Below are 57671 nucleotides of genomic sequence, written 5' to 3' on the forward strand. Positions count from 1 at the left end.
CACGTCAGCCAGCACGACGCGCAAATATCCGCACAGCTGGGAGCTGACAGAGACGCAGTCGGGCCACTGGATCTGCGTTAATACGCTGCGCGCTAACCAGCTGGTGCAGGAGGCGCTGCAGCAGCAGCATATTCCGGAATTATCCGGTTACACCCACTGCCGCAGCGAAGTGAAATATGGCACGGAAAAAAGCCGAATTGATTTCCTTCTGCAGGCAGAGGGCAGATCAAACTGCTATATTGAAGTCAAATCCGTCACCCTTTTACAGAATGGTAAAGGCTACTTTCCGGATGCGGTGACGGTCCGCGGACAGAAGCATCTGCGCGAACTCAGTGCAATCGCGGCAGAAGGTCATCGGGCCGTTTTGTTGTTTGCTGTTCTGCACACGGGGATTGAGGACGTTTCCCCGGCGCGCCATATCGACGCGCACTACGCAGAACTACTGGTACAGGCACAGCGCCGTGGCGTAGAAGTGTTTGCGTATCAGGCCACGCTTTCTCCTGAGCAGATGCAGCTCTCCCGACCGCTGCCGGTGGCAGCCTGCGCTGAGCTGTCATAATAGTGGCGATAAACTGTGTCAGGATGGAGCCGGAGGCGCGCTAAATACGCTTTTACTCACAGGCTTGTCAAGGTGTGTTCAGGAATAATTGCCAACCTTGATTGCTTCTGCTATTTATAGCGGCCTGTTTTTTTCCCTGATGGGAATCGATAAACCCAGAGCAGACAGGCCAGCCGTGCAGCAATCCTGCCGGGCAGTCTGAATCGCAACGGGTAGTGCGTGTTATCCAGGAGAAACAACATGCAAGAAGGGCAAAACCGTAAAACATCGTCCCTGAGTATCCTCGCCATCGCAGGTGTGGAGCCGTATCAGGAGAAACCGGGCGAAGAGTATATGAACGACGCCCAGTTAGGCCACTTCCGTAAGATTCTGGAAGCCTGGCGCAACCAACTCAGGGATGAAGTAGACCGTACTGTGTCACACATGCAGGACGAAGCTGCTAACTTCCCCGATCCGGTTGACCGAGCAGCGCAGGAAGAGGAGTTCAGCCTGGAACTGCGTAACCGCGATCGCGAGCGTAAGCTGATTAAGAAGATCGAGAAGACGCTGAAAAAAGTGGAAGATGACGACTTCGGCTACTGTGAATCCTGCGGTGTTGAAATCGGTATCCGCCGTCTGGAAGCGCGTCCGACTGCCGATCTTTGCATTGACTGCAAAACGCTGGCTGAGATCCGCGAGAAGCAGATGGCTGGCTGATGTCCATCCGCCTGTTCTCACCGCACAGCAGGGAAAATCAATCTTTCCCCGCCGTGCGGTGTATCTTCCAGTGACACCCTCTGCTATGTCCTCCTGTATTGGTCGCTTCGCCCCTTCGCCCTCCGGCGATCTTCATTTTGGTTCCCTGATTGCTGCACTCGGCAGTTATCTCAGCGCGCGTGCGCAGCAGGGCCGCTGGCTGGTGCGTATTGAAGATATCGATCCGCCACGTGAAGTACCGGGTGCTGCCACGCGCATTCTGCAGCAGCTGGAGCATTACGGGCTGGAGTGGGATGGTGAAGTGATGTGGCAGTCACAGCGGCATGATGCGTATCGGGCGGCGCTGGCCTGGTTGCGCACTCATCGTCAGAGCTATTTCTGCACCTGCAGTCGCCGGCGTATTCAGCAGCTGGGTGGGTATTACGATGGTTACTGTCGCGATCGCCAGCTCCCGCCGGATAACGCGGCGCTGCGCCTGCGCCAGCACGCGCCGGTCCGGCATTTTACCGATCGGCTGCGCGGGGAGCTGCTGGCGGATCCTCAGCTGGCGGAAGAGGATTTTATTATCCATCGCCGGGACGGGCTGTTCGCCTATAACCTGGCGGTGGTGGTCGACGATCATGACCAGGGCGTTACCGAAATTGTGCGCGGCGCGGATCTAATCGCCCCGACGGTGCGTCAGATTGCGCTCTATCAGCAGTTTGGCTGGACGCCGCCGGCATACCTGCATCTGCCGCTGGCGATCGCCGCTGACGGCAATAAACTCTCCAAGCAGAATCACGCCCCTGCCCTGCCCGCTGGCGATCCGCGTCCGCTGCTGGTGCAGGCGCTGCGCTTTCTCGGACAGCCGGCAGAAGAAGGCTGGCAGGATAGCCCGCTGGCGTTGCTGCTGAGCCAGGCCATTACGCGCTGGGCGCCGGCGCAGATCCCGTTACATGACGCGCTAAAGCCGGATGAAATGACAACGCCATTCCTAAATGGTTCGCAACAGGCTATGATTAGCCGCTGATTTTATTACCACCCATTTTTTGTCACTGTCGAGGTGTCCCATTTTTACCCGAGTCGCTAATTTTTGCCGGAGAGTCCTCAAGCGTGACGAGGAGGTGCCTGAAGAGGTGGAAGCTGAAAACCAGATGACCATCATTCCCCGGGAAAACCATAACATCTCACGCAAAGATATCAGCGAAAACGCCCTTAAGGTGCTCTATCGCCTGAATAAAGCAGGCTTTGAAGCTTACCTGGTCGGCGGCGGCGTACGCGACCTGCTACTGGGCAAAAAGCCGAAAGATTTCGACGTGACGACCAATGCCACGCCTGAGCAGATGCGCAAACTGTTCCGCAACTGCCGTCTGGTTGGCCGCCGTTTCCGTCTGGCGCACGTGATGTTTGGGCCGGAAGTGATCGAGGTGGCGACTTTCCGCGGCCACCATCAGGAAGAGAGCGAAGACGATCGCAACAGCTCGCAGCGCGGCCAGAACGGCATGCTGCTGCGCGACAATATTTTTGGCAGCATCGAAGATGATGCGCAGCGCCGCGATCTCACCATCAACAGCCTCTACTACAGCGTGGCAGACTTCACGGTCCGCGACTATGTGGGTGGCCTGCAGGATCTGCAGGAGGGCGTGGTACGCCTGATTGGCGATCCGGAGACGCGCTACCGTGAAGATCCGGTACGCATGCTGCGCGTGGTGCGCTTTGCCGCCAAACTCAATATGCAGATTGCGCCGGAAACCGCCGAGCCGATCCCGCGCCTGGCGACGCTGCTGAATGACGTTCCGCCCGCCCGCCTGTTTGAAGAGGCGCTGAAGCTGCTGCAGGCTGGCTATGGCTACCGCACCTGGCAGATGCTGTGTGAATATCAGCTCTTCCAGCCGCTGTTCCCGACCCTGGCGCGCCACTTTACCGAGCAAGGCGACAGCATGATGGAACGCATGCTGGCGCAGGTGCTGAAAAACACCGATACCCGGCTGCACAACGATTTGCGTGTCAATCCGGCGTTTCTGTTTGCCGCAATGTTCTGGTATCCGCAGCTGGAATCCGCTGAGCGTATCGCTCAGGAGAGCGGCCTGACCTACTATGACGCGTTTGCACTCTCCATGAATGATACGCTGGACGAGGCCTGCCGCGCGCTGGCGATCCCGAAACGCATTACCACCCTGGTCCGCGATATCTGGCAGCTGCAGCTGCGTATGTCGCGTCGCCACGGCAAACGCGCATGGAAGCTGATGGAGCATCCGAAATTCCGCGCCGCTTACGACCTGCTGGCGCTGCGTGCTGAAGTAGAAAAGAATCCGGAACTGCAGCGTCTCAGCCAGTGGTGGGGTGAATTCCAGGCCGCCGTTCCGGTCCAGCAGAAAACCATGCTGAACACGCTGGGGGACGATCCGCAGCCGCGCCGTAAACCGCGCCGTCCGCGCCGCCGCTCCACCGGTCCGCGTCGCGAACAGGGCAGCAGCAGCAACGCATCATGAATCGCGTCTATCTCGCCCTGGGCAGTAATCTTGCCGATCCGCTGCATCAGATTGATGCAGCGCTTGCGGCGCTCGATACGCTGCCGGAGACCTCCCGCGTGGCGACTTCATCGTTCTATCGCACGCCGCCCTATGGTCCGGCGGATCAGCCCGACTACCTGAACGCGGTAGTGGCGCTTGATACAGCGCTGCTGCCCGAGACGCTGCTGGATCACACCCAGCATATTGAGCTGGAACATGGCCGCGTGCGCAAAGCTGAGCGCTGGGGGCCGCGTACGCTCGATATCGATATCATGCTGTTTGGCAATCAGGTGATCCATACGCCGCGTTTAACCGTACCGCACTATGATATGCACAACCGGGCATTTATGCTGCTGCCGCTGCTGGAGATTGCGCCGGGTCTGCGCCTGCCCGATGGCCGTCCGCTGAGCGGCGTGCTCGCCACGCTGGACTGCAGCGAAATCACCCTCTGGTCCGTCTGACACGCGATAATTTCCTGCCGGTCATATCCCCCCTGCAAGCAATCCAGTACACTGCGCGCATCAGAAACGCCGGAGATTGCGATGAAACCAACCACTATCTCTCATCTGCGCCAGCTGAAAGCCAGCGGGCGCCGCTTTGCCACTCTTACCGCTTATGATTTCAGCTTTGCCTGCCTGTTTGCCGACGAAGGCATTCAGGTGATGCTGATTGGCGATTCACTGGGGATGACGGTGCAGGGGCATGACTCCACGCTGCCGGTCACGGTGGCTGATATCGCCTATCATACCGCCGCCGTGCGCCGTGGCGCGCCGCAGGCACTGATCATGGCTGACCTGCCCTTTATGAGCTATGCCACTCCGGAGCAGACTTTCGCCTCTGCCGCGCAGCTGATGCGCGCCGGTGCCAACATGGTCAAACTGGAAGGGGGTGCGTGGCTGGCGGAGAGTGTACGCATGCTGACCGAGCGCGCCGTACCGGTCTGTGGCCATCTGGGCCTGACGCCGCAGTCGGTAAATATTTTTGGCGGCTACAAAGTGCAGGGCCGTGATGAGGCGGACGCTGAACGCCTGCTGGCCGATGCCCTGGCGCTGGAAGCCGCTGGCGCACAGCTGATGGTACTGGAGTGCGTGCCGGTCGCGCTGGCGGCGCGCATCACCCAGGCGCTGACCATTCCGGTGATCGGCATCGGCGCAGGTAACGTCACCGATGGCCAGATTCTGGTGATGCATGACGCCTTTGGCATCACCGGTGGCCACATTCCAAAATTTGCCAAAAATTTCCTCGCCGAAACCGGCGACATTCGCGCGGCAATTCGCCAGTATATTGCCGACGTTGAGGCTGGCACCTATCCTGCCGCCGAACACAGCTTCTTCTGAATCCGGAGATTTATCGTGTTGATCATTGAAACGCTGCCGATGCTGCGCCGCGAGATCCGTCGCTGGCGCCAGGCGGGCAAACGTATCGCCCTGGTGCCCACAATGGGCAATCTGCATGATGGCCACCTGACGCTGGTTGATGAAGCGCGCCAGCGGGCTGATGTGGTTGTGGTCTCGGTGTTTGTTAATCCGATGCAGTTTGACCGCGCGGATGACCTTGCACGCTATCCGCGCACGCTGCAGGACGATTGCGAAAAGCTTAACCGTCACGGTGTGGATCTGGTATTTGCACCGGCACCGCAGGCGATCTATCCGCAGGGTACAGAGAACCAGACGTTTGTTGAGGTGCCGGTGCTCTCTGCGCTGCTGGAGGGTGCCAGCCGGCCGGGCCACTTCCGCGGTGTTGCCACGGTTGTCAGCAAACTGTTCAACCTGGTGCAGCCTGACGTCGCCTGTTTTGGCGAAAAGGACTTTCAGCAGCTGGCGATCATACGCAAACTGGTTGCGGATATGGGCTTTGATATCGACATCGTTGGCGTGCCCACCGTGCGGGCGAAAGATGGGCTGGCGCTGAGTTCGCGCAATGGCTATCTTACTGCCGATGAACGCAGGCTGGCACCGGGTCTGAGCCAGGTTATGCAGAGTATGGCGGAGCGCCTCAGCAACGGCGAACGCCACATTGATGAGATTATTGAACAGGCGAATGCCGCGCTGCAGGAAAAGGGGTTTCGTCCTGACGGGCTGGCGATCTGCGATGCCAGCACGCTGCAGCCGCTGACGGTGGAGAGCCAGCGCGCGGTGATCCTGATGGCCGCCTGGCTGGGCAACGCGCGTCTGATTGATAATCAGCAAGTGGATCTGATGGCGTAAGCCGTCGTTTAAACAGCAGCTTAAGGGTATACCGCGATGATTCGTACTGTTCTGCAGGGCAAACTGCACCGCGTCAAAGTCACGCAGGCCGATCTGCACTATGAAGGCTCCTGCGCGATCGATCAGGATTTCCTGGATGCCGCCGGCATTCTGCAATATGAAGCGATCGATATTTACAATGTGACCAACGGCCAGCGTTTTTCCACCTACGCCATCGCCGCCGAGCGGGGATCAAAAATTATCTCCGTAAACGGTGCTGCCGCGCGCTGCGCCTGTGCCGGAGACATCATGATTATCTGCTCTTACGTGCAGGTAGAGGATGAAGTGGCGCGCAGCTGGCAGCCAAAGGTGGCCTATTTTGAGGGCGATAATGAGATGAAACGTCTTGCCCGGGCGCTGCCGGTTCAGGTTGCGTAGCGTTCAGCCATATTACGCTGAGCTGCCGGAAACATCAGGGGCGCCCTTCCGGCGCCCCTGTTTATTATCCCGCTCAATAACATTCAGGTGCGTAAGCCGCGACCGCGCTGGATCAGCGTATACACCAGCACATAAAACACCACGATAAACGCTAACAGCACCGACAGCGTAAACACCAGCGGCACATCGTTAATGCCGAGGAAGCCGTACCGGAAGCCGCTGATCATATACACCACCGGATTCAGCTTCGAGACTGCCTGCCAGAACGGCGGCAGCAGCGCCAGCGAATAGAAGACGCCGCCCAGATAAGTCAGCGGCGTCAGCACAAAGGTCGGGATCAGGCTGATATCATCAAACGTGCGGGCGAACACCGCGTTGAGCAGACCCGCCAGCGAGAAGAGTACCGCGGTCAGCAGCAGAGTGATGGCAACCATTGGCCAGGAGAAAACGTGGAACGGCACAAAGAAGAGCGAGACCGCCGTCACCAGGATCCCCACGCAGACGCCACGCGCCACGCCGCCGCCGACATAGCCGGCAATGATGATGTGGGTCGGCACCGGTGCCACCAGCAGCTCTTCAATATTGCGCTGGAATTTTGCGCTGAAAAAAGAGGAGGCGACGTTAGCATAGGCGTTGGTGATCACCGACATCATAATCAGGCCCGGCACGATAAACTGCATATAGCTGAAGCCGTGCATGTCGCCAATGCGTGAACCAATCAGGTTACCGAAAATAATAAAGTAGAGCGTCATGGTGATCACCGGCGGGACCAGCGTCTGGATCCAGATGCGGGCAAACCGGTTAATCTCTTTGCTCCAGATACTCTTTAACGCGACCCAATAAAGATGCGTCATGCTCTGCCTCCTGCTTTACCCTGTGTCAGTCCCACAAACAGCTCTTCCAGCCGGTTTGCTTTGTTACGCATGCTCAGCACCTGTACGCCCTGCGCGCTCAGCTGACTGAATACGCTGTTAAGCCCCTGCTCACGCATCACTTCTACTTCCAGCGTCGAGGTATCCACCAGGCGATACTGAAAGCCCTCCAGCTGCGGCAGCGCGCTGCGCGGGGCGAGATCGAGAATAAAGGTTTCCGATTTCAGTTTAGAGAGCAGGCCTTTCATGGAGGTATTCTCTACCAGTTCGCCGCTCTGAATGATGCCGATATTGCGACACAGCATCTCTGCCTCTTCCAGATAGTGCGTGGTGAGGATAATCGTGGTGCCTTTCGCATTCAGCTCTTTCAGAAACACCCACATTGAGCGGCGCAGCTCAATATCCACGCCGGCCGTCGGCTCATCCAGAATCAGCAGCTTGGGCTCATGCATCAGCGCACGCGCAATCATCAGGCGGCGCTTCATACCGCCTGAAAGCATGCGGGCGCGCTCATTGCGTTTGCCCCACAGATCGAGCTGGTTAAGATACTTCTCCGCACGTTTGTTCGCCTCTGCCCGCTCCACGCCGTAATAGCCTGCCTGGTTTACGACGATCTGCATCACGGTTTCAAACGGGTTAAAGTTGAACTCCTGTGGCACCAGCCCGAGCTGGCGCTTGGCATTGACCACATCTTTTTGCAGGTCGTAACCAAATACCCGAACGCTGCCGCCAGAATTATTAACCAGCGAGCTGATAATCCCAATGGTGGTCGATTTACCGGCCCCGTTTGGTCCCAGCAGAGCGTAAAAGTCGCCCGCCTCTACGTTCAGATCGAGACCTTTCAGCGCCTGTACGCCGCCGGGATAGGTCTTGGTCAGCCCGGAAAGTTCCAGTGCATAAGTCATTGCGAGTCCATATCCTGTTGTTGTGACATCAAAGCCTGATGAAAATGATAGTGCGCCCGCGCCAGACGTGCGGCGAATTCAGCAGAATTTGTGTTGAAATCAGACGTGGTGCGCCTGCGGGGAGCGCATGACGCGCTGTATCGTGCAGAAAAGTGCATCAGGCCCGCAAGTCAGTCACTTACGGGCGGCTGATTCTATCCCGGAACGGCCAAAATGACCCAGGTAGATTGTGCGGTTATGCGTCCTGCATGGTGACTTTGCCGATATAAGGCAGATGACGATAGCGCTGCGCGTAGTCAATGCCAAAGCCCACGACAAACTCATCGGGAATGGTAAAGCCCACATATTCGACCGGCACCTCAACTTCACGACGCTCGGGTTTATCCAGCAGCGTGCAGATGGCCAGCGATTTTGGCTCACGCAGGCGCAGGATCTCACGCACTTTGCTCAGCGTGTTGCCGGAGTCGATGATATCTTCCACGATCAGCACATCTTTACCGCGAATATCTTCATCGAGATCTTTCAGGATTTTGACGTCGCGTGACGACGACATGCCGCTGCCGTAGCTGGAGGCGGTCATAAAGTCGACCTCATGCGGAACATCAATCGCCCGACACAGATCGGCCATAAACATAAAGGAGCCGCGCAGCAGACCAACCAGCACCATCTCGCTGCCGCTGTCGCGGTAGGCTTCACTGATCTGTTTGCCCAGCTCGGCAATACGGGTTGCAATCTCCTCCCGGGAGATCATCACATCAACGGTGTGTTTCATTGCGTTCGCCTGGTTAAGGTTTTCAGAAAGCTCCGCAGTCTATCACAATGCGCCTGATGGCTAACCGCGCCCGCAGAACGCAAACGATTACGTAGCAAAATTTACCGCGATGGCATTAACTCTATAGCAGGGTTTACGCGCTTTATCCTGATTCAGCCGGAGCTGCTATGGCAAACTCATCCAGCAATAAAGAACCTTCCGATCGGCGCACGCTGCATCCGGAAACGCAGATGCTTAATTACGGTTACGATCCTCGGCTGTCAGAAGGCGCGGTAAAACCGCCGGTGTTTCTTACCTCAACCTTTGTTTTCAACAGTGCCGAAGAGGGCAAAGATTTTTTTGATTATGTATCGGGTCGCCGTCAGCCGCCTGCTGGTCAGAGCGGCGGGCTGGTCTATTCACGCTTTAACCATCCCAACAGCGAAATCGTTGAAGATCGTCTGGCGATCTATGAGGGCGCTGAGAGCGCGGTGCTCTTCTCTTCCGGTATGTCAGCCATTGCCACTACGCTGCTTGCGTTTGCGCGGCCGGGCGAGGTGATCCTGCATTCACAGCCGCTGTATGGTGGCACAGAAACGCTGCTGAGCAAGACGCTGCACGATCTGGAAATTAAAGCCGTAGGGTTCAGCGAGGGTACGGATGAAGATAAGGTTTATGAGGCGGCGAAGCTGGCGTGGCAGCGTGGCCGGGTCGCCCTGATCCTGATCGAGACGCCGGCCAACCCCACCAACAGCCTGGTGGATATCCGGCTTATTGCGCAGGTGGCGGATGTCATTGCACAGCAGCAGGGTTCGCGTCCGGTTATCGCCTGCGATAATACGCTGCTGGGGCCGCTGTTTCAGCATCCGCTGCAGCATGGCGCAGATATCTCGCTCTATTCGCTGACCAAATATGTGGGCGGCCACTCCGACCTTATCGCCGGCGCCGCGCTGGGCAGCCGGACGCTGATGAAATCTGTGCGCGCGCTGCGCAGCGCGATCGGCACGCAGCTCGACCCGCACTCAAGCTGGATGATTGGCCGTTCGCTGGAGACGCTGGCGCTGCGCATGGAGAAAGCCGCCGCAAATGCGGAACGGGTCGCCGCCTTCCTGCGCGACCGGCCTCAGGTCGCGGCGCTGTTCTGGCTGCCCTATCTTGACGCACAGAGTGCGGCCGGAGAAACGTACCGGCGTCAGTGCAGCGGCGCCGGCTCGACCTTCTCCTTTGATATTCAGGGCGGTGAACCTGCGGCTTTCCGCTTTCTCAACGCGCTGACGCTGTTTAAGCTGGCGGTAAGCCTGGGCGGCACCGAGTCGCTCGCCAGCCATCCGGCCAGCACCACCCACTCTGGCGTGCCGCTGGCGGTACGTCAGCGCATTGGCATCAGCGACGCGACGGTGCGCCTGTCGATCGGGATTGAGCATCCGGACGACCTGATTGCGGATATCAGCCAGGCGCTGGAGGCGGCAGACGGCGGCTGACGCCGAGCGGCTCAGATGCCGCCCTTGCGGTCGTCTGGCCCCGCTACGCGACCGTGAAGCCGAGCATCATGCCGGTATCTTCGTGCTCCAGCAGATGGCAGTGTGCCATATAGGCATGCTCCGCGCTGGCAGCATAGTCGAACCGCACCACGACTTCACTGCGCCAGCCGTTGACGTTAACCATATCTTTCCAGCCGGCGCGATGCGCGGCGGGCGGCTTGCCGTTTTCTGACAGGATACGGAACTGTGCACCGTGAATATGGAACGGATGCAGCATCGCATCGCCCTCGCCTGAAATCGTCCACTTCTCGGTTTTACCCAGCGGCACGGCAAACATCGGCTTCTGCATGTTAAACGCTTCGCCGTTGATCTTATTGCCGTGGTGAAAATCGTATGCGGCAGCGTCGTGCGCACCGTGATCCATCGGCATCGCGCCATGTTCGCTCTGTTCCATCGGCATGGCATCGTGTCCGCTGTGCGTCTCTGCCGCGCCGTGGTCTGCCGCGCCCCCCATCGCCTGATGGCCATAACGATCCATCAGCGCCTGCATCCCCTGCTTATCCAGCTGCGGATCCATCATCAGCTGCAGCCAGCGGTTCTGTACGCCGTCACTGGCAGGCAGCGGCGGCAGATCCACCAGGGTGTCCGGCAGCGTCCCGCTCGCCATAATGCGCAGCGGCAGGATCTGCACCAGCGGCAGTGGCCGATCAAACGGCGGCAGCGTCATCCCCATCTGCGTCACCGGCAGCGTGACGATATCAAAAGGCTGCCCGTCAGAGGTATCGATCAGCACCTCAAAGCGCTCGCCCGGCAGCAGTGACAGCGACCTCACCTGTACCGGTTCAGCGAGCAGTCCGCCATCGCTGCCCACCACATAGACTGGTCGTTTATCGCTGGTGGCGATCTCCAGCGAGCGGGCGTTACAGCCGTTAAGCAGCCGCAGCCGCAGCCAGCCGCGCGGCACGGCGTGCTGCGGATACTGCACGCCGTTGGTCAGCATCATATCGCCAAACCAGCCTACCGCCGCGCGCATCACATCCAGCTGATAATCGATATGCGTGCCGGCGCTGTTAAGCTGTTTATCCTGGAAAATCAGCGGTACGTCATCGGCTCCCCACTGCATCGGCAGACGCAGCTTGCCGGACGCTTCATCCTCCAGCAGCACCAGCCCGGCTAATCCCTGCGCCACCTGATGACCGGTTTTGCCGTGCAGATGCGGATGAAACCAGCAGGTCGCCGCCGGCTGATCGGGGGTAAAGCTCACCTGCCGCGTGGCACCGGGCGCGATAATCGCCTGCGGGCCTCCATCCACGTCACCCGGAATCGCCAGGCCGTGCCAGTGTACGGTGGTCGCTTCCGGCAGCCGGTTATGAATATTGACCGTGACGCGCTTCTCGCGCTGCAGGCGCAGAACCGGCCCGAGCAGGCTGCCGTTATAGCCCCAGGTCGGCACCGCTTTACCCTGCCACTGCGTGCTGCCCGTCATGGCGGTAAGGCTGTAGTGACCGCGCGCATCTGGCTCAAGCAGCGCAGGGATCGGCAGCAGCGGCCGCGTAGCCGCCATCAGTGAGCGGCTCCATAGCGGCAGTGCGCCTGCCGCGCTGAGCGCCGCGGTCAGTTTGAGAAAAGTGCGACGTTGCATACGCATATCCTTGTGATAATGAGGCACCCAGCCTAAACCCTGCCCCTGCGGGAGGGTCAAGTGCCGGGCAGCAAAATAGTAGCCTGCCCGTCGCCGGGGTAAAAGAAGCGGAATCCGGACGGTAACTGTGCTAACGTCAATGGATTGTCCTTTGCTGAGAACCATTATGACAAAAAGCATTAAGATCCTGCTGCTGGCGGGACTCTTTGGCTTCTCCACCAGCAGTTTTGCGCTGAGCGAGTCTGAAGCGGAAGATCTGGCTGACCTGACGGCGGTCTTTGTCTATCTGAAAAACGACTGCGGCTACCAGGCGCTGCCGGATGCACAAATTCGCAAAGCGCTGGTGTTTTTTGCCCAGCAGAACCGCTGGGATTTGAGCAACTACAGCAGCTACAACATGAAAGCGCTGGGCGAAGAGAGCTATAAAGATCTCAGTGGCATTGCAATCAATAACGATAAGAAGTGCAAATCGCTGGCGCGTGATTCACTGAGCCTGCTGGCCTACGTTAAGTAAGAATGGATCATGTGGCGCGGTGCCGGTTATCTGCCCGCCATAAACTGCCGGTAAGCCGCGATGACCGCCAGAAAGTCCTCCACGCCGCAGAACGAGAGACTCTCTTCATCGTAGTAGGCCATGCCCTCTTCCAGCCCCTCATCCTCCAGCGCCAGCTGGTTAGCGCGGATCATCACCTCTTCCTCGTCCAGCCACAGCGTGTACTCATGTCCGATACGCTGCCACTGCTGATGGGTGCCTTTTACCGCACGCGCCGCCGCCTCCACTTCATCCAGCAGCCCGGCGTTGTCGCGGACCTCTTCGTTAAACCAGTGGCCTACCGCTTCGTGATCCATCGACATGCGCACCCTGACCTGGCCGGTGATATCGCGTAAAAATTCATACTCCATTGGGTTACCTCATACCAGTAGCGCGCCGGACTGCACGTTTATGTGCATTCTGAGCGCAGCGCGCGTAATAAAGTGGGATCGCGCTCGCATTATGCCGGGAGTGCCGCCGGTAAAAAAGGCATAAAAAAAGGGGGATGATTTGCATCATCCCCCCCCCGATTTACCCGTCGCGTTATACGGCGGTCTGGAAAATCACGCTGTCCGCTTTCTCGGTATATTGACCCAGCTGGTCAAAGTTGAGATAGCGATAGGTGTCGTCGGCCGTTTTATCCACCTGCACCATAAACTGCTGATACTCGTCCGGCGTTGGCAGTTTGCCAAGCAGCGAAGCGACGGCAGCCAGCTCGGCTGATGCCAGGAAGACGTTGGCGCCGTTACCCAGACGGTTCGGGAAGTTACGGGTCGACGTGGAGACCACCGTCGCACCGTCCTGCACGCGTGCCTGGTTACCCATGCAGAGCGAACAGCCCGGGATCTCAATACGCGCACCGCTTTTACCAAAGACGCTGTAGTAGCCCTCTTCGGTAAGCTGCGCCGCATCCATCTTGGTTGGCGGAGCCACCCAGAGACGCGTCGGCAGCTGGCCCTTATGCGCGTCCAGCAGCTTACCGGCCGCGCGGAAGTGACCGATATTGGTCATGCAGGAGCCGATAAACACTTCGTCAATCTTCTCGCCCTGCACGTCAGAGAGCCAGCGCGCATCATCCGGATCGTTTGGTGCACACAGAATCGGCTCTTTGATATCCGCCAGATCGATCTCGATCACCGCAGCGTATTCTGCATCTGCATCGCCTTCCAGCAGCTGCGGATCGGCCAGCCATTTCTCCATGCCCTCAACGCGGCGCTCCAGCGTACGGCGATCGCCGTAGCCTTCCGAGATCATCCACTTCAGCAGGACGATGTTGGAGTTCAGGTACTCGATGATCGGCGCTTTATCCAGCTTGATGGTACAACCGGCAGCAGAACGCTCAGCGGAGGCATCAGACAGCTCAAAAGCCTGCTCAACTTTCAGATCCGGCAGACCTTCGATCTCCAGAATACGGCCGGAGAAGATGTTTTTCTTGCCCTTCTTCTCTACCGTCAGCAGGCCCTGCTTAATCGCGTACAGCGGGATAGCGTGTACCAGATCGCGCAGCGTAATGCCCGGCTGCATGGTGCCCTTAAAGCGCACCAGCACCGATTCCGGCATATCGAGCGGCATCACGCCAGTCGCAGCGGCAAACGCCACCAGGCCGGAACCCGCCGGGAAAGAGATGCCAATCGGGAAGCGGGTGTGTGAGTCACCGCCGGTGCCAACGGTATCCGGCAGCAGCATACGGTTCAGCCAGCTGTGAATAATACCATCGCCCGGACGCAGCGAGACGCCACCGCGGTTCATGATGAAATCCGGCAGCGTATGGTGCGTGGTCACATCAACCGGCTTCGGATAGGCCGCGGTGTGGCAGAAGGATTGCATCACCAGATCGGCGGAGAAGCCGAGGCACGCCAGGTCTTTCAGCTCATCGCGCGTCATCGGACCGGTGGTATCCTGTGAACCCACAGAGGTCATCTTCGGCTCGCAGTACGCGCCCGGACGAATACCCTCAACGCCACAGGCGCGGCCCACCATCTTCTGCGCCAGCGAGTAGCCGCGCGTGCTGGTGGCGATATCTTTCGCCTGCACAAAGACGTCGCTTGCCGGCAGGCCGAGTGACTCGCGTGCTTTCGTCGTCAGGCCGCGACCGATAATCAGCGGAATACGGCCGCCGGCGCGGACTTCATCCAGCAGCACATCGGTTTTCAGTTCAAAGGTTGCCAGCAGTTCATTGGTTTCGTGACTGCGGACTTCGCCTTTATACGGGTAAACGTCAATCACATCGCCCATGTTCAGGCGCTCAACATCCAGTTCGATCGGCAGCGCGCCGGCATCTTCCATGGTGTTGAAGAAAATCGGGGCAATTTTACCGCCCAGGCAGAGACCGCCGCCCTTTTTGTTCGGCACGTACGGGATATCTTCACCCATAAACCACAGCACCGAGTTGGTGGCGGATTTACGTGATGAGCCGGTACCTACGACGTCGCCGACATACGTCAGCGGGAAGCCTTTCTGCTGCAGCGCCTGAATCTGTTTGATCGGGCCAATGTTGCCCGCCTCGTCTGGCTCAATACCATCACGCGGGTTTTTCAGCATCGCCAGCGCATGCAGTGGAATATCCGGGCGCGACCACGCATCCGGCGCCGGAGAGAGGTCGTCGGTGTTGGTTTCGCCGGTCACTTTGAACACGGTGGTGGTGATTTTTTCAGCCAGCTTAGGACGCTTCAGGAACCACTCGGCATCAGCCCAGGATTGCAGGATTTTTTTTGCGTGGGCGTTACCCGCTTTGGCTTTCTCTTCCACATCGTAGAAGTTGTCGAACATCAGCAGCGTATGGGACAGCGCTTCAGCGGCAATCGGTGCCAGTGCTTCGTCGTCGAGTGCTTCAATCAGCGCGTGGATGTTATAGCCACCCTGCATGGTGCCCAGCAGTTCAACAGCTTTCTCGCGCGTAACCAGAGGAGAGTGGGCTTCGCCCGTTGCGACAGCAGCCAGGAAACCGGCTTTAACATAGGCGGCTTCATCAACGCCTGGCGGGACGCGGTTAACCAGCAGGTCAACCAGAAATTCTTCTTCACCCGCAGGCGGGCTTTTCAGCAGTTCAACCAGCGCGGCCATCTGGGAAGCATCTAACGGCTTAGGTACGATTCCCTGGGCAGCACGCTCGGCAACGTGCTTACGGTATTCTTCTAGCACGACGTTCTCCTCGCTCTCATTGTATAGCTTTCCGGTACACCTTGATGCTGTTAAACAGTAGGGTGAGGTGCCCGGTTCTGCGTCGGCCAGCATAGCAGGATTTCGCCTGATTGTTAATCTGTTTACAAAAAAGCAACATCCAGCCAATTTCCGGCATAACTGTCCGGGTATTCCCCTGCAGACGGAAAAAAAAGCGGCAGATATGCGGCAGGCGGTTTTCAGATCATAACTTTCAGCGTGGCAGAAAATGATCTGGCTAACCTTTAGTTATGCCTGCGGCTGTAACAGCAAAAAAAAAACGGCCCCCGCAGGAGCCGTTGATCGCAGAAGTGAAACTTACTTCTTCTTCGCTTTCGCGTTTGGCAGATCGGTGATGCTGCCCTCAAAGATTTCAGCGGCAAGGCCAACTGATTCATGCAGCGTCGGGTGCGCATGGATGGTGAGCGCGATATCTTCGGCATCACAACCCATTTCGATCGCCAGACCGATTTCACCCAGCAGCTCGCCGCCGTTGGTGCCGACTACAGCACCGCCGATAACGCGATGCGTCTCTTTGTCAAAGATCAGCTTGGTCATGCCGTCAGCGCAGTCAGAAGCGATAGCACGGCCTGAGGCCGCCCATGGGAAGGTGGAGACTTCGTAGCTGATGCCCTTCTCTTTGGCTTCTTTCTCAGTCAGACCTACCCATGCAACTTCCGGCTCGGTATAGGCGATGGATGGGATCACTTTCGGATCGAAGTAGTGCTTCAGACCAGAGATGACCTCAGCGGCAACGTGGCCTTCGTGCACGCCTTTGTGCGCCAGCATAGGCTGACCCACGATATCACCGATAGCGTAGATGTGCGGCACATTGGTACGCATCTGCTTATCGACACGGATAAAGCCGCGCTCGTCCACTTCCACGCCCGCTTTACCGGCGTCGAGGCCTTTACCGTTTGGCACGCGGCCAATGGCGACCAGCACCGCGTCATAGCGCTGCGCCTCAGCAGGCGCTTTTTTACCTTCCATCGACACATAGATACCGTCATCTTTCGCGTCAACCGCGGTGACTTTGGTTTCCAGCATCAGATTGAATTTCTTACTGATACGCTTGGTAAAGACTTTAACCACGTCTTTATCCGCTGCCGGGATCACCTGGTCAAACATCTCAACCACGTCAATCTCTGAACCCAGCGCATGGTAAACTGTCGCCATCTCCAGACCGATGATGCCGCCGCCCATGACCAGCAGACGCTTCGGCACTTCACGCAGCTCCAGCGCTGACGTAGAGTCCCAGACGCGCGGATCGTGATGCGGGATAAACGGCAGCTCGATAGGGCGTGAGCCTGCGGCGATGATTGCGTTATCGAAGTTGATGGTGGTTGCGCCACCCTCACCTTCAACCACCAGGGTGTTGGCACCGGTGAATTTACCCAGACCGTTTACGACTTTGACCTTACGGCCTTTCGCCATTCCGGCCAGACCGCCGGTCAGCTGGTTGATCACCTTCTCTTTCCAGGTGCGGATCTTGTTAATGTCTGTCTGCGGCTGACCAAACACGATGCCGTGCTCTTCCAGCGCTTTCGCTTCTTCAATCACTTTCGCGACGTGCAGCAGCGCTTTTGACGGGATACAGCCTACGTTCAGACAAACACCACCGAGGGTGTTGTAGCGCTCAACCAGAACGGTCTCCAGACCTAAGTCAGCGCAACGGAAGGCTGCAGAGTAACCTGCAGGACCTGCCCCAAGTACCACGACTTGAGTTTTAATCTCTGTACTCATCATGACCTCTTGTTAGATTGCCGGCGGTCAGAGCGACCTTTCCCAGGCTCATGCTACCCTGTCGCCACCGGGACATTTCACCGCGAGAGTTTACAGAATTGTTAATAAACTGCCAACCACGGTAACAACTGAATGCTTACAACAAGGCCGGCATTTGCCGGCCTTGATTAACTTCACATCACCAGACGGCGAATATCAGACAGCATATTGTTGATGATGGTGATGAAACGCGCACCATCAGCACCGTCGATCACGCGGTGGTCAAACGAGAGCGAGATCGGCATCATCAGACGCGGTGCAAACTCTTTACCGTTCCAGACCGGCTCCATGGCCGATTTGGAGACGCCAAGGATCGCCACTTCCGGCGCGTTGACGATAGGCGCGAAGTGCGTCGTGCCCAGGCCGCCAAGGCTGGAGATGGTGAAACAGCCGCCCTGCATATCGCTGGCGGTCAGTTTGCCATCGCGCGCTTTCTTCGAGGTTGCCATCAGCTCACGCGAGAGTTCAGTGATGCCTTTCTTATTCACATCCTTGAACACCGGAACCACCAGACCATTTGGCGTATCAACCGCCACGCCGATGTTGATGTATTTCTTCAGCGTCAGTTTCTGACCATCTTCAGACAGCGAGCTGTTGAAACGCGGCATCTGCTCCAGGGCCGCCGCAACCGCTTTCATGATGAACACCACCGGGGTGAACTTCACATCCAGCTTGCGCTTCTCGGCTTCCGCGTTCTGCTGCTTGCGGAACGCTTCCAGATCGGTGATATCGGTTTTATCGAAGTGCGTAACGTGCGGGATCATGACCCAGTTACGGCTCAGGTTAGCACCAGAGATTTTCTGGATACGGCCCAGCTCCACTTCTTCCACTTCACCAAACTTGCTGAAGTCTACCTTCGGCCATGGCAGCATGCCTGGCAGACCGCCGCCTGCAGCAGCAGCTGGCGCAGCCTCAGCGCGTTTCACCGCCTCTTTCACGTAAGTCTGCACATCCTCTTTCAGGATGCGGCCCTTACGCCCGGTGCCTTTCACCTTCGCCAGGTTAACGCCAAACTCGCGCGCCAGACGACGGATCACCGGCGTGGCGTGCACATAGGCGTCATTCTCAGCGAACTCACTTTTCGCTTCCGCTTTAGCCGGCGCAGGTGCTGCAGCGGGTTTAGCCTCCGCTTTCGCCGGCGCGGCGGCCGCTTCCGGTTTGGCTGCCGGTGCTGGCGATGGTGCGCCGCCTTCCACTTCAAAGATCATGATCAGTGAGCCGGTACTGACTTTGTCACCGGTGGCCACTTTCAGCTCTTTTACCGTACCGGCAAACGGCGCCGGCACTTCCATAGAGGCTTTATCGCCTTCAACCACAATCAGCGACTGCTCAGCGGTGACTTTATCGCCCGCTTTCACCAGTACCTCGGTCACTTCAACTTCATCACCGCCGATATCCGGTACGTTTACCTCTTTCGCGCCTGCAGCTGCAGCCGGGGCGGAGGTCGCCTCTTCTTTCATCTGTGGTTTCGCGTCGGCAGCCGGTGCGTCGCCTTCTGCGTCAAAGATCATAATCAGTGAACCGGTGTTCACTTTATCGCCGGTAGCGATTTTGATCTCTTTCACTACGCCAGCAAACGGCGCAGGCACTTCCATTGAAGCTTTGTCGCCTTCAACGGTGATCAGCGACTGCTCAGCTTCAACCTTGTCGCCCACTTTAACCAGGATCTCTGTGACTTCGACTTCATCACCACCGATATCCGGTACGTTAACCTCTTTGCTGGCGGTTGCCGTTGCAGCAGCAGGAGCCGGCGCGGCTTCTGCTTTTTTCTCTTCGGCAGCCGGTGCAGCTTCTGCCGCACCTTCAGCGTCAAACACCATAATCAGCGAGCCGGTATTCACTTTGTCACCGACGGCGATTTTGATCTCTTTAACCACGCCCGCCTGCGGCGAAGGCACTTCCATCGAGGCTTTATCGCCTTCCACAGAGATCAGCGACTGCTCAGCTTCAACGCTGTCGCCCACCTTCACCAAAATTTCGGTGACTTCAACTTCGTCTGACCCGATATCCGGTACGTTAATTTCGATAGCCATTACTCTTTACCTCTTAAGCCAGACGCGGGTTAACTTTATCAGCGTCGATATCGAATTTAGCGATAGCGTCCGCTACCACCTGCTTCTCGATTTCGCCGCGTTTAGCCAGCTCACCCAGCGCAGCCACTACCACATATGACGCATCCACTTCGAAGTGATGACGCAGATTTTCACGGCTGTCAGAACGACCGAAGCCATCGGTACCCAGCACGCGGTAGTCGCTGGCTGGCACATAGCTGCGGACCTGTTCTGCGAACAGCTTCATGTAGTCGGTTGACGCAACGGCCGGCGCATCGTTCATCACCTGAGCGATGTAAGGCACGCGTGGCGTTTCTGTCGGATGCAGCATGTTCCAGCGCTCGCAATCCTGACCATCTCGCGCCAGCTCGGTGAACGAGGTTACGCTGTAGACATCAGAGCCGATACCGTACTCTTTCGCCAGAATCTGTGCCGCTTCGCGCACGTGGCGCAGAATAGAGCCTGAGCCCAGCAGCTGCACTTTGCCTTTCTTGCCTTCGACTTCTTCCAGCTTATAGATACCCTTACGGATACCCTCTTCCGCACCCTGCGGCATCGCCGGCATATGGTAGTTTTCGTTCAGCGTGGTGATGTAGTAATAGATGTTTTCCTGCGCTTCACCATACATACGCACCAGGCCATCCTGCATGATCACCGCCACTTCATACGCGTAGGAAGGATCGTAGGAGATGCAGTTAGGGATGGTCAGCGACTGAATATGGCTGTGGCCATCTTCATGCTGCAGACCTTCGCCGTTCAGCGTCGTACGGCCCGACGTACCGCCAACCAGGAAGCCACGCGCCTGCTGATCGCCCGCCAGCCACATCAGATCGCCAATGCGCTGGAAGCCAAACATGGAGTAGTAGATGTAGAACGGGATCATCGGCAGGTTGTTGGTGCTGTAAGAGGTCGCCGCTGCCAGCCAGGATGAACCTGCGCCCAGCTCGTTGATCCCTTCCTGCAGAATCTGGCCTTTCTCATCTTCTTTATAGTAAGCAACCTGCTCGCGGTCCTGCGGCGTATACTGCTGGCCGTTCGGGCTGTAGATACCGATCTGACGGAACAGGCCTTCCATACCAAAAGTACGTGCTTCATCCGCGAGGATTGGCACCAGACGATCTTTGATCGACTTGTTCTTCAGCATCACGTTCAGCGCGCGCACGAAAGCGATCGTGGTAGAGATCTCTTTGCTCTGCTCTTCCAGCAGAGGTTTGAACTCTTCCAGCGTCGGCATTTCCAGCTTCTCAGTGAACTCCGCCTGACGGGTTGGCAGATAGCCACCCAGCTTCTCACGCTGGCCGTGCAGGTAGTTGTACTCTTCTGAGCCTTTTTCAAAGGTGACGTAAGGCAGCTCTTCGATTTTCTCATCAGCCACTGGCACATTGAAGCGATCGCGGATGTAGCGTACGCCATCCATGTTCATCTTCTTGACCTGGTGGGCGATATTTTTGCCTTCCGCGGTATCACCCATACCATAACCTTTAATGGTATGAGCCAGAATCAGCGTTGGCTGACCTTTGGTCTCCTGCGCCTTTTTCAGGGCAGCATAGATTTTCTTCGGATCGTGGCCGCCGCGGTTCAGTGCGAAAATCTCTTCGTCGGACCAGTCTTTCACCAGCGCAGCGGTCTCCGGGTATTTACCGAAGAAGTGCTCGCGCACATAGGCGCCGTCGCGTGATTTAAAGGTCTGATAGTCGCCGTCAACGGTTTCGTTCATCAGCTGAATCAGTTTGCCGCTGGTGTCTTTCTTCAGCAGCTCATCCCAGCGTCCGCCCCAGATCACTTTGATCACGTTCCAGCCAGCACCGGCAAAAATGCCTTCCAGCTCGTTGATGATCTTACCGTTACCGGTGACCGGGCCATCCAGACGCTGCAGGTTACAGTTGATGATGAAGACCAGGTTGTCCAGCTTCTCACGGGTCGCAATGGTGATAGCACCTTTGGATTCCGGTTCATCCATCTCGCCATCGCCAAGGAAAGCGTACACCGTCTGACCAGACGTATCTTTCAGGCCGCGATGCTCCAGGTACTTCAGGAACTTCGCCTGATAGATAGCGTTCAGCGGACCCAGACCCATTGAAACGGTCGGGAACTGCCAGAAGTCCGGCATCAGTTTTGGATGCGGATAGGATGACAGGCCATTGCCGTGCACTTCCTGACGGAAGTTATTCATCTGCTCTTCAGTCAGACGTCCTTCAAGGAACGCACGTGAGTAGATGCCTGGAGAAATGTGACCCTGGAAGTAGACCAGATCGCCGCCATCTTTTTCGCTGCGTGCGCGGAAGAAGTGGTTGAAGCACACTTCATAGATTGTGGCAGAGCTCTGGAAAGAAGAGAGGTGTCCCCCCAGCTCCAGATCTTTCTTCGACGCACGCAGAACTGAAACAATGGCGTTCCAGCGAATTGCGGAACGGATACGACGTTCGAGAGAGGTGTTGCCCGGATAGTCCGGCTCATCTTCTGTCGCAATGGTGTTGATATAGTTGCTGATCGCTGCAGCAGCACCGCCACCGCCAGCTACTTTTACACCACCTTTGCGGGCAGCGCTCAGGACCTGATCAATCAGATACTGCGCACGCTCAACACCTTCTTCACGGATGACCGATTCGATCGCCTGTAGCCAGTCACGAGTTTCGATCGGATCCACGTCATTCTGTAAACGTTCTGACATGGGGGGTATTCCTTATCTGTGTCTAATACGTTGAATTATCAGGAGCCTGTCTGCTTGTGTTGTGCTTCAGGTTCACAGCACAAGAAGACAGGCCCGTCGTTTATGTCGCACGTTCGTTGCCGTACGTTATTCCTTGCGTTGCTGTAAACGACGCAGGGAGCGTTCACGACGGCTCTGCTCCCGACTTCTGTCCAGCAAGATTTCCTCTATAAACGCCAGATGACGATGCGAGGCTTCGCGGGCCTGTTCCGGCTCGCGCGCCACAATCGCCGCAAAAATACTGGCGCGATGCTCGCTCACTTTCGCCAGCATTTCGCGGCGAGCGTAGAGCAATTCGAAATTCTGACGTACGTTTTGTTCCAGCATCGGGCTCATGGAGCGCAGCAGGTGCAGCAGCACCACATTATGCGCCGCTTCCGTGACCGCAATCTGATACTTCATGACGGCGTCCGCTTCGGCGTCGAGATCGCCGCTCTCCTGCGCCTGCTGAATCTGAAGATGGCAGTCGCGAATACGCTGCAGATCTTCATCGGTACCGCGTAGCGCTGCGTAGTAGGCAGCCACGCCTTCCAGCGCATGACGGGTTTCCAGCAGATCGAACTGAGATTCCGGATGCTGGGCCAGCAGCCCGACCAGGGGGTCGCTTAAGCTCTGCCAGAGGTTCTGCTGCACAAATGTGCCGCCACCCTGGCGACGCAGCAGTAAACCTTTGGCTTCCAGACTCTGAATCGCTTCGCGTAGCGATGGACGTGAGACATCAAACTGTTTGGCCAGTTCGCGCTCGGGGAGCAGTTTCTCACCCGGCTGAAGGGTCCCTTCCATAATCAGGGATTCCAGCTGCTGCTCTATCGCATCGGAGAGCTTGGGCTGGCGAATTTTACTATAAGCCATCTTCCCTTCTTATAAGCCAAACGTCTGGAGTAAATTGGTAATACCAATTGAAAAATGGTGCCCGTAAAGTAACAAAGTATTCACCTTGTGTCTATATGGCCACTCTCCTACTTCCAGCCCGATATAGCCCTGAACCCAGGCATCCTGCCTTAAGCCGCCGTAGTAACAGGAAAAAGAAACAACTGCGCGAAGTTGTTAACAGATTTCACTTTTACCAAACCTTACACTGCAAAAGCGGTCGTTTCTCTTATACGCCATAAGCGAAAGCTATTCGTGTTTAAGCATTATTCATGGCAGAAATAGCGCAAGGGAAACCACAGAGTAAATCGCTGCTTTTTCCATCACTCCTTAGCACAAAAAGCAAAAGCAGGTGCAAAGTCGCGCGCTTATCACTATTCTGGTCGCCTGAATAGCGTCTCGCTACAGAGAGCCAGTCTGAATTCGTAAAGAAAAGATTACACGCAGTATCACAGCCTTAAGTGCGGGCACTGCAGGTGCACAATAACAATACAAAGAGGTTTGTATGGAACAACAGCATGGCGAAGCGCTGCATCGCGGCCTGAAGAATCGCCATATCCAGCTGATCGCGCTGGGCGGTGCCGTCGGCACCGGCCTGTTTCTGGGTAGCGCATCGGTTATTAAATCTGCCGGCCCGGCCGTGATTCTGGGTTATGCCATTGCCGGATTTATCGCCTTTTTAATTATGCGCCAGCTGGGCGAAATGGTGGTTGAGGAGCCGGTTGCCGGCAGCTTCAGCCATTTTGCCTACAAATACTGGGGCAATTTTGCCGGCTTCGCCTCTGGCTGGAACTACTGGGTGCTCTATGTGCTGGTTGCAATGGCCGAACTCAGCGCCGTCGGCAAATATATTCAGTTCTGGTATCCCGATTTTCCTGCCTGGGCCAGCGCCGCTATTTTCTTTGTCGTCATCAATGCCATTAACCTGACCAACGTCAAAGTGTTTGGTGAGATGGAGTTCTGGTTCGCCATTATCAAAGTCGTGGCCGTTATCGGCATGATCCTGTTTGGCGGCTGGCTGCTGTTCAGCGGCAACGCCGGTCCGCAGGCATCCGTCAGCAACCTGTGGGCTCAGGGCGGCTTTCTGCCGCACGGCATGACCGGTCTGGTTATGATGATGGCGATTATTATGTTCTCCTTTGGCGGCCTGGAGCTGGTAGGCATTACCGCTGCAGAAGCGGACAACCCGGAAGAGAGCATTCCTAAAGCCACTAATCAGGTGCTGTGGCGCATTCTGATTTTTTACATTGGCTCACTGGCAGTGCTGCTGTCGCTGCTGCCCTGGACGCGCGTCACCGCTGACACCAGTCCGTTTGTCCTGATCTTTCATGAGCTGGGTGATGCGCTGGTCGCGAATGCGCTGAACGTCGTGATCCTGACGGCGGCGCTCTCGGTCTATAACAGCTGTGTTTACTGCAACAGTCGTATGCTGTTCGGCCTGGCCCAGCAGGGCAATGCGCCAAAAGCGCTGCTCAGGGTTGATCGTCGTGGCGTACCGGTTGCCACCATTATGGTCTCAGCGGTCGCTACCGCGCTGTGCGTGTTGATTAACTATCTTATGCCGGGAGAAGCCTTTGGCATCCTGATGTCTCTGGTGGTGTCGGCCCTGGTTATCAACTGGGCGATGATTAGCCTGGCACATATGAAATTCCGCCGTAAGAAAGATCAGCAGGGTGTCACTACGCGCTTCCGCGCGGTGCTCTACCCGGCCGGTAACTGGCTCTGCCTGCTGTTTATGGCCGCCGTGCTGGTGATCATGGCGATGACGCCTGGAATGGCGATCTCGGTATGGCTGATTCCGGTCTGGCTGGTTATTCTGGCGGTGGGTTACGCCATTAAAAACAAAACGCAGAAAGCCTGATAGTCCCGCGTGCCCGGTTCATCTGACCGGGCACCTCTGCCGATCGTCCTCACACTTTTTTCCCTGCACCCGTTTTGTCCATCTACGCGACTCATTGTTGATCACCCCTGCCTGCCGTTTGCGCTGATACTTTTCGCTCCACTTGTCGCAGGAGACGACGATGAAAAGTGCTGCACTCTCATTCAGAGAAAAACTGGGATATGGCATGGGCGATGCCGGCTGTAACATGATTGGTGGCGCGATCATGCTGTTTCTGAACTACTTCTACACCGATGTTTTTGGCCTGGCACCGGCGCTGGTCGGCGTACTGCTGCTTTCAGTACGCGTGCTGGATGCGGTAACAGACCCCATCATGGGCGCGATAGCGGATCGTACCCAGAGCCGATGGGGCCGCTTCCGTCCCTGGCTGCTCTGGGTCTCAGTGCCATATGTTCTGTTCAGCGTACTGATGTTTACCACGCCGGACTGGAGCTATGAAAACAAAGTTATCTGGGCCTTTGTCACCTATTTCCTGATGTCGCTGACCTATACCGCCATCAATATTCCCTACTGTTCACTGGGCGGCGTTATCACCAGCGATCCGGGCGAGCGCGTTTCCTGTCAGTCTTATCGCTTCGTGATGGTGGGTGTCGCCACGCTGATCCTCTCAATCTCACTGCTGCCTATGGCGGAGTGGTTTGGCGGTGACAACAAGGCGCGCGGCTATCAGCTGGCGATGAGCGTGCTGGCGCTGATTGGCCTGGCGATGTTTCTGTTCTGTTTTGCTAACGTCCGCGAACGAATCCGGCCTGCGGTGCCGACGCATGACGATCTGAAGAAAGACCTGCGCGATATCTGGAAAAACGATCAGTGGGTGCGCATTCTGCTGCTGACCTTCTGCAACGTCTGTCCCGGCTTTATCCGCATGGCGGCCACCATGTATTACGTGACCTGGGTCATGGGCCAGTCGACGCATTTTGCCACGCTGTTTATCAGCCTTGGCGTGATCGGCATGATGGGTGGCAGCACGCTGGCAAAATATCTCACCGACCGCTGGTGCAAGCTGAAGGTCTTTTTCTGGACCAATATCGCCCTGGCGCTCTTCTCCTGCGGGTTTTACTGGATCGATCCACACGCTACCGTCACGGTGGTGGTGGCCTATTTCCTGCTGAATATTCTGCATCAGATCCCCTCGCCGCTGCACTGGTCGCTGATGGCCGATGTGGATGACTATGGCGAGTGGAAAACCGGCAAGCGTATTACCGGGATGAGCTTTTCCGGCAATCTCTTTTTTCTCAAGGTCGGGCTGGCGGTTGCTGGTGCCATGGTCGGCTTTTTGCTGTCGGTTTACGGCTATGACGCGGGTGCAAAACAGCAGTCCGCCAGCGCCGTCAACGGCATTATGCTGCTCTTTACCGTAATACCCGGTGTCGGCTACCTGATCACCGCAGGCGTAGTGCGCCTGATGAAAGTGGATCGCAAGCTGATGCGCACGATTCAGGATGACCTGGCGCTGCGCCGCGCTAACTTTCGCGATTTGTCCGCCCCATCCCCGGCCGCAACCACTCAACCCGGAGAGATCAAATGACCTGGCCTAACCCTTTTATTACGCAGCGCGCCGATCCCTTTATTCTGCGGCACGGCGCTGGCTACTACTTTATCGCCTCAGTACCGGAATACGATCGGCTGGAGCTGCGCCACGCCAGCACGCTTGCGGGACTGCGTGAGGCACCCGCCGTTACCGTCTGGCGCAAGCCGGATCAGGGTGAATACAGTGAGCTGATCTGGGCGCCCGAGCTGCACCACATTAATGGTCAGTGGGTCATCTACTTTGCGGCAGCGCCGAGCCGGGAAATTAAAGAGGGGCTGTTTCAGCATCGCATGTATGCGCTGGTCTGCGATGATGCCGATCCGCTGACCGGCTACTGGCAGCCCTGTCGCCGGGTCGAAACGCAGTTCGATAGCTTTGCGCTGGACGCCACCCATTTCGTCCATCAGGGTAAAAACTGGTATCTCTGGGCACAAAAAGATCCCGCTATTCCCGGTAATTCCAATCTTTATCTGGCCGAGCTGCTTAACCCCTGGACGCTTAAAGGCACGCCGGTGATGCTGAGCCGGCCTGAATATGAGTGGGAGTGTGCCGGCTTCAGCGTTAACGAAGGTCCGGCGGCGATCCGTCACGGCAACCGGCTGTTTGTGACCTACTCCGCCAGCGCGACCGATGAAAACTACTGTCTGGGTATGCTGAGTATTGACGTGCAGGCCGATCCGCGCGATCGCATCGCCTGGCAGAAGTCAGCGCGGCCGGTGTTTACCACCAGCTGGGAAAATCAGCAGTACGGGCCGGGACACAACAGTTTTACGACGGATGAAGCGGGACGCGACGTGCTGGTTTATCACGCCCGCAACTACACGGAAATTGAGGGCGATCCGCTGTGGGATCCCAATCGCCATACGCGCCTGAAATATTTCAGCTGGCGCGAGGATGGCACGCCCGATTTTGGCGTGCCTCCGGCGGATCACACCAGCGTGCCGTAGATAGTCAGGAGCGCCACCACCACCACCAGCACCAGCGAAGTGCGTTTTGCCAGCGCCACCGCCACGCGTGGGGTGGCGACTTTATCCGTATGCGGATCGCGCGCCAGCGAGAACTGCGCCAGGCTGGTCAGCACCTGATACTGAGCGCGATGGAGGTCGCTCAGAGAAGCAAACCAGGCGGGCAGCGCGCGCTCGCCGTGACCCAGCAGCGCATAAGCGACGCCCGCCAGCCGTACCGGGATCCAGTCCAGCACGTGCAGCAGCGCATCAACACCTGAGGCAGCGCGTGCCTGATCTGATGCGTGTCGTGCCAGCCAGCTCTGCCAGGCGCGCAGAAAAGCGTACCCCACCAGCAGCACCGGCCCTCCGACCACGAACCAGAACAGCGGAGCGAGATAGAAACGGAAGTTGATCCAGATAAGCGCATTCTGCAGCTCGCGCAGGAACTCACGCTCGCTGCAGTTTGCCGGCACGCCATGAATGAGCGTCAGCTCTGCAGCCATCGCCTGGTGCGCCGCCTCATCATCACGGCTGGCAGCCTGCAGATAGTTATGATAATGCTGTCGCGCAGAACCGGCGCCGATACAGAGCAGTCCGGTCACAATCCAGAACAGCAGCTGCAGCAGCCCGAACAGCAGGCCATGCAGACTCCAGACCACCAGCCACACCAGCAGCATGGCTGCTGCGGTCATCAGAAGCGTCCGCGGCAGCGAAAAGCGCTGCCGGCCACGGAACAGCGGCTCCAGCCGGTGATCCAGCTGCCAGTGTTCGCCCATTTTAAACAGGCGTTCCCATCCCAGAACAAGTAACAAACTAAACAACGTCATAATGGCTCCTGCAGTGTCAGGTATTCTCCTGAGTAGTACCCTGTTTATAGCGTGACCAGTCAAACGCCGGGCCCGGATCGGTTTTACGCCCGGGTGCAATATCGCTATGGCCGGTAATACGATCGGCGGCCAGCGGATAGTGCTGCTGCAGCAGCGCGGTGACCTGCTGCAGCATGGCGTACTGGGCGTCGGTGTAAGGCAGCGTGTCGGTGCCTTCCAGCTCAATACCAATAGAAAAGTCGTTGCAGTTTTCCCGCCCGCTGAAAGCCGAAACGCCCGCGTGCCAGGCGCGCTCGTTTAGTGAGACGTACTGTACCAGCTCACCGTCGCGGCGGATCAGGCAGTGCGCTGCCACGCGCAGCTGCGCGATATCAGCAAAATAGGGGTGTGCATCGGCAGGCAGCGAGCCGGTAAACAGACGATCGATCCACGGCCCGCCAAATTCGCCCGGCGGCAAACTGATGTTGTGGATCACCAGCAGCGACGGCGCTTCATTGTCGGGGCGTGCATTAAAGTGGGGCGAGGGCACCTTACGGGCGCTGCTGATCCAGCCCTGTTCCAGTTTCATCTCTCTCATCCTTAGCAAAATCAGGCCGAGAATATCACGATTCAGAGCAGGGTTTAGCGTCTTCGTGCGATAGCGCGCTTTCTCATCCTCCGGTCATTGCCGCTGCCGCTGCAAAAACAGGCCAGCGTCATAACGCTTCCGGTGGCCCTGTTCTGCCCGGCGTTGTGAGCCCGCCCGGTACTGCAACTGTCGTTTGCTGCAACCGCTAAAAATGGCTGCGCGGCACGCTCCGTTTTTCAGGCGATACGCTTTCATCACCCGCGGGTGCTGCTTATCGTAGCGCTGCAGAACAAAGGAGCCCTGCTATGGAAAGACAACGCGGTTTTACCCTGATTGAACTGATGATCGTCATCGGCATCGTCGCTATTCTCAGCGCAATTGGCCTGCCTGCTTATCAAAATTACCTGCAGCGCGCAGCGCTGACTGACATGCTGCAAACCATGTTGCCCTATAAAACGGCGGTGGAACTCTGCGCCATTGAGCGCGGCGGTCCGGCACAGTGTCAGGCTGGTGAACACGGCATTCCGGCGGCCAGAGGCTCGCGCTATGTCGCCTCGCTCACCGTTACCGGTGGCGTGATTGCGCTTACCGGCCAGGAGAACCTTAGCGGGCTGAGCGTGGAGATGCAGCCCGTCTGGAACACGGCTGAAGGCATGCTTAACTGGCAGCGCAGCTGTACCAGCAGCAGCAGCAGCCTGCGCGATAACTGTCTGAACCAGTTCCGGTTTGCAGATAAGGATGAGACCAATGGCTGAGCATGATCCGACACTGCTGGCGCTGTGCGCCCGCTATCAGGCGCGGCTGCTGCAGCATGATGACACCCGGCTGCGCGTAGCCGTTACCGACTCTCCCCACCCGCAGCTGCTGGAGGCGCTGCAGTTCGCCTGCCAGCGTCAGGTAGAGATTGAGTGCTGGCCGGCTGCCCGCATGGAGCAGGCGCTGCACCCGTCACTATCCGATGAGCGGCTGCATGAGCAGCGCAGCGCAGCCTCAGCAACCGAGGCGGTAAACCAGATTTTGCATCAGGCCGTACAGCGACGCGCTTCAGATGTGCATATTGAGCCTCAGCCGCAGGGATTGCGTATCCGGCTGCGCATCGACGGCGTGCTACATAATCTGCCGCGCTTGCCGGAGGTGCAGCCGGCAGCCGTGCTGGCGCGGCTGAAGGTGCTCGCCGGGCTTGATATTGCAGAGCGGCGTCTGCCGCAGGATGGGCAGTTTACCCAGGAGATAAACGGCAGCGACGCCGCCTTTCGCCTCGCCACGCTGCCGGTCAGCCACGGCGAAAAAGCCGTTGTACGCTTGCTGCAGGGTGAAAGCAGTGCGATTGCGCTGGATAAACTCGGTATGCCGCTGGCCCAGCTGCGTCTGCTGAAACAGGCTCTGGTTAAACCGCAGGGATTGATTCTGGTGACCGGCCCGACCGGCAGCGGCAAAACCTTTACGCTCTACAGCAGCCTCAGCGCACTGAACGTGCCGGAAAAAAATATCTGCAGCGTTGAAGACCCGATAGAGATCCCGCTGACCGGCATCAATCAGACTCAGGTGCGCCCCCGCAGCGGTCTCGACTTTAATCGCGTACTGCGTGCCCTGCTGCGTCAGGATCCGGATGTGATCATGGTCGGTGAAATCCGCGACAGTGAAACGGCCAGTATTGCGGTAAAAGCGGCACAAACCGGCCACCTGGTTCTCTCCACGCTGCATACAAACTCTACCGCTGAAACGCTGACGCGCCTCAGACAGATGGAGATCCCGGGCTATCTGCTGGGGCCAGCGCTGCAGCTGGTGATTGCACAGCGTCTGGTTCGTCGTCTCTGCCTGCACTGTCGCCAGCCAGCACAGGCTATCGCTCATCTGCCTGCCACGCTCTGGCCCGGCACCCTGCAGACCTGGCGAGCGCCGGGCTGTGACCACTGTTTTTCCGGCTACTATGGGCGCCTTGCGCTGTTTGAAATCCTGCCGGTTAACAGCAGGCTGCAGAACGCCATCTCTTCAGATATGCCGCTGGAACATGTGCTGACGCTCGCCAGCGAGCAGGGAATGAAAACCCTGCTCAGCGCCGGTCTTGAAGCGGTAAGCCGCGGGGAGACATCGTTTGAAGAGATGCAGCGCGTGGTAGGGCTGGATAATGGCTAAACTCTATCACTACCGCTGGCAGGCGCTGGACACCATGGGCGAGCTGCAGGCAGGAGAGTCGCTGCTGCGCGATCGGGCCGCGCTGCTGAATCAGCTCGCCGATCGCGGCATGCTGATCGTGAGCTGGCAACGCGGCCGCTGCTGGCGCAGACGCGACTGGAAATGGCAGCAAAAAATTGAGCTGATGCATCAGCTGGCTACGCTGCTAAAAGCAGGGTTACCGCTGGCTGAAAGCCTGATGCTGCTGGCGCAGGGGCATCCGCATGCCGGCTGGCGCGTAGTGCTCGCGGGTCTGCAGCAGCAGGTGCTGGCCGGAGAGGCATTTTCGCAGGCGCTGCGCACGTGGCCCGATCTCTTTCCGCCCCTCTTTTCTGCGCTGATGCAGGTCGGTGAGACCACCGGACAGCTCGACAGCTGCTGCCTGCGGCTGGCGCAGCAGCAGACAAAGCAGCGCCTGCTACGCCAGAAGGTTGGCAAAGCGCTGCGCTATCCGCTCTTTATCCTGCTGGTGGCGCTGGCGGTCAGTGCCGGTATGCTGTTATTTGTGCTGCCGGAGTTTACTGCCGTCTATGCCAGCTTTGATGCACCGCTGCCCGCCTTTACCGCAGGCGTTGTCGCGCTGTCAGAAGGCATGCAGCAGACCGCACTGCCGCTGCTGCTGATCGCTGCCGGCTGCGCCATCGCAGCGTGCCAGATTGTACGCCGCTCCGCGCGCTGGCAGCGGCGCCTGCAGCATTTTATCCTGCGCCTGCCGCTGATCGCCCCGCTCTGGCGCGGTGCGCAGCTCAGCCAGATTTATGCCATTTTGCAGCTGACGCAGCAGGCAGGGCTTACGCTGCTGCACAGCCTGCAAACAGTGGAGATGACGCTGACGGCGCGCCTGTGGCGCGAAACGATTATACAGCTGCAGGCGCATATCGCTGCCGGCGCCCCGCTGCACCAGGCACTGCAGCAGCATACGCTGTTTACGCCGCTCTGTGCCCAGCTGACAGGAGCCGGGGAAGAGGCTGGCGCGCTTGATATCATGCTGTCCCGGCTGGCAGAGTGGCATGAAACGGAAACCTCAAACCGGGCGGAGGCACTGGCTGCTGCGCTTGAACCGGCGATGATGCTGGTGATCGGTGCGATCGTGGGCACGCTGGTTATCGCCATGTATCTGCCGGTATTTGGTCTGGGAGAGGTAATACGTTAGCGGGCGCCTGCTGCGCCCGTCCGGAAGGTTTATCGGTTGAAAACGCGATTCTCCTGCTCTGCCACGCGGATAAACGTTGTACGCTTGGTCAGCTCTTTCAGACGTTCGGCGCCAACGTAGGTACAGGCTGAACGCAGGCCGCCCAGAATATCTTTGACGGTCTCTGCAACCGGCCCGCGCAACGGCAGCCGTACGGTCTTGCCCTCCGCCGCACGGTATTGCGCTACGCCGCCCACGTGGCGTTTCATCGCCGATTCAGAGCTCATGCCATAAAACAGCATAAACTGCTCGCCCTGCTCTTCCACAAGCGTGCCTTCACACTCATCGTGCGCCGCCAGCATACCGCCCAGCATGACGAAATCCGCGCCGCCGCCAAACGCTTTGGCAATATCGCCCGGCACGGAACAGCCGCCGTCGCTGACAATCTGTCCGCCCAGACCGTGCGCGGCATCGGCGCACTCAATCACCGCCGACAGCTGCGGATAACCGACGCCGGTTTTGATGCGCGTTGTGCAGACCGATCCCGGGCCGATACCCACTTTGACAATATCCGCACCTGACAGGATCAGCTCTTCCACCATCTCTCCCGTCACGACGTTACCGGCGCAGATGGTCTTATCCGGAAAGCGTTCACGCGCACGCTGCAGAAACGCAACAAAGTGCTCTGAATAGCCGTTCGCCACGTCGATACAGATAAACTGAAGCTGCGGCGAGAGAGCAAGAATCGCATTCAGTTTAGTGAAATCCGCTTCTGAGGTCCCGGTTGATACCATCACGTAATTCAGCACGGAAGCGGGCACGCGCTGGATAAACGCCTGCCATGCATCAATACTATAGTGTTTATGAACTGCAGTAAGCACCTCAAAACCAGCCAGCGCTTCTGCCATGGTGAACGTGCCAACGGTATCCATATTTGCCGCGATAACCGGCACGCCGCGCCACTCCAGAGCGGAGTGCTTAAAGGTAAAGGTGCGTGCCAGTTCAACATCAGAACGGCTTTTGAGCGTTGAGCGTTTCGGGCGGATTAACACATCTTTAAAGCCCAGTTTGATATCTTCTTCAATACGCATAGCAGAGGGTCCTGGTTAGTGAAAACGAACCGCAGTTCGGGTAGCGCTCACGGCTCCAGTGTCGTTATCATACGCGCCATAACGGCGGTGGCAAGGGTGCGAATTTCACTTTACTTACGCTACAATCCGGTAAATTTAGCCGATCGCTAAGTATGTGATCGCCTTCTCACTTTTGTGACACTGCCGCCCTCTGATGCGCTGCATACCGGGAGAAAAATATGCTGTTTACCGTTGCGCTTACCGGCGGCATTGGTAGTGGTAAAAGCACTGTCGCTAACGCCTTTGCTGCTCTGGGCGTGGAGATCATTGATGCTGATGTCATCGCCCGCGAGGTGGTAGAGCCGGGCACGCCAGCGCTACAGGCGATTGTAAAACGCCATGGCGAATCCATTCTGACGGCAGAAGGCACGCTCTATCGCGCTCGTCTGCGGGAGATTATTTTCCAGCAGCCGCAGGAGAAAAACTGGCTTAATCAGCTGCTGCATCCGCTGATTAATGCCCGTACTCAACAGCTCAGGGCGCAGGCGTCATCCTCTTATGTTCTGTGGGTGGTTCCCCTGCTGATTGAAAACAACCTGCAGCGCCAGGCCGATCGCGTGCTGGTGGTCGATGTAGATGAAGCGGTTCAGCTGCAGCGTATGCGTCAGCGCGACGGCGTGTCGCTGAGCCAGGCACAACGTATTCTTGCTGCGCAGGTGAGCCGCGAACAGCGCCTCGCCTGCGCCGATGATATTATTGATAATAGCGGCACACCCGAACAGGTGCTGCCGCGGGTTGCTGAACTTCACCAGCGTTATTTGCGCCTGGCAGCAACCGGACGGGATTAAGATAATGAGTACAGTTGTTCTGTTTGAGCATCCGCTGAATGAGAAGATGCGCACCTGGCTGCGCGTCGAGTTTTTACTCAATCAGCTGCATGAAACGGTACCGGTGAATCATTCCGTTGCCGCACTGGGCGTGTTTCGCATTCTTGCCGACCTGCTGGATATTTTTGAGCGCGGCGATATGCGGACCGAGCTGCTTAAAGAGCTGGAGCGTCAGCAGCAGAAACTGCGCGCCTGGCTGGATGTGCCCGGTGTTGATGAGCAGACGGTAAGCCAGCTCAGCAACCGCCTTGAACAGCTCTCCGCTGAGCTGCTGAGCGCACCGCGTATGGGCCAGCATCTGCGTGACGATCGGCTGATATCGCTGGTACGTCAGCGTCTCAGCATTCCCGGCGGCTGCTGCAGTTTTGATTTACCTGGCCTGCACATCTGGCTGCACCAGGAGCAGACGCTGCGCGATACGCAGGTGGCTGGCTGGCTGGCATCGCTTGAGCCGCTGCGTAACAGCCTGATGATGATCCTCGATCTTATCCGCCAGTCTGGCGTATTTCGTCATCAGACCAGCCTGAATGGATTTTATCAGGACAATGCTGAAGGAGCAGACCTGCTGCGGCTGCGGCTGACGCTGGAAGATGCGCTCTATCCGCAGATTTCAGGTCATAAAAGCCGTTACGCTATTCGTTTTTTGCCGCTGGATAGCGAACAGGGCGCGGTGCCTGCCCGCCTGAATTTTGAACTGGCCTGCTGTTAGAGGATATTATGCCGGAAGAGATGATTACCGTACCCTGCCCGAACTGCGGCAGAGATGTGATGTGGGATGAACTGAGCCCGTGGCGTCCGTTCTGCAGCAAACGCTGTCAGCTGATTGATCTTGGCGAATGGGCCGCAGAGGAAAAACGCATTCCCAGCAGTGGCGACCAGACCGACAGCGATGAGTGGAGTGAAGAGCAGCAATAAAACAGCAGGGGCATCGCGCCCCTGTTTCAGAGTTCGTCCGCCACCAGACGGGCAATCAGCGCATGGTTTGCAGCCGGAAACTCCTCTGCAATAAGATCGCGCTGCGCTACCCAGCGCTGCGGCTGCCCCTCGCGTCCCCATGGCTCACCCTGCCACGCTTCCACCAGAAAGAAATGCAGCGTGACGCGCAGGTCATCATAGGCGTGGTCAGCCTGGCCGATTGCGGTCGCACGGGTCACCTCAATACCGGTTTCCTCCATAAGCTCACGCTTCAGCGCCTGCTCCGCACTTTCATTCTGTTCAATTTTTCCGCCGGGGAACTCCCATTTGTTTGCCATATAAGAGCTGGCTGCGCGCTGCGCAAGGAAAATCTGGCGGCTGGCATTACGGATAATGCCGACTGCGACCTGCAGGTGCTTCATAGAGTTGATCCCGCTTTATTATCAAAGTGCGCAAAGTGTAAAACAGCGCGGCGCGGATGTTAATAACCCGTCCTGAACGGCGTCATAACCGTAAAAAAAAGGAGCCCGCAGGCTCCTTTTCAGGGTCAGGCCAGACGGCCGTGACACTGCTTATACTTTTTGCCCGAGCCACACGGGCAGGGATCGTTACGCCCGGTTTTACGTTCACCACCCTGGGCGGCAAGCGCCTCGGCGGCGGCGGTTTCATCATCCACGTGACTCAGCTGCTGCTGCTGTGCCAGACGTTCAGCTTCTTCGCGACGCTGCTGCTCCATCGCTTCAACTTCTTCCGGCATCCGCACCTGAACCTTGCTCAGCGTGCTGATCACTTCATACTTCAGTGACTCCAGCATTGCCGCAAACATGGCAAAGGATTCGCGCTTATATTCCTGCTTGGGATCTTTCTGGGCATAGCCGCGCAGATGGATCCCCTGACGCAGATAGTCCATCGCCGCCAGATGCTCTTTCCACAGCGAATCCAGCGTCTGCAGCATCACGCCTTTTTCGAAGTTGCGCATCATTTCGGTGCCGACAACCTCTTCTTTCGCCGCATAGCTTTCGCTCGCGCGGGTCATGATCCGTTCACGCAGCGTCTCTTCATGCAGATCCGGCTCTTTATCCAGCCACTCAGCAACCGGCAGATCGAGATCAAAATCGGTGCGCAGACGCTCTTCCAGGCCCGGCACGTCCCACATCTCTTCCAGCGACTGCGGCGGAATATAGGTGTCGATCGTCGCCTTAAACACATCCTCACGAATGCTGTTGATGGTGTCAGACACATCAGAGACATCCAGCAGTTCATTACGCTGGCTGTAGATAGCACGACGCTGGTCGTTTGCGACGTCATCATACTCCAGCAGCTGCTTACGAATATCGAAGTTGCGGCTCTCAACCTTGCGCTGCGCGTTTGCGATCGCTTTGGTCACCCACGGATGCTCTATCGCCTCACCTGGCTTCATGCCGAGTTTGCGCATCATGTTCGAAACGCGATCGGAGGCGAAGATACGCATCAGTGCATCTTCCATAGAGAGGTAGAAGCGAGAAGAGCCGGCATCGCCCTGACGACCGGCACGGCCGCGCAACTGGTTATCGATACGACGTGATTCATGACGCTCAGTACCGATGATATGCAGACCGCCTGAGGCCAGTACGGCATCGTGACGCAGTTTCCACGCCTCTTTAATCGCCTGCACCTGCTCTTCAGACGGCGCTTCCAGCGCGGCCACTTCAGCCTGCCAGCTGCCACCCAGCACGATGTCGGTACCACGACCCGCCATGTTGGTCGCGATAGTCACCGCTCCCGGCTGGCCTGCCTGCGCCACAATATCGGCTTCGCTGGCGTGGAATTTGGCGTTCAGCACGCTGTGTTTAATACCGGCGCGCGTCAGTTCATTAGAGACCACTTCTGATTTCTCAATCGAAATAGTCCCCACCAGCACCGGCTGGCCTTTTGCCGTACAGGTACGAATATCTTCAATGATGGCATCGATCTTCTCTTTCTCGGTCATGTAGACCAGATCGGCCATGTCTTTACGCACCATCGGACGGTTAGTTGGCACCACGATAGTGTCGAGCTTGTAAATCGAGCTGAATTCAAACGCTTCGGTGTCCGCCGTACCGGTCATACCGGCCAGCTTCTCATACAGACGGAAGTAGTTCTGGAAGGTGATGGACGCCAGCGTCTGGTTCTCATTCTGGATATCCGCTCCCTCTTTGGCTTCAATAGCCTGATGCAGACCATCAGACCAGCGGCGCCCCTGCATGGTACGGCCGGTGTGCTCATCAACAATGATGACCTCACCCTCTTTAACGATATAGTCGACGTCACGCGTGAAGAGCGCGTGCGCACGCAGCGCAGCGGTGACGTGATGCATCAGCATAATATTAGTTGGCGAGTAGAGCGACTCGCCCTCTTCCATAATGCCCTGGCTGACCAGCAGCTCTTCAACCTTGACCAGGCCGCGCTCAGTCATGTGCGCCTGACGCGCTTTCTCATCGACCCAGAAGTCGCCTTCTCCCTGAAAGTTGTCAGAATCTTCTTTTTCCTGACGAACCAGGTGCGGGATGATTTTATTGACCTTGATATAGAGATCGGAGCTATCTTCCGCCGGACCCGAAATAATCAGCGGCGTACGCGCTTCATCAATCAGAATGGAGTCGACTTCATCCACCAGCGCATAGTGCAGCTTACGCTGTACGCGCTCTTCCGGGCTGAATGCCATGTTGTCGCGCAGGTAGTCAAAGCCATATTCGTTATTGGTGCCGTAGGTGATATCAGCCGCGTAAGCTTCACGCTTGGCAACCGCAGGCATGCCTGGCAGGTTGATACCGATACTCAGGCCCAGAAACTCAAACAGCGCGCGGTTGTTCTCTGCATCACGTTGTGCCAGATAGTCGTTGACGGTAACTACGTGCACGCCTTTGCCGCTCAGCGCGTTCAGGTAAGCGGGCAGCGTGGCGGTCAGCGTTTTACCTTCACCGGTACGCATCTCCGCAATGCACCGCTCATTCAGCACCATACCGCCAATCAGCTGCACATCGAAGTGGCGCATGCCAAATACGCGCTTACTCGCTTCGCGTACGGTGGCGAACGCTTCCGGGATCAGGCTCTCCAGCGCTTCGCCCTTTTCCAGACGCGCGCGGAATTCATTGGTTTTGGCTTTCAGTTCATCATCTGACAGTTTGACGAACTCAGGTTCCATCTTATTGATGACATCTACAGCTTTGCGCATGCGGCGCAGCGTACGATCGTTGCTGCTGCCAAACACTTTCGTTAACAGTTTGATTAACATGTTCAATTTTTCTCTTATCAGCCGGGATATCGCGGCCGGTTAACTCTTAAAAAGGGGAAAAGGGGGCGTAATCAGGCAACGAAAGGTCCGGCGCGGATACCATCGCTGGTAGCCTGCCAGTCAGCAACGGCATGAGCTATCGGAGAGTGATAGCAGGCGTACGGCAGTATCAGATGCGCGGGCTGCGGCTGCACAGGCGATGTCAGCAGCGCCTGCAGCGAATCAATCAGCGCCAGCTTCTGTACGGCAAGCGGCAGCGCGATTTCAGCTTCAGCTTCGGTGGCCGGTGACAGACTGAATGAGAGGTGGCGGATCACCGTGCGGATAGCGTGCTGATGCCAGTAATCGACATTAGCGCCAGGCCGGCGGGCGCTCTCCTGCAGCCGGATCAGGTGATCAAAGTGAACCACATTGCCGGTGAACAGGCTGCTGACCGGGGAGTCGCTGGCGGAAGGCTCGGCGTTTTGCGCGCAGGCAGGCAGGCCCAGACTGGCCGCCACCATCCCCAGCAGGAGATGTGGCCAGAAATAGCGCCTGCCTAATTGTCGCCAGCGTGAAAAGAGTCCGATCACAATCCGTCCGCAACGTTAATAACACATCCATGCGGCTGACATGCTGTCAGCCCGCTTATATGAGCGCCAGATAATAGCACTTATGTACGGCTTCCACAGCAGAGATCGGGCGGCTTACGGCGGATTTCACGCTTTTCGTACAGCATTTCACCAGACAGGCGGGCATTTTGCGGGCGGGCTTCCACGCCATCAGAGAGGCGAAAAAAAACGGCGGATACCGCTGACCGGAGAGAGTGTCAGGGTATCCGCCGTTCTTATGACCGGCTGTTAAGCCAGGATTAAATTAGGTGCTTTAAACGCCAGCGGCAGCTCAGCTTCATCTTCGAAGGTGGCCCACTCCCAGGCTTCCTGTTTCGCCAGGACAGCCTGCAGCAGCTTGTTGTTTAACGCATGGCCTGATTTAAACGCCGAAAAGGCACCAATCACGTTGTGACCACACATAAACAGATCGCCGATAGCATCCAGCATTTTGTGCCGTACAAACTCATCTTCAAAGCGCAGGCCATCTTCATTCAGCACGCGGAAATCATCAAGGCCAATCGCACAATCTAAACTACCGCCCAGGCACAGGCCTTTAGACTGCAGATATTCAATTTCACGCATAAAGCCAAAGGTGCGCGCACGGCTGATCTGGCGGACAAATGCCTCAGCCGAGAAGTTGAGCTGGTAACGCTGCGAGCTTGAATCGATAGCCGGATGTTTGAAATCGATAGTGAAATCGAGCGAGAAACCGTTATACGGTTTGATCTCAGCCCACTTATCACCATCTTCTACCCGTACCGCCTGCTTAACGCGTACAAATTTTTTCGCGCTGTTAAGCTCTTCCACACCTGCATCCATCAGCAGGTAGACGAAAGGTGCTGCGCTGCCATCCATAATTGGAATTTCTGGTGCATCGACTTCCACAATAATGTTATCGATACCCAGACCCGCCAGCGCGGCGTTCAGGTGTTCTACCGTTGAAATACGTACGCCTTCATCGTTCACCAGGCAGGTACTCAGCATGGTGTCGCGCACGTATTTTGCATCAGCCGGGAAATCAACCGGTGGATTCAAGTCGGTGCGACGATAGATGACCCCGGTGTTAGCCGACGCAGGGCGTAAAGTCAGCGTGACTTTTTTGCCGGTATGTAAACCGACGCCAGTCGCCTGAACAATACGTTTTAGTGTCCTTTGTTTGATCATCGCATTATCTCGCAATATTACCATCCGACCGCCAGTATAAATTACCGGCGGGCGAAGACTTTAGCACAAAGAGCGGGAAATCCCAATTATCAGCTTATTCTTAATCTGCCTGTTTACGCAGGAACGCTGGAATATCGAGATAGTCAGGCTCTTTACCGGAAGCGGCCGGCTGTTCGTTAACAACTTTCGCAGCAGGTTTCTGCTCCTGCGGCAGCGGCGCCATGCCGTGCTGCTGATAGCGGTGATCCATAACCGGTTGCGAAGCAGGTTTATTGGTCACCAGAGTGATTTCCGGACGCTTATCCATACCGATGCCGGTGGCCACGACGGTGACACGCAGCTCATCATTCATCTCTGGATCCAGTGAGGTACCGATAACCACGGTCGCATTGTCAGAAGCGAATGCGCGGATAGTATTACCGACGGTTTCAAACTCATCCAGACGCAGATCGAAGCCGGCAGTGATGTTGACCAGCACGCCACGTGCGCCAGAGAGGTCGATATCTTCCAGCAGCGGACTGGAAATTGCCATTTCAGCAGCTTCTTCAGCACGATCTTCACCGCACGCCACGCCAGAGCCCATCATGGCATAACCCATTTCTGACATCACAGTACGCACGTCTGCAAAGTCGACGTTCATCAGACCCGGACGGGTAATCAGTTCAGCAATACCCTGAACCGCACCTTTCAGTACATCGTTTGCTGCGCCAAAAGCGTCCAGCAGCGAGATACCGCGGCCCAGCACTTTGAGCAGTTTGTCATTCGGGATGGTGATCAGGGAGTCAACGTGCTTGGAGAGCTCAGCAATACCCTGCTCAGCAAACGCCATACGTTTTTTGCCTTCAAAGTTGAACGGCTTGGTCACGACAGCAACGGTCAGAATCCCGAGATCTTTAGCCACTTCAGCGACAACAGGCGCAGCACCGGTACCGGTACCGCCGCCCATACCGGCTGCGATAAACACCATGTCTGCCCCATCCAGCGCAGAACGCAGTGCTTCGCGATCTTCTTCCGCTGAGGTACGACCGACTTCCGGGTTAGCCCCTGCGCCAAGACCTTTGGTGATATTGGTCCCGATCTGGATCGTCTGGCCGACCGCTGTTTTACGTAACGCCTGAGCGTCCGTGTTTACAGCAAAGAATTCCACACCTTCGATACGCTCGCGCACCATGTGCTCTACGGCGTTGCCACCGCCACCGCCGACGCCGATGACTTTAATCACCGCGTCATTGGTTAATTCCATAGGTTCAAACATGATTTCTCTCCGTTATGTGCCTGTTCGCCTGGAGATCATAAACATTGCCAGCATGATCTCCTTTTATCAAAATTAAAACTCTTTCTTCAGCCAGCTGTTGATTCGTTTAAACCAATTGCCAACTGAAGCACGTTTTTCTGTTTCTGCGTCACCGTTCAGGTGTGACTCTTTACCATAGTGCAGCAGGCCCACCGCCGTGGAGTAGTAAGACTCCTGAGCGTAGTCGGTCAGGCCCGTAATATTCAGCGGCTGGCCGATACGCACCTGCGTATGAAACACGCGTTGTGCGCAGGCTGCCAGACCTTCAATTTGCGCCGCGCCGCCGGTTAATACAATACCGGCAGCAAGATGATGCTTCACACCCTGCTGGCGCAGCTGCTCCTGCAGTTGCAGAATCTCGTCGTTCACCAGATTCAGCAGTTCGGTGTAGCGCGGCTCAATGACTTCAGCCAGCGTCTGACGCTGCAGGCTGCGCGGCGGACGTCCGCCTACGCTTGGCACTTCTACATTCTCATCTTTGCCGACAATCGATCCCAGCGCGCAGCCGTGGCGTACTTTGATCGCCTCAGCGTCAGTAGGCGGTGTACCAAACGCATAGGCGATATCGCTGGTCACAACGTTCCCGGCATAGGGGATCACCTTGGTATGACGCAGCGCGCCGCCGGTATACACCGCGATATCCATTGTACCGCCACCGATGTCGACAACACAGACGCCCAGCTCACGTTCATCTTCTGTCAGGACAGAAAAGCTGGAAGCCAGTCCGGCAAAAATCAATTGGTCAACTTTAAGTCCGCAACGTTCAACTGCTTTTACGATATTTTTCGCCATATCGTTGTGACAGGTGATTAAATGTACTTTGGCCTGCATACGGACGCCGGATAAGCCCACCGGATTCTTGATGCCCTCCTGGTAGTCAATGGCATACTCCTGCGGGATGACATGCAGAATGCGATGCTCATCACGTACGCGCACTGATTTAGCCGTATGGACAACGTTTTCCACATCATCCTGAGTCACTTCCTCTTCGGAAATCGGAACCATCCCGATTTCGTTCTGACAGCTGATGTGTTTGCCCGATAAAGCAAGGTAGACCGACGAAATCTGGCAATCCGCCATCAGTTCCGCCTGATCGATGGCGCGCTGTACGCACTTCACCACCGATTCCAGATCGTTTACGCCGCCTTTGTCCATACCCCGCGACGGGCAGCTGCCCACCCCGATAATATTGACCATACCATCAGGCAGAATTTCTCCAACCAGGGCGGCAACCTTCGCGGTGCCAATTTCAAGTCCTACTACCAGTTTTCTGTCCGTTGCCTTGATCATTATGGTTTAGCCTGTGCCTGGTTCTGTTGCTGATTACTGTCCTGTGGCTCAATCGGTGCCGGAACCCAGCCTACTGCGGCGCCAGAGTCATAGCGTAGATCAACATAATCAACACGCTTGCTTTCATTCTGGCCCTGCAGCTGCAGCTCCGGATAGAGCTCAATAAAACGGTTCAGACGCTTCATGGTATCGCTCCGTCCCAGTTCGATGCGGATATCGTCCCCGGTGACCAGCTGCCATGAGCGACGCGCCGTCATCGACGCGACCTTCAGGGTAAACTTGCTGGCCTGGAGCACATCCCGCAGGGAGTGATAACCCGCCAGCACCTCTTTTTCACTGCCTTCCGGTCCATAGAGCATCGGCAGATTCTCTTTGCCGACATGACTGGCCGGAACGCTGAAGGAGACGCCATCGGCATCTACCATGTGCGAGTCGTTCCAGCGTGCAACCGGAACATACTCCACCAGATTTATCTTCAGCTCATCAGGCCACTGCTTGCGCACGCTGACCTGTTTAATCCAGGGTAATCGTTCAATCTGTTGCTGAATGATATCCACATTCTGCGACATAAAGGTCCCCGGGGCGCCCAGTGACAGAATCGCCTGGCGAATATCATCATGCGTGGTGTAGTGGGTTTGCCCCGTTACGACCAGCTTTGATAGCGGCAGACGTGAAGCGTCATTCATCCACTTCAGGACCACCAGGCCACCGGCTATCATGGTGCCCAGCACCAGCAGCAGAAACACAATGCCAAACAGCCGTGCGCCGTTGCTGCGCCCGGTGCGGGCTCGCTCCTGAGGTTCGCGGTTGCGTACGCGTAGCGCTGCCTGAGACATATCAGTCAGCCAGCGCCAGGATACGCGTTACCAGCTGCGGAAAGCTGTAACCCGCCTGCCGTGCCGCCATCGGAACCAGACTATGGCTGGTCATGCCCGGCGACGTATTGACCTCCAGCAGCTGAAAACGGCCTTCGCTATCGGTCATGACATCCACGCGTCCCCAGCCACTGCAGCCCAGCGACTGCCAGGCAGCCAGCACCAGCTTTTGCAGTTCAGCTTCTTTTTCTGCACTCAGACCGCTGGGACAGAAGTACTGAGTATCGTCAGAAATGTATTTTGCTTCATAGTCATAGAAAGCGCTGGCTGTTTTAATTTTAATGGATGGCAGGATTTCTTCCCCGACAATTGCCACGGTATACTCATCACCGCTTAAAAAAGCTTCAATCAGTACATCGTTGTCGTGGCGAAACGCTTCATCCAGTGCCGCTGGCAGATCGTCAGCGCGCTCAACCCGGCTGATGCCTACGCTGGAGCCTTCACAGCTCGGCTTAACAAACAGCGGTAAACTCAGCGCGTCAATAGCGGTAGCGGTCTGCGCATCGATTCCCTGCTGATACTGCTCCCGGGTCAGCCAGATAAACTTGCCTGACGGCAGTCCCCTGCCCTGCCACAGTAGCTTGCTGCGCAATTTATCCATGGTGATAGCAGAGGCCATCACGCCGCTGCCCGTGTAGGGTAGCTGCATAAAGTCCAGCACGCCCTGCAGCGTACCATCCTCACCACCGCGCCCGTGCAGCGCAATAAAGACTTTGTTAAACCCCTGCTCTTTGAGCGTCAGCACCGATACATCACGAGTATCCACACCGTGCGCATCAACGCCCATTTCCTGCAGGCCAGCCAGCACTGCGCTGCCTGAATTCAGTGACACCTCGCGCTCTGCTGAGGTGCCGCCCATTAATACGGCGACTTTATCAGCCATGACGCGCCTCCTGGTTCGGTGCAGGCTGCAGCTGGCTTTCAGCCAGCCGGCGCGCGATTTTGCCGATGTTGCCTGCGCCCTGCACAATCACTAAATCGTCACCTGACAGCAGGGGAGCCAGCGCATCCGGCAGGGCGTCATGCTCAGTCACCAGAATCGGATCGACTTTGCCGCGACTGCGAATTGCCCGGCAGAGCGAACGGCTGTCGGCACCCGGAATCGGTGCCTCTCCGGCCGGATAGACCTCCAGCATCAGCAGTACATCCACCTGGGAGAGCACGCTGGCGAAATCGTCAAACAGATCGCGGGTGCGGGTATAGCGATGCGGCTGGAACACCATCATCAGCTTTTTATCCGGCCAGCCGGCGCGCGCTGCCTTGATCGTGACATCCACTTCGGTCGGATGATGACCATAGTCGTCAACCAGCATCGCGCTGCCCGGCTTGCCGTTTACGGCAGCAGTATCAAACTCACCCAGCACGTCAAAGCGGCGACCAGTGCCCTGGAAACTCTCCAGCGCCGCGAGAATGGCCGCATCCTCAATGCCTTCCTCACTGGCGACCGCTACGGCTGCCGCCGCGTTAAGGGCGTTATGGCGGCCTGGTGCATTCAGAGTAACCTGCAGCAGCGGTTTATCATGCCGGCGCAGGGTAAAATGCCCCTGCGCACCGCGCTGCTCATAGTTCTCTACCCGTACGTCCGCATCGTCGCTAAAGCCGTAGGTGGTAATCTGGCGACCCACGCGCGGGATCAGGTCGCGGATCACGACATCATCCACACAGAGCACCGCGCGACCGTAGAACGGCAGATTGTGCAGGAAATTGATAAAGGTCTGTTTCAGGTTCTCAAAATCGCCCTGATAGGTATCCATGTGATCCGCTTCGATGTTGGTCACAATGGCGACCATCGGCTGCAGATGCAGGAAAGAGGCGTCGCTCTCATCCGCCTCAGCAATCAGGTAGCGGCTGGTACCCAGCCGCGCATGCGTGCCTGCTGCTTTTACCAGGCCGCCGTTCACAAAGGTCGGATCCAGGCCACCTTCCGCGTAGATACTGGTGACCATGGCGGTGGTGGTGGTTTTACCGTGCGTACCGGCAATGGCGATGCCGTGGCGGAAACGCATCAGCTCGGCCAGCATCTCTGCGCGGCGGATCACCGGAATACGCTGCTCGCGCGCCGCCACCAGCTCGGGATTATCCTGCGCCACCGCGGTTGACACCACGACCACGCTCGCGTCGGTGACGTTCTCCGGACGATGGTTAAAATAGATAGTCGCCCCCAGCGAAGCAAGATGCTGGGTCACCGCGTTGGGCGCCAGATCGGATCCGCTGATGTGATATCCTTCATTCGCCAACACTTCGGCAATACCGCCCATGCCGGCACCGCCGATGCCAACAAAGTGGATGTGCCGGACGCGTCGCATCTCGGGCACAATTGAACGCAGTTTTGCCAGTTGTTGTGTATTCATCGCTCTCTGTTACCTGTTTTCCTGTTCGCACCCGCATACGGATGCAGGCCTATTCATCAGGCCCGAAAATTTACTTTGCAGCGCGCGCCACTTCACGGGCAACGCGTTCGGTGGCATCCGGGATCGCAACCTGACGGGCCTGTTCAGCCATGGTCAGCAGCGTCGCGCGGTCCCACTGGCGCAGCGTCTCCGCCACCCCTTCCGCAGTAAACTGCGGCTGCTCAAAAATTCTGGCCGCGCCCGCGTTTTCCAGCGGCAGCGCATTCCAGTATTGCTGGCGATCTTTATGCTGAAACGGCACGAAAATAGCCGGCAGACCTGCCGCAGCAATTTCGCTCACCGTCAGCGCACCTGAGCGACATACCACTACGTCCGCCCAGGCGTAGGCAGCGGCCATATCGTCAATAAATTCTGTGACCTTATGCTGCGGCTGACCTGCAGCCTGGTACGCCTGCTGCACTATCGCCTGGCCGCCTCTGCCGGTCTGATGCCAGAGGGTAATGGCGTCGCCCAGTTCGGCGGCGACCTGAGGCAGCGTCTGGTTCAGGATCCGGGCGCCCTGACTGCCGCCAACGACCAGCACCCGCAGCGGACCGCTGCGATCGCGCAGGCGTTCAGCCGGCGACGGCAGCGCCAGCACATCGGTGCGCACCGGGTTGCCGACAATATCGGCTGCAGGGAACGCCCCGGGAAACGCCTGCATCACTTTGGTGGCAATTTTTGCCAGCCACTTATTGGTGAGTCCGGCGATACCGTTCTGTTCGTGGAGCACGACCGGGATACCGCAGCTCCATGCCGCCAGACCACCCGGCCCGGAGACATAGCCGCCCATGCCCAGTACCACGTCGGGCTGCCACTGTTTCATGATGCGGCGCGCCTGACGCCAGGCGTTGAAAATACGTACCGGGGCCAGCAGCAGCGCTTTGATCCCTTTGCCGCGCAGTCCGCTGATGCGGATGAAGTCGATCTCAATACCGTGTTTCGGCACCAGATCCGCTTCCATCCGGTCAGCCGTTCCCAGCCAGCGTACCTGCCAGCCCTGCTCCATCAGATGATGTGCCACTGCCAGACCGGGAAACACATGTCCGCCGGTTCCGCCAGCCATGACCATCAGCCGTTTGCTACTCATCGGGCACCTCGGGTAAACGCCTGCGCTTTCGCCAGGCGCGTTTCATAATCGATACGCAGTAAAAATACGATGGCGGTCGACATAATAATCAGACTCGATCCCCCGTAGCTGATCAGCGGCAGCGTCAGGCCTTTTGTCGGCAGCATACCGGCTGCCGCGCCGACGTTAACCAGTGCCTGGAAGCTAAACCAGACGCCAATTGAGCAGGCGAGAAAGCCGGAAAAACGCTGGTCCAGCTCAAGGGCGCGACGGCCAATCGACATCGCGCGAAAAGCGACGAAGAATACCATTAACAGGGCTAAAACCACACCGACATAACCGAGCTCCTCACCGATTATCGAGAAGATAAAATCGGTGTGCGCCTCCGGCAGATACTCCAGCTTTTGCACTGAGTTACCCAGCCCCTGCCCCCAGAATTCACCGCGGCCAAACGCCATCAGCGACTGCGTCAGCTGATAGCCGCTGCCAAACGGATCTTCCCACGGATTCCAGAACGAGGTGACGCGGCGCATACGATAGGGTTCGGCGATAATCAGCAGCACCACGGCAAAGATACCGGAGCCGATGATCGCAAGGAATTGCCACAGTTTGGCCCCCGCGAGAAACAGCATCGCCAGCGTGGTCACAAACAGCACAACCACCGTCCCGAGGTCCGGCTGCGCCAGCAGCAGTACGGCGAGGATCACCATAACGCCCATCGGCTTACAGAATCCCCAGAAGTTGTTACGCACCTCTTCCACTTTGCGCACCAGATAGCTGGCGAGATAGCAGAACAGCGAGAGCTTTGAGAGTTCCGCCGGCTGGATACGCAGCGGCCCCAGCGCAATCCAGCGCGATGCCCCGTTCACCGAGCTGCCCACGACCAGCACAATCAGCAGCATCAGCACGGACGCCACCAGCATGGCGTTGCTGTAGCGCTGCCAGAAATCCATCGGAATACGCAGGGTGACCAGCGCCATACCGAGAGCCAGCAGGATGTAAAACGCGTCGCGCTTGGCAAAATAGAAGGGATCGTCGTTCAGACGCTGTCCTACCGGCATGGAGGCGGACGTCACCATCACAAACCCGATAATAGCCAGACCAAACGTCAGCCATAAGAGCGTGCGATCGTAAAGCACCACCGGTGCGTCGTCGCCATCGCGTGCGCCCATAACCCAGTCGCGCAGACGCACGGACAGGAAACTGGCAATAGCGGTTCCGGGTATACGCATCAGCCAGACTCCTTCGCCAGTTGCGCGAAGAGATCGCCGCGCTGCTCAAAATTACGAAACTGATCGAGACTGGCACAGGCGGGAGAAAGCAGCACCATGTCACCAGACTGAGCCGCCGTTGCAATCTGTGCGACCGCCTGCTGCAGCGTTTCGGTACGTGTCGCGACCTCTGGCCGCAGCGCGGCCAGCGCATCGCCATCGCGGCCATAACAGAACAGGCGGATATTATCGCCCTGCAGATAACGCGCCAGCGGTGAGAAATCCGCGCCTTTGCCGTCGCCGCCGAGCAGCAGCCAGAGCGTGCCCGCTACCTGTAATCCCTGCAGCGCCGCTTCGGTACTGCCAACGTTGGTGGCTTTGGAATCGTTGACCCAGCGCACTCCGCGCGCTTCATGTACTAGCTGGAAGCGGTGCGGCAGACCGCTATAGGTCGTCAGCGCTTTCAGGCTCGACGCGCGCGGGATAGCCACTGCATCTGCCAGCGCCAGCGCAGCCAGCGCGTTAGTGTAGTTGTGCTGCCCCACCAGCTTCATCTCAGCGGTGTTCAGGATCTTTTCACCCTGGGCGCGCAGCCAGGTACTGCCCTGCTGCCGGGTCAGATGATAATCGCCCAGGTCGACACCAAAGCTGATACAGCGCCGATCGGCGCCGCGCACTGGCATAGTCATGCCATCATCGGCATTAACGACACAAATCGCCGCGTTTTCATAAATACGTAACTTGGCGGCGCGATACTGCTGCATGCCCAGCGGATAGCGATCCATATGATCTTCCGTCACGTTGAGGATCGTGGCAGCTGCTGCTTTCAGACTGTGTGTGGTTTCCAGCTGAAAGCTGGAAAGCTCCAGTACATAGAGCTGCGCAGGCGATTTCAGCAGCGTCAGCGCCGGCAAGCCGATGTTGCCACCCACGCCCACCGCCCAGCCTGCTGCGCGGGCCATTTCGCCCACCAGCGTAGTGACCGTGCTTTTACCGTTGGAGCCGGTGATGGCCACAACCGGCGCCTGCGCTTCGCGGCAGAAAAGCTCAATATCCCCCACGATCTCAATACCAGCGTCCGCTGCTTCGCTCAGCGCCGGGTGCGCCAGCGCAATGCCGGGGCTGGCGACAATCAGATCGGCGGCCAGTAGCCAGTCGCTGTTGATACTGCCGGTATGACACGCTACCTGCTCCGGCAGCTTATCCAGGCCTGGCGGTGAGAGACGGGTATCCATGACGCGTGGCGTAACGCCCTGTCCCAGGAAGAAATCGACACAGGAGAGGCCGGTAATACCCAGCCCGATAATGACAACGTTTCTGCCCCGATAGTCAGCCATGATTAACGCACCTTCAGCGTAGCCAGGCCAATCAGCACCAGCATCAGCGAAATAATCCAGAAGCGCACGATAACGCGCGGTTCCGGCCAGCCCTTGAGTTCATAGTGGTGATGAATAGGCGCCATGCGGAAAATACGCTGGCCGCGCAGTTTAAAGGAGCCGACCTGCAGGATCACCGACAGCGTTTCAACCACAAATACGCCACCCATAATCACCAGCAGAAACTCCTGACGCAGCAGCACCGCCAGCGTGCCCAGCGCGCCGCCCAGCGCCAGTGACCCGACGTCACCCATGAAAACCTGTGCCGGATAGGTGTTAAACCACAGGAACCCGAGCCCGGCCCCGACAATCGCGGTGCAGACAATAACCAGCTCACCCGCGTGACGCAGATAGGGGATATGCAGATATTCAGCAAACTTCACGTTGCCGGTTGCCCAGGCGACCAGCGCAAAACCGGCAGCGACAAACACCGTTGGCATAATTGCCAGGCCATCAAGACCATCGGTAAGGTTCACGGCGTTGCCGGTGCCCACAATGACAAAGTAGGCCAGCACCACATAAAACAGACCCAGCTGCGGCATCACATCTTTAAAGAAGGGCACCACCAGCTGCGTGGCAGGCGTATCTTTGCCAGCCACAAACAGCGCAAATGCCACGCCGAGTGAGATCACCGACATCCAGAAATATTTCCAGCGCGCGATAAGCCCTTTGGTATCTTTGCGCACCACTTTACGGTAGTCGTCAACAAAGCCAATGGCGCCAAAGCCGAGCAGTACCACCAGTACACACCATACATAGGGATTGGAAGGGTAAGCCCACATCAGTACGGAGATGGTGATTGATGTCAGGATCATGATGCCGCCCATGGTCGGCGTGCCGCGTTTGCTAAAGTGCGACTCCGGGCCATCATTACGTACCACCTGGCCAATCTGCAGCTTCTGCAGCCAGGCGATCAGGCGCGGTCCCATCCATAATGAGATAAACAGAGCGGTCAGCAGGCTGACAATGGCGCGAAACGTCAGATAGGAAAAGACGTTAAAACCGGAATAAAATGCGACCAGATGTTCGGCCAGCCAGACTAGCATGTTCCTTTCTCCTTCAGTCCCTGTACTACCTGCTCCATGGCGGCACTACGTGAACCTTTAACTAAAATAGTGATCTCAGGATGCTGCGCGAGCAGCGCCTGCAGATGGGCGATCAGCGCGGCTTTGCTGGCAAAATGCTGGCCTCTGCCGCTGCTGTCGCTGATAAAGTGGCTGAGATGGCCGGTGCTGAGTACGGCATCCACGCCGGCAGCCTGTGCTGCGGCGCCCACCTGACGGTGGCACGCTTCCGCTTCCTCACCCAGCTCGCCCATGTCGCCCACCACCATAACGCGGAAGCCGGGCATCTCACCCAGCACCTGCGCGGCGGCCGTCATCGACCCCACGTTTGCGTTATAACTGTCATCCAGCAGCAGCTGTGTCGCCGAGAGACGCACCGGGAAGAGGCGTCCCGGCACCGGCTGCAGCATTTTCAGGCCGGACTGGATGGCGGTCAGCGGCGCGTCGACCGACAGGGCCAGCGCCGCGGCGGCCAGCGCGTTGGCAATATTATGGCGGCCCGGCAGCGGCAGCTCGATAGCGATATCTCCGCGCGGCGTGTGCAGCGTAAAGCAGGTCACGTCAGGCCGCAGTACGATATCGCTGGCGCGAAACTCCGCATCAGTCAGCGGCTGCGGCGAAAAGTGCCACAGCGTTCTGCCGGCAAAATAGGGCTGCCAGTTAGCGAGATCGTGACTGTCGGCGTTTACAATCGCCGTGCCGTGCAGCGGTAAACCGGCAAAGATTTCGCCTTTGGCTTTCGCTACGCCTGCCAGTGAACCAAAACCTTCGAGATGCGCCGCTGCAAGATTGTTGACCAGCGCGGTCTCCGGCTGTACCAGCGCCGTGGTGTAGGCGATTTCGCCCTGGTGATTAGCACCAAGCTCAATCACCGCGTACTGATGTGCCGCGGTCAGACGCAGCAGCGTCATCGGCACGCCGTAGTCGTTATTCAGGTTACCGGCGGTGTAGAGCGTTTCGCCACACTGGCGTAAAATCGCCGCCGTCATCTCTTTTACTGAGGTTTTACCCGATGAGCCGGTCAGCGCCACGACGCGCGCGGTCGACTGCTGACGTACCCAGGCACCAAGCTGGCCGAACGCAATGCGCGTATCCGCCACCACCACCTGCGGCAGCGCAACCGGTAACTGCCGGCTCACCAGCAGCGCCTGTGCCCCGCTGTTCATCGCCTGCTCAGCAAAGTCGTGCGCGTCAAAACGCTCACCCACCAGCGCCACAAACAGGCAGCCTGCGGTGACTTTACGGGTATCGGTCGTGACTTCATGCAGGGTCGCATCGCTGCCGTGCAGCGTACCGCCGCTGATGTCAGCCAGCGTTTGCAGCGTAATCGGGATCATGCCATTACTCCCAGCAGTCGGGCGACGGTGTCGCGGTCCGAGTAATCGAGACGACGATTGCCGATAATCTGATAATCTTCATGGCCCTTGCCGGCGACCAGCACGATATCTTCAGCTTTTGCCTGCATCACGGCGCTGGTCACCGCCTGCGCCCGGCCAGGCACGACGCGTGCGCGACCCGGATCGAGCAGTCCGGTCAGAATATCGTCCACAATCGCGGCGGGATCTTCGCTGCGCGGATTGTCATCGGTGATCACCACCACGTCAGCAAACTGTTCAGCAATCGCCCCCATCAGCGGACGTTTGCCTTTGTCGCGGTCGCCGCCGCAGCCGAATACGCACCAGAGCTGGCCCTTACAGTGAAGGCGCGCCGCTTCCAGCGCTTTCTCCAGCGCATCCGGGGTGTGCGCGTAATCCACCACAACGGTGGCTTTGCCCGCTGCACTGAAGACTTCCATGCGTCCGCATACCGGCTGCAGGTCTGCAGCGGTTGCCACTAAACTCTCCAGCGGATAGTCCATCGTCAGCAGCGTAGCCAGCGCCAGCAGCAGATTGCTGACGTTAAAGGCGCCCATCAGGCGGCTGTCAAAAGAGCCATCTCCCCAGCTGGAGCTGAAGCGCACGCGTGCGCCACCGTCGTGATACGCGACTTCAGTGGCATGGAGCCAGCGCCCGTGCCAGCCGGATGGCAGGTTGTTTGCCATGGTTACCGCGACCGCATCGGGCAGCTGCTGCAGCCAGCGATAGCCGGTCTCATCATCAGCGTTGATGATTGCGTCACCGATCTGATGTTCAGAAAAGAGCAGCCACTTGGCTGACTCATAGCTTTGCATGTCACCGTGGTAGTCGAGATGGTCGCGGCTCAGATTGGTAAATACCGCCGCAGCAAACGGCAATGCCGCCACGCGGTGCTGTACCAGGCCATGCGACGAGACCTCCATCGCTGCCAGGGTCGCGCCCTGCCCCACTAAGTCGTGCAGGATATGCTGAACCTCAACGGCCGAGCCGGTGGTGTTCTCTGCTGGCAGCAGCTGGCCATACAGGCCGTTACCCACGGTACCCATCACCGCGCCCGTTTCGCCCAGCAGGTTAGCCCACTGTGCAATCAGCTGGGTGGTGGTGGTCTTGCCATTCGTCCCGGTAACGCCTGCCAGCTTCAGCTTGCTGCCCGGCTGCTGATAAAAGCGTCCCGCCAGCGCGGAGAGGCGCTGCGGCAGCTGCGCCAGATAGATCACCGGCACGCCGTGCAGTTCACGGATATCGCCGTCACTGGCCTCGCCTTCCGCTTCGGCAATCACGGCGGCAACGCCCTGCGCAATGGCCTGCGGGATAAAGCGCCGGCCATCAGCATGATGGCCCGCTACGGCGATAAACAGATCGCCGGCCGCCGCCGCGCGGCTGTCCAGCGTCATGTCACGAAGGGGACGCGCCGGCGCGCCGGCCACCCAAGGGGCCAGTAAATCGCGCAGGTTACGATCTGTCACTTGATGCCTCACTTCTGTTCTTCACTAATTCGTTTTTATCCACGACAGGCAGTGCGTCCGGCTCAATATTCATGGTGCGCAATACGCCGCCCATGATGGCGCCAAACACCGGCGCAGAGACTGCACCGCCATAATATTTACCGGCCTGCGGATCGTTAATCACCACGACCAGCGCAAAACGCGGCTGGCTGGCTGGTGCCACACCGGCGGTGTAGGCGATATACTTATTGACGTAGCGGCCATCGGGACCGACCTTTTTCGCGGTGCCGGTTTTAATCGCAATGCGATATCCTTTGATAGCGGCTTTTACCCCACCGCCGCCAGGCAGTGCCACGCTCTCCATCATATGCATTACCGTTCTGACCAGGTTCTCCGGAAAGACGCGCTCACCTGCAACCGGCGGATCCACTTTGGTAATGGAGAGAGGACGATTGATACCGTAGCTGCCAATCGTTGCGTAGACTCGCGCTAACTGTAACGGCGTTACCATTAGCCCGTAGCCGAAAGAGAAGGTGGCCCTCTCTATGTCAGACCACCGTTGTTTTTGAGGGTATAAGCCACTGCTTTCCCCGACCAGCCCCAAATTGGTCGGTTTACCCAGTCCAAAGCGCGCGTAAGTATCTACTAGCGCTGAGGAGGGCATCGCTAACGCCAGACGTGAAACCCCGACGTTACTCGACTTCTGTAAGACCCCGGTCAGGGTCAGTTCGTTATAGCGCGCCACATCTTTGATCTCATGACCGTTTACGCGGTATGGCACGGTGTTCAGTACACTGTTCTCTTTCACCACCCCACGCTGCAGCGCAGTCATCACCACCATGGGCTTCACCGTTGAGCCCGGCTCAAAAATGTCGGTGATGGCGCGGTTACGCATGACATCTTTTGGCGTATTGCTGAGGTTATTCGGGTTGTAGGCAGGGCTGTTTGCCATTGCCAAGACTTCGCCCGTGCTGACATCAACCAGCACCGCCGTGCCCGACTCTGCTTTGTTAAAGGCGACCGCATTATTGAGCTCGCGATAGACCAGCGCCTGCAGCCGCTCATCAATACTCAGCGTCAGATTGTGTGCGGCACGGCTGTCGACCGACGAGATATCTTCAATGACGCGCCCGAAGCGATCTTTACGCACCGTACGCTCGCCTGGCGCGCCCGTCAGCCATTTGTCGAAGCTTTTCTCAATCCCTTCGATGCCCTGTCCGTCAATGTTGGTGAAACCAATCAGATGCGCGGTGACCTGACCGGCCGGATAGTAGCGGCGCGACTCCTGGCGCAGATAAATACCCGGCAGCTTCAGTTTTTTCACATAGTCGCCAATGGCCGGATTAACCTGACGCGCCAGATAGATAAAGCGTCCTTTGGGGTTGGCGTTGATGCGCGCGGCCAGCTGATCCAGCGGGATCGACAGCGCATCTGAGAGCGCTTTCCAGCGGCTATCAAGGGTGACGCCGCCGTGACCAATCAGCTCTTTGGGATCGGCCCAGATAGCATTAACCGGTACGCTGACCGCCAGCGGACGCCCGGCGCGGTCGCTGATCATGCCGCGTGCCGTCGGCACCTCCTGCACGCGCAGCGAGCGCAGATCGCCCTCTTTAACCAGCCGATCGGGCTTGATCACCTGCAGCCAGGCGACGCGCGACAGCAGCCCGCCCAGCGCGAGTAAAATACAGCCGCACAGCAAAGCAAAACGCCAGCTTACAAAGCTGGCCTTATCTTCCTGTTTTTTTAACTTCAGCGTTTTGCCTGCGCCGCTCATTGAGGTCTGCGATTCCTTATTTCTGCACCACAATATTTTCCTGAGAAGGATCAACGTGCCGCAGCTGCAGCTTATCGGTTGCGATCCGCTCTACCCGGCTGTGATCGCCAAGCGCGTTCTCTTCCAGAATCAGGTTGCGCCATTCGATATCCAGCGCATCGCGCTCCAGCACCAGCTGTTCACGCTGCGCCGTTAGCAGGCGCGTTTTGTGCGTTGTGGTCACGACCAGTACCGAAGAGACCAGTACGGCAATCAGCAACAACACCGGGATCTTGCCAAAGCGCAGCAGGTCTCCGCCGATGACGCCGGGGAGACTGTGCCGCTCATTGCCAATCATGGCGCGGTCCTTTCAGCAATACGCAGCACCGAGCTGCGCGCGCGCGGGTTTTCCCGCACCTCTGCTTCGCCCGGAATGAGCTTGCCCAGCGTTTTCAGCTCGCGTCCGCCCAGCGCTTTCAGCTGGCTTTCCGTCATCGGAATTCCCGCCGGAACCTGCGGACCACGGCTTTGATCGCGCATAAAACGCTTCACCAGGCGATCTTCAAGAGAGTGGAAGCTGATGATGGATAAACGGCCACCCGGAGCCAGAACAGAAAGCGCGCCTTTGAGTGCGGTATCAATCTCTTCCAGCTCACTGTTGATCCAGATACGAATAGCCTGAAAGCTGCGCGTTGCCGGGTGCTTAAATTTATCTTTTACCGGCGTCGCGGCGGCAATGACTTCAGCCAGCTCTTTTGTGCGCGTCATCGGCTGCTCCCGATTGCGCTCTGTAATGGCGCGTGCAATGCGCTTCGCGAAACGCTCTTCGCCGTATGTTTTCAGCACAAAGGCGATATCAGCTTCTTCTGCCTGCAGCAGCCATTCAGCGGCAGAGTGACCCCGCGTGGGATCCATGCGCATGTCCAGCGGCCCGTCGCGCATAAACGAAAAGCCGCGCTCGGCGTCGTCCAGCTGCGGTGAGGAGACGCCCAGATCCAGCAGGACGCCACTGATTTTCCCGGTCAGCCCGCGCGCGTCGACATAGTCTGCCAGCGCTGAGAAAGGACCGTGCACAATAGAAAAGCGCGGATCGTTAATCTCAGCGGCGGCCGCAATTGCCTGCGGATCGCGATCGATGGCCAGCAGCTGTCCATTTTCGCCAAGCTGCGAAAGGATCAGGCGTGAGTGGCCACCGCGACCAAAGGTGCCGTCAATGTAAATGCCGTCTTCCCTGATATTAAGGCCGTTTACCGCCTCATCCAGCAGCACCGTGGTATGTTTAAAATTTTCCTGCATAGCTATAGCGATAAGTCCTGCAACCGCTCAGATAGAGGTTCCTGAGCTGAATGTTCTGCGTCAATATCATCCCTGACTTGTTGATACCAGGTCTGTTCATCCCACAATTCAAACTTGTTGAACTGCCCAACCAGCATCACTTCTTTTTTCAGTCCCGCATGCTGCCTTAAGGTATTTGCCAGCAGCAGCCGGCCTGCACTATCCATCTGGCATTCGCTGGCATGTCCGAGCAGCAGACGCTGTACGCGTCGCTCTGCCGGATTCATACTGGATAAGCGAGCCAGTTTTTTCTCAATAATTTCCCATTCGGGCAGGGTATAAAGCAGCAGGCAGGGCTGATGCAGGTCGATAGTAGAGACCATCTGACCCTGAGACTCTGCGAGCAGTAATTCGCGATAGCGCACCGGAACCGCTAACCGCCCTTTACTGTCGAGATTGACTAACGTTGCCCCGCGGAACATGCCAGCCTGACTCCTCAGCTACCGTTTTCACCACTTTATCCCACTTTTTACCACGAAACGAGTTTACGGAGCCGATGAAAACATTGTCAAGCCGCAACGGCAGGTGAATATCACTCTTTACATCCCGGAAAAATAAGCGGAAAGCGAAATAAAAAAGCGTGCGGAATGGCAAAGCAAAATTAAACCGATGAATAACAGTATAAAAATATCTGCTTACTTCAGACATGATTAAATTTGATTCAGATTTGGCTTAAGTACAGCAGCGCAGGGTTATGCGACAGCGGCGGCATTTTAGGGGATTTCTGAACGGAAGCCCAGCGCAAGCGCTTGGTGGCAGGGATTAAAAATGACTAACTTTTATCCAGCAGGATTAAATTGCTCGCTGTTTTGTGAAAATTAATGGCTGTTATTTACGCTTTTTTACGTCAGATAATTAATTGCCCGCCAGATAGTGAATAAATGGCGGGCATCATCGCGTCCGCTAACTCATTTTGTCAGGCGGCTTAACTGGCCACGATGAAATAAGTTACGGCGAATGCGCGTTAATCCGGGTTTGGGTTTGCGCGGCTCATCAAGAGACGCCAGCACCAGTTCCAGAACCCGCTCTGCAACGTCGCGATGACGCTGTCCCACCGCCAGTACCGGACAATCAAGGAAATCGAGTAATTCGTGATCGCCAAACGTGGCGATCGCCAGATCTTTTG

At 57.5% G+C, this 57671-nt stretch carries 52 protein-coding genes (2 of these 52 cut by a window edge); 19 read left to right on the forward strand and 33 right to left on the reverse strand.

Annotation, left to right across the window (positions count from 1 at the left end; translation table 11 throughout):
- The 8 genes from sfsA to panD all read left to right on the forward strand — a co-directional run.
- Positions 1-559, forward strand: partial view of a DNA/RNA nuclease SfsA gene (gene sfsA, locus C1Y41_RS12035; protein ID WP_039382667.1) — the 3' portion only. The gene continues 161 nt to the left of window position 1, outside the view; only the last 559 of its 720 coding nucleotides appear in the window; the start codon falls outside the window, past its left edge; it ends in the stop codon at positions 557-559.
- Positions 560-799: 240 nt separating this feature from the next.
- Positions 800-1255: an RNA polymerase-binding protein DksA gene (gene dksA, locus C1Y41_RS12040; RefSeq protein WP_039382663.1), complete on the forward strand. Its 456-nt coding sequence runs from the start codon at positions 800-802 to the stop codon at positions 1253-1255.
- An 85-nt stretch (positions 1256-1340) separates the two neighbouring features.
- Entirely contained in the window at positions 1341-2264 is a 924-nt protein-coding gene (gene gluQRS, locus C1Y41_RS12045; protein WP_104085526.1) for a tRNA glutamyl-Q(34) synthetase GluQRS, read from the forward strand.
- A gap of 40 nt (positions 2265-2304) precedes the next feature.
- Positions 2305-3726: a polynucleotide adenylyltransferase PcnB gene (pcnB, locus tag C1Y41_RS12050; RefSeq protein ID WP_211279566.1), complete on the forward strand. Its 1422-nt coding sequence runs from the start codon at positions 2305-2307 to the stop codon at positions 3724-3726.
- Positions 3723-4208 carry a 2-amino-4-hydroxy-6-hydroxymethyldihydropteridine diphosphokinase gene (gene folK, locus C1Y41_RS12055; protein WP_039382657.1) on the forward strand — a complete coding sequence of 162 codons (486 nt, stop codon included), beginning with the start codon at positions 3723-3725 and terminating at the stop codon, positions 4206-4208. Before pcnB ends, folK begins: the two co-directional genes overlap by 4 nt.
- 81 nt (positions 4209-4289) lie before the next feature.
- Positions 4290-5084, forward strand: coding sequence for a 3-methyl-2-oxobutanoate hydroxymethyltransferase (gene panB, locus C1Y41_RS12060; RefSeq protein ID WP_104085527.1), 795 nt, complete (start codon positions 4290-4292; stop codon positions 5082-5084).
- A 15-nt stretch (positions 5085-5099) separates the two neighbouring features.
- Complete coding sequence (gene panC, locus C1Y41_RS12065; RefSeq protein ID WP_104085528.1) at positions 5100-5954, forward strand: pantoate--beta-alanine ligase; 855 nt, start codon at positions 5100-5102, stop codon at positions 5952-5954.
- Between the two features lie 36 nt (positions 5955-5990).
- Positions 5991-6371 carry an aspartate 1-decarboxylase gene (gene panD / locus C1Y41_RS12070; protein WP_039382649.1) on the forward strand — a complete coding sequence of 127 codons (381 nt, stop codon included), beginning with the start codon at positions 5991-5993 and terminating at the stop codon, positions 6369-6371.
- Between the two features lie 83 nt (positions 6372-6454).
- Here panD and C1Y41_RS12075 read toward each other — a convergent pair whose 3' ends face one another.
- From C1Y41_RS12075 to hpt, 3 genes are all read right to left on the reverse strand, one after another.
- On the reverse strand, positions 6455-7225 hold the full coding sequence (locus C1Y41_RS12075; protein WP_039382646.1) for an ABC transporter permease: 771 nt from the start codon (positions 7223-7225) through the stop codon (positions 6455-6457).
- Positions 7222-8148: an ABC transporter ATP-binding protein gene (locus C1Y41_RS12080; RefSeq protein WP_104085529.1), complete on the reverse strand. Its 927-nt coding sequence runs from the start codon at positions 8146-8148 to the stop codon at positions 7222-7224. The genes C1Y41_RS12075 and C1Y41_RS12080 overlap by 4 nt, the downstream gene beginning before the upstream one ends.
- Positions 8149-8383: 235 nt before the next feature.
- The gene (gene hpt, locus C1Y41_RS12085; protein ID WP_094110743.1) at positions 8384-8920 is read right to left on the reverse strand and encodes a hypoxanthine phosphoribosyltransferase; all 537 of its coding nucleotides are present in this window, start codon (positions 8918-8920) and stop codon (positions 8384-8386) included.
- 167 nt (positions 8921-9087) lie between these two features.
- On the opposite strand from hpt, the gene C1Y41_RS12090 reads away from it, so the two are divergent.
- A complete protein-coding gene (locus tag C1Y41_RS12090) occupies positions 9088-10380 on the forward strand; it encodes a cystathionine gamma-synthase family protein (RefSeq protein ID WP_071669064.1) in 1293 nt (430 codons plus the stop codon).
- Positions 10381-10423: 43 nt separating this feature from the next.
- Here C1Y41_RS12090 and cueO read toward each other — a convergent pair whose 3' ends face one another.
- Entirely contained in the window at positions 10424-12022 is a 1599-nt protein-coding gene (cueO, locus tag C1Y41_RS12095) for a multicopper oxidase CueO (protein WP_104085530.1), read from the reverse strand.
- A gap of 166 nt (positions 12023-12188) precedes the next feature.
- Here cueO and C1Y41_RS12100 point away from each other — a divergent pair, with 166 nt between their 5' ends.
- Complete coding sequence (locus C1Y41_RS12100; protein ID WP_039382635.1) at positions 12189-12536, forward strand: YacC family pilotin-like protein; 348 nt, start codon at positions 12189-12191, stop codon at positions 12534-12536.
- Positions 12537-12562: 26 nt separating this feature from the next.
- On the opposite strand, the gene yacL is transcribed toward C1Y41_RS12100, so the two are convergent.
- From yacL to pdhR, 6 genes are all read right to left on the reverse strand, one after another.
- Positions 12563-12925 carry a protein YacL gene (gene yacL / locus C1Y41_RS12105; protein WP_094110740.1) on the reverse strand — a complete coding sequence of 121 codons (363 nt, stop codon included), beginning with the start codon at positions 12923-12925 and terminating at the stop codon, positions 12563-12565.
- 172 nt (positions 12926-13097) lie between these two features.
- On the reverse strand, positions 13098-15695 hold the full coding sequence (gene acnB / locus C1Y41_RS12110; protein ID WP_104085531.1) for a bifunctional aconitate hydratase 2/2-methylisocitrate dehydratase: 2598 nt from the start codon (positions 15693-15695) through the stop codon (positions 13098-13100).
- Positions 15696-16031: 336 nt separating this feature from the next.
- Positions 16032-17456, reverse strand: coding sequence for a dihydrolipoyl dehydrogenase (lpdA, locus tag C1Y41_RS12115; protein WP_039385712.1), 1425 nt, complete (start codon positions 17454-17456; stop codon positions 16032-16034).
- Between the two features lie 173 nt (positions 17457-17629).
- Entirely contained in the window at positions 17630-19528 is a 1899-nt protein-coding gene (aceF, locus tag C1Y41_RS12120) for a pyruvate dehydrogenase complex dihydrolipoyllysine-residue acetyltransferase (RefSeq protein WP_071669067.1), read from the reverse strand.
- A gap of 13 nt (positions 19529-19541) precedes the next feature.
- Positions 19542-22217, reverse strand: coding sequence for a pyruvate dehydrogenase (acetyl-transferring), homodimeric type (aceE, locus tag C1Y41_RS12125; protein ID WP_039382627.1), 2676 nt, complete (start codon positions 22215-22217; stop codon positions 19542-19544).
- A gap of 126 nt (positions 22218-22343) precedes the next feature.
- Positions 22344-23108 carry a pyruvate dehydrogenase complex transcriptional repressor PdhR gene (gene pdhR / locus C1Y41_RS12130; RefSeq protein WP_039382625.1) on the reverse strand — a complete coding sequence of 255 codons (765 nt, stop codon included), beginning with the start codon at positions 23106-23108 and terminating at the stop codon, positions 22344-22346.
- A gap of 523 nt (positions 23109-23631) precedes the next feature.
- Between pdhR and aroP the strand changes: the two genes are divergently transcribed.
- The 3 genes from aroP (at position 23632) to C1Y41_RS12145 (ending at position 27504) form a co-directional block, all read left to right on the forward strand.
- The gene (aroP, locus tag C1Y41_RS12135) at positions 23632-24987 is read left to right on the forward strand and encodes an aromatic amino acid transporter AroP (RefSeq protein WP_039382624.1); all 1356 of its coding nucleotides are present in this window, start codon (positions 23632-23634) and stop codon (positions 24985-24987) included.
- A gap of 160 nt (positions 24988-25147) precedes the next feature.
- Positions 25148-26554, forward strand: coding sequence for a glycoside-pentoside-hexuronide (GPH):cation symporter (locus C1Y41_RS12140; protein ID WP_104085532.1), 1407 nt, complete (start codon positions 25148-25150; stop codon positions 26552-26554).
- Complete coding sequence (locus tag C1Y41_RS12145; protein ID WP_039382619.1) at positions 26551-27504, forward strand: family 43 glycosylhydrolase; 954 nt, start codon at positions 26551-26553, stop codon at positions 27502-27504. Before C1Y41_RS12140 ends, C1Y41_RS12145 begins: the two co-directional genes overlap by 4 nt.
- On the opposite strand, the gene ampE is transcribed toward C1Y41_RS12145, so the two are convergent.
- Positions 27486-28331, reverse strand: coding sequence for a beta-lactamase regulator AmpE (gene ampE, locus C1Y41_RS12150; RefSeq protein WP_039382616.1), 846 nt, complete (start codon positions 28329-28331; stop codon positions 27486-27488). The genes C1Y41_RS12145 and ampE overlap by 19 nt on opposite strands.
- Before the next feature lie 16 nt (positions 28332-28347).
- On the reverse strand, positions 28348-28899 hold the full coding sequence (ampD, locus tag C1Y41_RS12155; RefSeq protein WP_039382614.1) for a 1,6-anhydro-N-acetylmuramyl-L-alanine amidase AmpD: 552 nt from the start codon (positions 28897-28899) through the stop codon (positions 28348-28350).
- A 305-nt stretch (positions 28900-29204) separates the two neighbouring features.
- Between ampD and ppdD the strand changes: the two genes are divergently transcribed.
- The 3 genes from ppdD to hofC are packed head-to-tail and all read left to right on the forward strand — an operon-like array spanning position 29205 to position 32227.
- Positions 29205-29654 carry a prepilin peptidase-dependent pilin gene (gene ppdD / locus C1Y41_RS12160; RefSeq protein WP_039382612.1) on the forward strand — a complete coding sequence of 150 codons (450 nt, stop codon included), beginning with the start codon at positions 29205-29207 and terminating at the stop codon, positions 29652-29654.
- Positions 29647-31035 carry a type II secretion system protein GspE gene (gspE, locus tag C1Y41_RS12165; protein WP_104085533.1) on the forward strand — a complete coding sequence of 463 codons (1389 nt, stop codon included), beginning with the start codon at positions 29647-29649 and terminating at the stop codon, positions 31033-31035. The genes ppdD and gspE overlap by 8 nt, the downstream gene beginning before the upstream one ends.
- On the forward strand, positions 31028-32227 hold the full coding sequence (gene hofC, locus C1Y41_RS12170; RefSeq protein WP_104085534.1) for a protein transport protein HofC: 1200 nt from the start codon (positions 31028-31030) through the stop codon (positions 32225-32227). Before gspE ends, hofC begins: the two co-directional genes overlap by 8 nt.
- A 29-nt stretch (positions 32228-32256) precedes the next feature.
- Here hofC and C1Y41_RS12175 read toward each other — a convergent pair whose 3' ends face one another.
- Positions 32257-33297: a GMP reductase gene (locus C1Y41_RS12175; protein ID WP_104085535.1), complete on the reverse strand. Its 1041-nt coding sequence runs from the start codon at positions 33295-33297 to the stop codon at positions 32257-32259.
- 218 nt (positions 33298-33515) lie between these two features.
- Here C1Y41_RS12175 and coaE point away from each other — a divergent pair, with 218 nt between their 5' ends.
- The 3 genes from coaE to yacG are packed head-to-tail and all read left to right on the forward strand — an operon-like array spanning position 33516 to position 35078.
- Entirely contained in the window at positions 33516-34124 is a 609-nt protein-coding gene (gene coaE / locus C1Y41_RS12180) for a dephospho-CoA kinase (RefSeq protein WP_104085536.1), read from the forward strand.
- Positions 34125-34128: 4 nt separating this feature from the next.
- Positions 34129-34872, forward strand: coding sequence for a cell division protein ZapD (gene zapD, locus C1Y41_RS12185; protein ID WP_104085537.1), 744 nt, complete (start codon positions 34129-34131; stop codon positions 34870-34872).
- Between the two features lie 8 nt (positions 34873-34880).
- Entirely contained in the window at positions 34881-35078 is a 198-nt protein-coding gene (gene yacG, locus C1Y41_RS12190) for a DNA gyrase inhibitor YacG (protein WP_039382601.1), read from the forward strand.
- Between the two features lie 26 nt (positions 35079-35104).
- Here yacG and mutT read toward each other — a convergent pair whose 3' ends face one another.
- From mutT to cra, 20 genes are all read right to left on the reverse strand, one after another.
- Positions 35105-35500 carry an 8-oxo-dGTP diphosphatase MutT gene (gene mutT, locus C1Y41_RS12195; protein ID WP_039382599.1) on the reverse strand — a complete coding sequence of 132 codons (396 nt, stop codon included), beginning with the start codon at positions 35498-35500 and terminating at the stop codon, positions 35105-35107.
- A 125-nt stretch (positions 35501-35625) separates the two neighbouring features.
- Positions 35626-38331, reverse strand: a complete 2706-nt coding sequence (secA, locus tag C1Y41_RS12200) for a preprotein translocase subunit SecA (protein ID WP_104085538.1) — start codon at positions 38329-38331, stop codon at positions 35626-35628.
- 71 nt (positions 38332-38402) lie between these two features.
- The gene (gene secM / locus C1Y41_RS12205; RefSeq protein ID WP_104085539.1) at positions 38403-38903 is read right to left on the reverse strand and encodes a secA translation cis-regulator SecM; all 501 of its coding nucleotides are present in this window, start codon (positions 38901-38903) and stop codon (positions 38403-38405) included.
- Between the two features lie 267 nt (positions 38904-39170).
- Positions 39171-40088 carry a UDP-3-O-acyl-N-acetylglucosamine deacetylase gene (gene lpxC / locus C1Y41_RS12210; protein ID WP_104085540.1) on the reverse strand — a complete coding sequence of 306 codons (918 nt, stop codon included), beginning with the start codon at positions 40086-40088 and terminating at the stop codon, positions 39171-39173.
- A gap of 100 nt (positions 40089-40188) precedes the next feature.
- A complete protein-coding gene (ftsZ, locus tag C1Y41_RS12215; RefSeq protein WP_039382590.1) occupies positions 40189-41343 on the reverse strand; it encodes a cell division protein FtsZ in 1155 nt (384 codons plus the stop codon).
- A 72-nt stretch (positions 41344-41415) separates the two neighbouring features.
- Positions 41416-42672, reverse strand: a complete 1257-nt coding sequence (gene ftsA / locus C1Y41_RS12220) for a cell division protein FtsA (RefSeq protein ID WP_039382588.1) — start codon at positions 42670-42672, stop codon at positions 41416-41418.
- A complete protein-coding gene (gene ftsQ / locus C1Y41_RS12225; protein WP_071669074.1) occupies positions 42672-43508 on the reverse strand; it encodes a cell division protein FtsQ in 837 nt (278 codons plus the stop codon). Before ftsQ ends, ftsA begins: the two co-directional genes overlap by 1 nt.
- Position 43509: 1 nt before the next feature.
- Positions 43510-44430, reverse strand: coding sequence for a D-alanine--D-alanine ligase (locus C1Y41_RS12230; RefSeq protein ID WP_039382584.1), 921 nt, complete (start codon positions 44428-44430; stop codon positions 43510-43512).
- Positions 44423-45898, reverse strand: coding sequence for a UDP-N-acetylmuramate--L-alanine ligase (murC, locus tag C1Y41_RS12235; RefSeq protein WP_104085541.1), 1476 nt, complete (start codon positions 45896-45898; stop codon positions 44423-44425). Before murC ends, C1Y41_RS12230 begins: the two co-directional genes overlap by 8 nt.
- Positions 45899-45968: 70 nt before the next feature.
- On the reverse strand, positions 45969-47027 hold the full coding sequence (gene murG / locus C1Y41_RS12240) for an undecaprenyldiphospho-muramoylpentapeptide beta-N-acetylglucosaminyltransferase (RefSeq protein ID WP_039382580.1): 1059 nt from the start codon (positions 47025-47027) through the stop codon (positions 45969-45971).
- Positions 47024-48238: a cell division protein FtsW gene (gene ftsW, locus C1Y41_RS12245; protein ID WP_039382578.1), complete on the reverse strand. Its 1215-nt coding sequence runs from the start codon at positions 48236-48238 to the stop codon at positions 47024-47026. Before ftsW ends, murG begins: the two co-directional genes overlap by 4 nt.
- The gene (gene murD / locus C1Y41_RS12250) at positions 48238-49554 is read right to left on the reverse strand and encodes a UDP-N-acetylmuramoyl-L-alanine--D-glutamate ligase (protein ID WP_071669075.1); all 1317 of its coding nucleotides are present in this window, start codon (positions 49552-49554) and stop codon (positions 48238-48240) included. Before murD ends, ftsW begins: the two co-directional genes overlap by 1 nt.
- A gap of 2 nt (positions 49555-49556) precedes the next feature.
- Positions 49557-50639: a phospho-N-acetylmuramoyl-pentapeptide-transferase gene (mraY, locus tag C1Y41_RS12255; RefSeq protein ID WP_039382574.1), complete on the reverse strand. Its 1083-nt coding sequence runs from the start codon at positions 50637-50639 to the stop codon at positions 49557-49559.
- Positions 50633-51994 carry a UDP-N-acetylmuramoyl-tripeptide--D-alanyl-D-alanine ligase gene (gene murF / locus C1Y41_RS12260; RefSeq protein WP_104085542.1) on the reverse strand — a complete coding sequence of 454 codons (1362 nt, stop codon included), beginning with the start codon at positions 51992-51994 and terminating at the stop codon, positions 50633-50635. The genes mraY and murF overlap by 7 nt, the downstream gene beginning before the upstream one ends.
- On the reverse strand, positions 51991-53478 hold the full coding sequence (gene murE, locus C1Y41_RS12265; RefSeq protein ID WP_039382570.1) for a UDP-N-acetylmuramoyl-L-alanyl-D-glutamate--2,6-diaminopimelate ligase: 1488 nt from the start codon (positions 53476-53478) through the stop codon (positions 51991-51993). Before murE ends, murF begins: the two co-directional genes overlap by 4 nt.
- Entirely contained in the window at positions 53465-55231 is a 1767-nt protein-coding gene (locus C1Y41_RS12270; RefSeq protein ID WP_039382568.1) for a peptidoglycan glycosyltransferase FtsI, read from the reverse strand. The genes murE and C1Y41_RS12270 overlap by 14 nt, the downstream gene beginning before the upstream one ends.
- A 16-nt stretch (positions 55232-55247) precedes the next feature.
- Positions 55248-55568 carry a cell division protein FtsL gene (gene ftsL / locus C1Y41_RS12275; RefSeq protein WP_039382567.1) on the reverse strand — a complete coding sequence of 107 codons (321 nt, stop codon included), beginning with the start codon at positions 55566-55568 and terminating at the stop codon, positions 55248-55250.
- The gene (rsmH, locus tag C1Y41_RS12280) at positions 55565-56506 is read right to left on the reverse strand and encodes a 16S rRNA (cytosine(1402)-N(4))-methyltransferase RsmH (RefSeq protein WP_039382565.1); all 942 of its coding nucleotides are present in this window, start codon (positions 56504-56506) and stop codon (positions 55565-55567) included. Before rsmH ends, ftsL begins: the two co-directional genes overlap by 4 nt.
- 2 nt (positions 56507-56508) lie before the next feature.
- On the reverse strand, positions 56509-56967 hold the full coding sequence (gene mraZ, locus C1Y41_RS12285) for a division/cell wall cluster transcriptional repressor MraZ (RefSeq protein WP_039382563.1): 459 nt from the start codon (positions 56965-56967) through the stop codon (positions 56509-56511).
- A gap of 486 nt (positions 56968-57453) precedes the next feature.
- Positions 57454-57671 carry the end of a catabolite repressor/activator gene (gene cra / locus C1Y41_RS12290; protein ID WP_039382560.1) on the reverse strand. It continues 793 nt past the right edge of the window, so only the last 218 of its 1011 coding nucleotides appear in the window; its start codon lies off the right edge, out of view; its stop codon occupies positions 57454-57456.

Origin of the sequence: Pantoea sp. ICBG 1758 (assembly GCF_002928325.1) — a bacterium.
Lineage (GTDB): Bacteria > Pseudomonadota > Gammaproteobacteria > Enterobacterales > Enterobacteriaceae > Pantoea > Pantoea eucrina.

Excerpts from the sequence above, each read along its gene's own strand:
- gluQRS (WP_104085526.1), top strand. The coding sequence starts at position 1,341 with ATGTCCTCCTGTATTGGTCGCTTCGCCCCTTCGCCCTCCGGCGATCTT.
- secA (WP_104085538.1), bottom strand. The coding sequence starts at position 38,331 with ATGTTAATCAAACTGTTAACGAAAGTGTTTGGCAGCAGCAACGATCGT.
- ftsW (WP_039382578.1), bottom strand. The coding sequence starts at position 48,238 with ATGCGTATACCCGGAACCGCTATTGCCAGTTTCCTGTCCGTGCGTCTG.
- panD (WP_039382649.1), top strand. The coding sequence starts at position 5,991 with ATGATTCGTACTGTTCTGCAGGGCAAACTGCACCGCGTCAAAGTCACG.
- aceE (WP_039382627.1), bottom strand. The coding sequence starts at position 22,217 with ATGTCAGAACGTTTACAGAATGACGTGGATCCGATCGAAACTCGTGAC.
- C1Y41_RS12270 (WP_039382568.1), bottom strand. The coding sequence starts at position 55,231 with ATGAGCGGCGCAGGCAAAACGCTGAAGTTAAAAAAACAGGAAGATAAG.
- ppdD (WP_039382612.1), top strand. The coding sequence starts at position 29,205 with ATGGAAAGACAACGCGGTTTTACCCTGATTGAACTGATGATCGTCATC.
- ftsZ (WP_039382590.1), bottom strand. The coding sequence starts at position 41,343 with ATGTTTGAACCTATGGAATTAACCAATGACGCGGTGATTAAAGTCATC.
- dksA (WP_039382663.1), top strand. The coding sequence starts at position 800 with ATGCAAGAAGGGCAAAACCGTAAAACATCGTCCCTGAGTATCCTCGCC.
- hpt (WP_094110743.1), bottom strand. The coding sequence starts at position 8,920 with ATGAAACACACCGTTGATGTGATGATCTCCCGGGAGGAGATTGCAACC.
- C1Y41_RS12145 (WP_039382619.1), top strand. The coding sequence starts at position 26,551 with ATGACCTGGCCTAACCCTTTTATTACGCAGCGCGCCGATCCCTTTATT.
- lpxC (WP_104085540.1), bottom strand. The coding sequence starts at position 40,088 with ATGATCAAACAAAGGACACTAAAACGTATTGTTCAGGCGACTGGCGTC.
- yacL (WP_094110740.1), bottom strand. The coding sequence starts at position 12,925 with ATGGAGTATGAATTTTTACGCGATATCACCGGCCAGGTCAGGGTGCGC.
- panB (WP_104085527.1), top strand. The coding sequence starts at position 4,290 with ATGAAACCAACCACTATCTCTCATCTGCGCCAGCTGAAAGCCAGCGGG.
- murG (WP_039382580.1), bottom strand. The coding sequence starts at position 47,027 with ATGAGTAGCAAACGGCTGATGGTCATGGCTGGCGGAACCGGCGGACAT.
- zapD (WP_104085537.1), top strand. The coding sequence starts at position 34,129 with ATGAGTACAGTTGTTCTGTTTGAGCATCCGCTGAATGAGAAGATGCGC.
- C1Y41_RS12100 (WP_039382635.1), top strand. The coding sequence starts at position 12,189 with ATGACAAAAAGCATTAAGATCCTGCTGCTGGCGGGACTCTTTGGCTTC.
- rsmH (WP_039382565.1), bottom strand. The coding sequence starts at position 56,506 with ATGCAGGAAAATTTTAAACATACCACGGTGCTGCTGGATGAGGCGGTA.
- C1Y41_RS12080 (WP_104085529.1), bottom strand. The coding sequence starts at position 8,148 with ATGACTTATGCACTGGAACTTTCCGGGCTGACCAAGACCTATCCCGGC.
- aceF (WP_071669067.1), bottom strand. The coding sequence starts at position 19,528 with ATGGCTATCGAAATTAACGTACCGGATATCGGGTCAGACGAAGTTGAA.
- C1Y41_RS12230 (WP_039382584.1), bottom strand. The coding sequence starts at position 44,430 with ATGGCTGATAAAGTCGCCGTATTAATGGGCGGCACCTCAGCAGAGCGC.
- gspE (WP_104085533.1), top strand. The coding sequence starts at position 29,647 with ATGGCTGAGCATGATCCGACACTGCTGGCGCTGTGCGCCCGCTATCAG.
- ftsL (WP_039382567.1), bottom strand. The coding sequence starts at position 55,568 with ATGATTGGCAATGAGCGGCACAGTCTCCCCGGCGTCATCGGCGGAGAC.
- C1Y41_RS12090 (WP_071669064.1), top strand. The coding sequence starts at position 9,088 with ATGGCAAACTCATCCAGCAATAAAGAACCTTCCGATCGGCGCACGCTG.
- C1Y41_RS12175 (WP_104085535.1), bottom strand. The coding sequence starts at position 33,297 with ATGCGTATTGAAGAAGATATCAAACTGGGCTTTAAAGATGTGTTAATC.
- hofC (WP_104085534.1), top strand. The coding sequence starts at position 31,028 with ATGGCTAAACTCTATCACTACCGCTGGCAGGCGCTGGACACCATGGGC.
- folK (WP_039382657.1), top strand. The coding sequence starts at position 3,723 with ATGAATCGCGTCTATCTCGCCCTGGGCAGTAATCTTGCCGATCCGCTG.
- coaE (WP_104085536.1), top strand. The coding sequence starts at position 33,516 with ATGCTGTTTACCGTTGCGCTTACCGGCGGCATTGGTAGTGGTAAAAGC.
- mraY (WP_039382574.1), bottom strand. The coding sequence starts at position 50,639 with ATGCTAGTCTGGCTGGCCGAACATCTGGTCGCATTTTATTCCGGTTTT.
- pdhR (WP_039382625.1), bottom strand. The coding sequence starts at position 23,108 with ATGGCTTATAGTAAAATTCGCCAGCCCAAGCTCTCCGATGCGATAGAG.
- mutT (WP_039382599.1), bottom strand. The coding sequence starts at position 35,500 with ATGAAGCACCTGCAGGTCGCAGTCGGCATTATCCGTAATGCCAGCCGC.
- mraZ (WP_039382563.1), bottom strand. The coding sequence starts at position 56,967 with ATGTTCCGCGGGGCAACGTTAGTCAATCTCGACAGTAAAGGGCGGTTA.
- murD (WP_071669075.1), bottom strand. The coding sequence starts at position 49,554 with ATGGCTGACTATCGGGGCAGAAACGTTGTCATTATCGGGCTGGGTATT.
- lpdA (WP_039385712.1), bottom strand. The coding sequence starts at position 17,456 with ATGAGTACAGAGATTAAAACTCAAGTCGTGGTACTTGGGGCAGGTCCT.
- cueO (WP_104085530.1), bottom strand. The coding sequence starts at position 12,022 with ATGCAACGTCGCACTTTTCTCAAACTGACCGCGGCGCTCAGCGCGGCA.
- ftsQ (WP_071669074.1), bottom strand. The coding sequence starts at position 43,508 with ATGTCTCAGGCAGCGCTACGCGTACGCAACCGCGAACCTCAGGAGCGA.
- aroP (WP_039382624.1), top strand. The coding sequence starts at position 23,632 with ATGGAACAACAGCATGGCGAAGCGCTGCATCGCGGCCTGAAGAATCGC.
- ampD (WP_039382614.1), bottom strand. The coding sequence starts at position 28,899 with ATGAAACTGGAACAGGGCTGGATCAGCAGCGCCCGTAAGGTGCCCTCG.
- C1Y41_RS12075 (WP_039382646.1), bottom strand. The coding sequence starts at position 7,225 with ATGACGCATCTTTATTGGGTCGCGTTAAAGAGTATCTGGAGCAAAGAG.
- ampE (WP_039382616.1), bottom strand. The coding sequence starts at position 28,331 with ATGACGTTGTTTAGTTTGTTACTTGTTCTGGGATGGGAACGCCTGTTT.
- murF (WP_104085542.1), bottom strand. The coding sequence starts at position 51,994 with ATGATCCCGATTACGCTGCAAACGCTGGCTGACATCAGCGGCGGTACG.
- murC (WP_104085541.1), bottom strand. The coding sequence starts at position 45,898 with ATGAATACACAACAACTGGCAAAACTGCGTTCAATTGTGCCCGAGATG.
- C1Y41_RS12140 (WP_104085532.1), top strand. The coding sequence starts at position 25,148 with ATGAAAAGTGCTGCACTCTCATTCAGAGAAAAACTGGGATATGGCATG.
- ftsA (WP_039382588.1), bottom strand. The coding sequence starts at position 42,672 with ATGATCAAGGCAACGGACAGAAAACTGGTAGTAGGACTTGAAATTGGC.
- yacG (WP_039382601.1), top strand. The coding sequence starts at position 34,881 with ATGCCGGAAGAGATGATTACCGTACCCTGCCCGAACTGCGGCAGAGAT.